We start from the raw sequence: 57671 nt of genomic DNA, 5'->3' as shown, positions 1-57671 counted from the left end.
GCGCAGGCGGGTGCGCCACCAGCGGGCCGGGTCGGCTTCGAAGGCGGCGGGGTCGGCTGGAACGTCCGGCGCGGCGGCCGGTTCGGCGTCGGCGTCGGGCTTCCGGTTGAAGGCGGAGTACACCATCAGGGCGATCCTTTTCGGTCGGTGCCACCACGTGCTCGGCTTGTGGCCGGTAGTGGGCTCCGGTGAGCGGGGAGGGGTAATCGCGGAGGACGAGACGGCGGGTTCCGGGCGGCTGCGGCACGGAGCCCAGCGCCGCCGGTTCAGCACGCGGCTGTGGCGGTAGGTCGGATTCGGCATCAGGACACGCCTTTCGCCAGGGCGGGCGCCGGTATGGCCGACAACAGTTCACGGGTGTACTTGTGTCGCGGATCGCCGAAGATCTCGGCGGTGCGGCCGGATTCGACGATGCGGCCGTGCCGCAGCACCGCGACGTGATCGCTGATGCGGCGCACCACAGCCAGATCGTGCGAGATGAACAGGTAGCTCAGCGACAACTCGGCCTGCAGCTGGTCGAGCAATTCGAGAATCTGCGCCTGCACCGAGGCGTCCAGCGCGGAGACCGGTTCGTCGAGCACCAGCAGTTCCGGATGCAGCGCCAGCGCCCGGGCGATGGCGACGCGCTGACGCTGTCCTCCGGACAACTCGGCGGGCCTGCGCTGGGCGAAACCGGGCGGGAGCGCGACCTGCGCGAGCAGTTCCGCCACGCGGTCGCGGCGCTGCGCGCGGTTCCCGACGCCGAACGCGCGCAACGGTTCCTCGACGATCGCACCGACCCGCCAACGCGGATCCAGTGAGGCGTAGGGGTTCTGGTACACCACCTGGAAGCGTTTGCGCAGTGCGCGCAGCCGCGACCCCCGGGCCCGCGACAGCGACTGCCCGTCGAAGGTGACCTCGCCGCGGTCGGGTTCGGTGAGCCGCAGCGCGATCCGCGCGGTGGTGGACTTGCCCGATCCGGATTCGCCGACCAGCGAGAGGGTCTCGCCGCGACCGAGTTCGAAACCGACCCCGGCCACCGCCGTCACGCTGTCGCCCCCGTGCGACCGGAAGGTCTTGTGCACCTCGCGCAAGACCAGTAGGGGCTCGCCCGTCCTGGGCTTGGGCTCGCGGTAGCCGTCGGCGGGCGCGAGGCTGGGTGAGGCGGCGAGCAGGCGCTTGGTGTACGGGTGGTGCGGCGTGGCCAGCAGTTCGGCGGTGGCGCCGCTTTCCACCACCTCGCCGCCGTTGAGCACGACCAGACGGTCCGCGCGTTCGGCGGCGACGGCCAGATCGTGGGTGATCAGCAGCACCGCCGTGCCGCGCGCCGCGATCTGCTCGGCGAGCCGATCCAGTACCCGGCGCGCGACGGTCGCGTCGAGCGCGCTGGTCGGCTCGTCGGCGATGACCAGGTCCGGTGCGCAGGCCAGCGCCGAGGCGATCAGCACCCGCTGGCGCTGCCCGCCGGAAAGCTCGTGCGGGTACTGGGTGGCCCGTAGTTCGGGCCGGTCCAGTCCGGCGTCGGTCAGCAGCTCGATCGCCCGCGCCCGGGCCGCTTTGCGGTCGGCCAGTCCGTGTACCAGCAGCGATTCGGCCACTTGGTCGCCGATTCGCCGGACCGGATTCAGCGACAGCCCGGGGTCCTGCGGGACGAAGCCGATGCGCGCTCCCCGCAGCCGCCGCAGCGCGCGTTCGGAGCCGGTGTCGACCACGGCGCCGTCGAAGGTCACGGTGCCGCCCGCGATCTCGGCGTTCGCGCCGAGCAGGCCGATCACGGCGTGGGCGAGCGTCGACTTGCCGGAACCGGACTCGCCGACCAGCGCCACCACCTCGCCGCGGGCCACGGTGAGTGACACACCGTCGAGCGCGGTGACCGGGCCGGTGTCCGAGCGGTAACGAACCCGCAGGTCCTCGACGTGCAGCAGTGGAGATTCGGGGGCGCTCACGCGCGTTCTCCCTTCCCGATCGCGCGGCCGAGGCGTTGCGCGGCGAGCACGACGGCGATGATGACGAGACCGGGGAGGGTGGTCATCCACCACGCGGTCGCGAGATAGTTGCGGCCCTCGGAGATCAGCGTGCCCCACTCGGGCGTGGGCGGCTTCGCGCCGTAGCCGAGGAAGCTCAGCGCCGACACGGCCAGCACCGCCATGCCGAATTCCACCGCGGCCAAGGCGAGTACGGGCTGGATGGAATTGGGCAGCACGTGCCTGGCCAGCACCGTGTACCAGCGCGCGCCCGCGGCGTGGGCGGCCTCCACGTACACCGCCTGGCGCACCCGCAGCACTTCCGATCGCATCACGCGGGCGAAGTTGGCCACCAGCGAAATGCCCACCGCCAGCGCCACGTTGCGGGTGCCGAAGCCGAGCGCGGTGACCAGCGCGAGCGACAGCAGCAGCGAGGGCACCGACAGCAGCACGTCGACCAGCCGCATGACGACGGCGTCCACCACGCCGCCGACCGCGCCGGACAACAGCCCGAGCAGCGCCCCGGCGACCAGCGCGATGCCCACCGCGGCCAGGGTGGCGGTCAGCGAGAGCCCGGCGCCGTGCACCATCCGGGTGTACAGATCGCGCCCGAGATTGTCGGTGCCGAACCAGTGTCGAGCGCTGGGGCTCTGCAACTTCTGCGCGGGCACGCCGGTCAGCGGGTCGCCACCGGCGAAGACCGAGGGCGCCACCGCCCACCCGACGGCGAGCAGCGCGACGGCGCCCGCCACCAGCAGTCCGGCGTTGCCGCGCAGAGTCTTCCACCGCACGGCCGGTCGTCGCAGACCGGTCAGCACCGCTGCGCGCTGTTCCTCGGTGACGTCAACCACGAGTCCGTACCCCCTCGGCGAGTGGTGCGCCGAGCAGGAGCCCGGCGGTACGAATGACGGGAGCGGGGTCAGGCACGGACGATCGCCTCCTCGGCGGTGTCGGCGGCGGTCTGCTCGGACTCGCCGCGCACACCGCGAGAGCGGGCGGCGATGCGCGGGTCGAGCAGCGGATACAGCAGGTCCACCGCCAGATTCACGCTGACGAACACCACCGAGGTGAGCAGCACGATGCCCTGCACCACCGGGATGTCCTGCGCCAGCACCGCGGTCTGGGTCAGCCGCCCGACGCCTTGGCGGGCGAAGACCGTCTCCACCACCACCGATCCGGCGAGCATGTTGCCGACCAGGACCCCCGCGATGGTGAACGCGGGCACACTGGCCGGGCGCAGCACGTGCGTGCGCCGCACCCACCAGCGCGACCCACCCTTGGCCAGGGCCACGTCGACGAACGGCTGACGCCAGGTCGTCTCCAACCCGGCGGTGAGCACTTGTGCGATGACCGCGCCGATCGGCAGGGCCAGGGTGAGGGCGGGCAGCACCGTGCCGGCGAAACCGTGTCCGCCGAATGCCGGAGCCAGCCGCAATTGGAACGAGAACACTTGCAGCAGTAGCAGTCCGGTCCAGAAGGTCGGCACCGAGACGCCGAGTGACGGCAGCGCGGCCAAGGCGTTGCGCAGCCACGGCCGCCGGGTCTGGGTGGCCGCGAACGCCAGCGCGACGCCGCCCACGACCGCGAAGAGCAATGCGGTGCCGGTCAATTCGAGCGTGGCGGGCAGCGCGTCACCGATCGCGCCGGTGACCGGCTGCCCGGTCGCGATGGAATGCCCGAGGTCGCCGCGCACGGCGTGCCCGAGCGCGGTCGAATACTGTTCCCACAGCGGCCGATCCAGCCCGTAGCGGGCCTGCATCTCGGCGATGGCGGCCTTGTCCACCGGCGTGCCTGCGCCGCCGCCGTCGGCCGCGATCGAGATCGGGTCGGCGGGCAGCAGGTACAGCACAACGAACGACAGCGTGAACGCCGCCCACAGCACCCAGATCGCCTGCAGTGCCCGCAGGGCCAGATAGCGCGCCATGACTATCGTCCGCTCAGCCAGGTGTCGAAGAACTGCAATCGGGCGGAGGCTTCGAACTTCAGATCGCGCGTGTTCGCGCTCGCGCCGATCGCCTGGGACAGCTCGACGGTCGGGAGCTGCAGTCCGGCGTCGAGCACCTGTTCCTGCGCGGTGCGGATGAGCCCGTTGCGTGTCGCGGCGTCGACGGTGCTGACCTGCCCGTTCAGCGCGTCGTCCAACGCGGGGACGGGGCCGCGCGCGTTGAGATTGCGCCCTTCGAGGCCGAAGGTGGTGCGCAGAATGTCACCGTCGGCGCGGGTGGTGTTGCCGTAGAAGGAATCGAAATCCTTGCTGCTCTGGCGCGCCGTGGCCTCCGCCGACGACACCAGGTCCAGCTTCAGCTCGACGCCGACCTGCCGCAACTGCTGCTGCACCAGTTCGAGAATCGCTTGGTTGCCCGCGAACACCTGGCTGAACAGCACCGAGAACGACAACCGCTCGCCGTTTTTCGCCCGGACGCCGTCCGCGCCGGGCAGCCACCCGGCCTGATCCAGGAGCGTGCGCGTCTTCGCCGGGTCGTAGGCCAGACGCGCGGAGAGGTCGGTGTAGCCGGGTGTGGTGCTGGCGAGCGTGCTGGTGGCGGGCTTGAACTGGGGGCCGAGCACGGTGTCGACCAGTTGCTTGCGATCGATGGCGGGCAGCAGGGCCCGGCGAACCGCCGGATCGCGCAACGGACCTCTGGTGACGTTGAGCTGCAAGCCGAACGGCACACCCGGGTTGGCGGTGCTGAGCACCCGGCCACCCGCCGCCTCGATCTGCGGAGCGTCCTGCGGCAGCGCGTCGCTGATCGCGTCCAGCTGCCCGGAGGCGAGACTGCCGGTGCGGACGCCGGATTCGGGCACCACGGTGAACTCGATCTTGTCCAGGTAGGCCTCGCCCCGATGGGCGAACACCGCCGAACCCCAGTGGTAGCCGGTCCGTTTGGCCAGCGTCACCGCGGCGTCCTGGCGGTAGGCCGCGTAGGTGAACGGTCCACTGCCGACGTTGTCGCCGAGGCAGCGCTGCTCGGCAGGCTTGGCCGTGGTCACGTCGGCCAGGATGCCGAGCGCCGCGGTCGAGGACGCTTGCAGGAACGGTGCGTTGGGCTTGCTGAACTCGACCCGGGCGGTGAGCCGGTCCACGGCCGTGGTCCCGACGTAGCCGGTGAGGTAGCTGCTGCCCAGCGGCGCCTTGCCCGAGCCGATCTTCACGACCGAATCGAACGTGTTGCGCACCGATTCGGCGGTGAGCGGCGTGCCGTCGCTGAAGGTGACGCCGTCGACGAGGTGGAAGGTGAAGACTTTCGCGTCGGGGCTCGTCTCCCAGCTCTGCGCCAGCCACGGCTTCAGCTCGCCGGTGGCCGGGTCCTGGTCGGTCAGCGAATCCACGATCTGCCGGGCGACGTAGAGCGTCTGATTGGTGCCCGCCTGGGCGGGATCCGAGCAGGTCGGCGCCTGAGACAGGCCGTAGCGCAGTACACCGCCCGGCTGGGGCGGGCCCGCGTCGCCGCCGGGCGCGGCCGAATCACTGCCGCAGGCGGCCACGGTGGTGGCCGCGGCGAGCGCGCCGGCCAGCGCGACGATTCGGTGACGGGTTCGGATCACGGGGCAACTCCAGATACTTCGGGGCGGGCGAGTTCCTCGCCCTGGTCGGGGTCGGTATCGGCGACACCGGTCGCCAACGGTCGGCTGGGGATGCGGCGGCGCAATTCGGGCGCCACCTCGGCCTGGAACAGCTCGAGGCCGTCCAGGTACTGCCGCTCGGGGCGGCCGTCGCGTTCGGCGGACAGGTGGATCACCTCGTGGCCGAGGCGCTCGTGCTGGCGGCCGACCTTGTCGATCACCTGCTCCGGGCTGCCGATCAGCGCCGAACTGCGGGCCACGTAGTCGTCGAGGGTCTCGAACACCACCGGCAGCCCGCGTTCGCGCGCCAGCGCCAGCCGCGCTTCGAAGATCGGCGCGTAGGCCGCGAGCGCCTCCTGCGAGGTGCGCGACACCTGGAATCCGGCGGTGCCCGCGCCGACCAGCGCGTCGGCGGGGTCGTGGCCGTGGAACGCCCAGCGTTCCCGGTAGTGGCGCACCAGCTCGGCATACGGCTCGATCGGGTTGGTGACGTTCGCCGAGAACAGCGGATCACCGTGGCGCGCGGCCAGTTCCACCGATTCCCGGCTGGTGGCGCTGCCGTGCCAGATCCGGATCTTCGGCTGCCACGGCCGCGGGAGTGCTTTGGCCTCGCGCAGCGGCGGACGGAAGCGTCCCGACCAGGTCACGTTGTCACCGGCCCACAGGGCGCGGAACAGTTCGTAGCCTTCGCGATTGCGGTCCCACTGGTCGTCGGGCGTGACGTGGTACAGCTGCGCCTGTGCGGCGCCGTTGCCCTTGCCGATGATCAGCTCGAGCCGCCCGCCGGACAGGTTGTCCAGCGTGGAGTAGTCCTCGAAGGCGCGCACCGGGTCGAGCAGGCTCAGCGTGGTCACCGCGGTGAACAGCGTGATCCGCGAGGTGAGGGCGGCCAGGTGGGACAGGATGACCGGCGGCGCGGCGGACAGGAACGGCTCCTCGTGCCGCTCGCCGACGGCGAACCCGTCGTAGCCCAGTTCCTCGGCCAGTCGCGCCTGGCCGACGACGTCGCGCAGGCGTTCCCGGGTGCCGGGCAGGCGGCCGGTCCGCGGGTCGGGTACCCGGGTCACCAAGGTGAACAGCAGGAACTTCACGCGATCGCTCCCAGTGCGGGCAGCTGCTTCTCGAAGGGATGCGGCCCGATCTGTTCCGCGGGCAGGTCCGGGTCGTAGAGCGCGCGGTAACCGGCGGCGAGATAGAGGGCGACCGCTTCGGGCTGACGCGGTCCGGTGGTCAGGTAGATCCGCCGGTAGCCGCGGCGCGCGATCTCGGCTTCCAGCTGCTCGAGTACGAACAGCCCGAGCCCTTGCCTGCGGTGCTCCCGCGAGGTCCAGATCCGCTTCAGCTCCGCGGTGTGCGCGTCGTAGCGCTGGAACGCACCGCCCGCCACCACTTCTCCGTCGCGGGTGACGACCAGCAGCGCGCCGTGCGGCGGCGCGAACGCGGTGGCCGGGTGCTCGCGCAACGAGGCGTGCACCTCGCCGGGCGTGCGACCGTAGCGGCTGCTGTACTCGAGGGCGAGTTCGGCGAGCAGGGGCGCGGCCAGGGGGTCGTCCTGGGCGACGCGGTGCACGCGCAGCGTCGGGGTCGAGAGCGGTTGTGTCATCGGCTCAGCGCTTCTTCGGCAGGCCGGGCGGGTTGATCCGCGATTCGGTGACCTTCTCGCTCTGCAGGCCCCAACGGTCGATCACCTGCTGATATGTGCCGTGCTCGATGGCGTAGGCCAGCGCGTGCTGCACGGCGGTGATCAGCCCGCTGTCCTTCTTGGTGAGCACCGCGATCTCGCCTTGCAGCGCCTCGCCCGCGCCGGAGAAGGTGCCCACGATCCTGGTCTGCTTCGCGGTGGCCGCGTGGTAGATCGCCGTCGGGTTCGGGCCGAGGTAGCCGTCGAGCCGCTGCGAGGCCAGCGCCAGGTAGTAGTCGGTGGTCTGCTGGAAGTAGGCGATGTCGATCGGGGGCAGGCCCTCGGCCCGGTTCTGCTCGTTCCACTTCACCAGCAGCTGCTCCTGGTTGGTGCCGCTGCCGACGCCGATCCGCTTGCCCGCCAGGCTCGTCCGATCCTTGTATTCCAGCTTGCTCTGGATCGGCACCTCCAGCGCGACGTTGTCCTTGCGGTAGGTCGCGAAGTCGTACTTCTCCTTGCGTTCCTCGGTGACGGTGACGTTGGAGATGAACGCGTCCACCTCACCGGAGTCCACCCGCACGAAGTTCTGCGACCAATCGGCCACCTGCGCGTCGAGTTTCAGGCCGAGGATGTCGGCGACCAGCGAGGCGAAGTCGATCTCCGAGCCGACCACCGTCCGGTCGTCGGTGGCGTAGAACCGCAGCGGCGGCGCTGCCCCGGACGTGCCGGTCACGACCAGCGTGCCGCGGTCGCGGATCGCCTTCGGCACCTCGGCGGCGATGGCATCGACCTTGGCGGTGCGAACGCGGCCGGACTGGGCGGGGGAGAGGTCGAAGGTGACCGAACCGGCGGGCTGCGCGGCGCTGTCCGCCTCGGGGTCGGTGCAGCCGGTGGCCAGCAGCAGCACGACCGCGGTCGCGGCGGCGGTGACCAGGGCGGAGAACTTCATCGGATACCTGTTCGTCAACGGACTCGGGAAAGGAACGCGCGAGTGCGCGGGTGTTCGGGATGATCGAGAACGACCGAGGGCGGGCCCTGCTCGACGATGACGCCCTCGTCGAGGAACACCACGGTGTCGGCGACCTCACGAGCGAAGCCGATCTCGTGGGTGACGATCACCAGCGCGGTGCCGCCGTGCGCCAGATCGCGGATCACGTCGAGCACTTCGCCGACCAGTTCCGGGTCCAGCGCGGAGGTGGGCTCGTCGAACAGGATCACGCGGGGGCGCAGCGCCAGCGCGCGGGCGATCGCCACCCGCTGCTGCTGCCCGCCCGACAGCCTGCGCGGATACGCGTCCGCCAGGTGTCCGATGCCGACCCGATCCAGCAGCAGGCGTGCCTCGCGCTCCACCTCGGTCCGATCGCGCCGCTGCGCGGACAGCGGTGCGAGCGTGACGTTGTCGAGCACGGTCAGATGCGGGAACAGATTGAACTGCTGGAAGACGAAGCCGATCCGGGAGCGCTGCTTGCGCACCGCGTGGTCGGGCAGCGCGTGCAAGCGGTCGCGGCGCAGCCGATATCCGATCAGCTCGCCGTCGATGTGCACGGTGCCCGCGTCCAGCGTCTCCAGATGGTTCACCACGCGCAGCAGGGTCGACTTGCCCGACCCGGACGGGCCGATCACGGCCACCACCTCGCCGGATCGCACGGTGAGATCGATGCCGCGCAACACTTCGTGCGAGCCGAAGGATTTCCGGACGCCGCGGACCTGCACGGCGGGTGTGGCGTTCATCGGGTCGCTCCGCGCGGTGCGGCGGGACCGGCCTCGGCGACCTCGCGCAGCTTCCGCCACGCGCGTTGCAGCGGCGTCGGCGGCGGCGTGCGGTGCGCGCCCTTGGCGTAGTGGCGTTCGATGTAGTACTGCGCCACCGAGAGCACCGTGGTGAGCACGATGTACCAGACCGTCGCGACCATCAGCAGCGGCACCACCCGTCCGTTGCGCCCGTAGATGACCTGGACCTGGTAGAACAGCTCGGCGATCGCCATCACCGACACGATCGAGGTGCCCTTGAACAGGCTGATCACCTCGTTGGCCGCGTTCGGCAGGATCGAGCGCATCGCCTGCGGCGCCACCACCGTGCGGAATTGCCGCAGCCGTGGAATCCCCAGGGCGGCGGCGGCTTCCAGCTGACCAGCGTCCACCGAGATGAACCCGGCCCGGATGATCTCGGCCGAATACGCCGCCTGATGCAGCGCCAAGCCGATCACGGCGGCGGTGAAACCGCTGATCACCCCGTTCACCTCGAAGGTGAACAGCGCGGGCCCGAACGGGATGCCGACCGAAAGGGTCCGATACAGGTAGGCGATGTTGAACCAGAACAGCAGCTGCACGATCAGCGGGATCGAGCGGAATGCCCAGATGTAGACCCACGCGATCACCCGCAGCACCGGGTTGTTCGACAGCCGGGCGATCGCGAGCGCGGTGCCGAGCAGAAAACCCAGCGCCGTGCCCCACGCGGTCAGCTCCAAGGTGACCCGCAGCGCCGACAGCACCGACTCGGCCGTGATGTACCGCGCGAACGTCGGCCAATCCCAGCCGGGATTGGTGGCCAGCCCGTGCGCGAACTGGGCGAGCAGGATCAGCGCGACGGCACTGATCACCCAGCGCCAGGGATGCCGGGTCTTCGCGACTGTCGGCGTCGTGCCGGTCTCGGCGGGGGCCGGTGTTCCGGTCGGGTCCGGTTCGGTCGGCGCGGCGGCCTCGGGGGCGGTGTCCGGCGCGGTGGACGCGCTCATGACGGGTCCTCGATGATCACTTCGGTTCCTCCATCGGTCCCGGCGGAAGCACCCGCACCCGGTGACCGGGGGGTTGCTGCGACGTCGACGAGCCAGGTCTCTCGGTCGCTCTGGATGGTTGGCGCCGACCCCCCTCCAACGGATGTCAGGGGCGAGCCGAATCATGATGCCCAGCAAGGGAAGCCTGGAACAAGAGAAGTAATCACCGTGAGCGTAGATCTTGTCGACGCCGATTCATCGGATCTTTGTAGTAACCGGGCGTGCGCTGCTCTGCCGAGGGCGAGGTGAGTTTCCGCGCTTCGCCGATCCAGGGCGCGTGGCGCCGGACTGGGAAGGTCCGATGCAGCATACGGCTATCGCCGACGCTGGGGAACGCCGGTGGGCGACGCGGAGGTCCGTTCCGGGCAAACAGGACTCGCCACGAAATTGCTGTGTGCAATCTCGGCTGCTGATTGCGTTTGCCGGAGTACTGTCCCCCTCGATCGTTCCGCCGATGAGGAGGTTTCGTGACCATATTGCGCCGTCTGACCCAGTTGTCCGCTGTCGCGACCAGTTCGATCGCCTTCGTGCTCGCCGGGCCGGGGGCCGCGTTCGCGGCTCCGGATGCCACGATTCCCGCGTTTCCCGAGGACTCCGTGCCGATCGCCGCCCCCGGTGACCTGTTCGGCGCGTATCAAGCCGCGCTCGACGCGTTGCGCGCGCTCGGTATCCAGCCGTTCGCGTACCCGAGCGCGTCGGCGTTCTGCCTCGACAACACCACGGCCGGTCTGGCGCCCGCCGTGGCAGGCGCCATTCCGGGGCCGTGGCCGAAGACCACCGTCCAGATTCCCGGCCAGGACCTCAGCGCCGTCAAGGCCGGGCAGGCCATGTTCACCTTCGTGCCCTACGGGCTCGGACCGGACGGCCCGAATACCGCCGGAATGCAGGTGAGCTGGCTGAACCTGAGTACCGGTCGCAGTGGCACCGCCGCCATGGGGCCGCTGCCCGAGGTCGCGCGTTCGATGGTTCCCGCGGCCGTTCCGCCGGACCAGCGGCCCGCGGCCGAGCAGGCGATCCGGGACTTCCTCGTCGCGTCCCTCCCGATGGGCGGGGTGCGCGCGGTCCCGGTGGACACCGGGAAGGGCACCGTGCTCGCCGCGATGTTCGGCACGGTGCAGAACGGCGCCAAGTCCTGCTTCTTCCTGCCGACGGTGGGAATCACCCCGGTGCCATGAGATTTCCGTCACCGCGGCACGGCTGCTCAGGGAAGCGGCCGACCTTTCCAGCGCGCCGTGCCGCGGCGCCGGGCCAGGTGTGATCGCACCCACAAAAGCAGATACACCGCCACCGACACCGGATGCGCGACGGCGGCAGGCAGATCCGAAGGTTTCAGCGGGCCGCCGGTTTCGGTCGAGCGGGCCAGCAGTCGCCCGGCGACGGCGGCGAGCCAGCCGACCAGGCCCGCCCGGCGGTGCGCCCCGCGGCCGAACACCGCCACTGCGGGCGGCACCCAATAGGCAAGGGCGGCAACCAGTCCCACCGCCGCTCCACCCGTTATCGTGCCGTCGTAGGCCGACCAGAGCCAGCGGGAGTAGCCCGCGTCCAATTCCGCGGCGTCGCGATACATCCTGGTGCGGGCCAGCGGTCCCGCGGCCACCAGAACCGTGGAATGACCGGCTCGCCGCAGCGTACGGGCGATGTCGAGGTCTTCGGTGACGCTTCCGGCCACCGCCGTGTGGCCGCCCACCGAGCGGTACGCGGCGTTGTCGAACACGAGGAACTGCCCGCAGGCCACCGCCGTGGCGGGCCGCAGGCTCCGGTCGGCCGCGGTGACCGGCAGCGTCGAGGCCCACGACCAGCACAGCAGGGGCTGCACCAGCGCCTCCGACACCGAGCCTGCCACTTGCAGGGGCCAGGGGGAGACCAACGCGGCGCGTCGTTCGCGCAGCGCGCCGACCGCCGCCGCGAGCGCCGTCGGAGCCAGCCGCACGTCGGCGTCCAAGAAGATCAGCACCGGCGTCGACACCTCCTCGGCCAGCCGGACGCAGGCGGCGGCCTTTCCGGTCCAGCCGGGGACCGGATCGGACTCACTGTGCAGCAAGGTGAAACGCGGGTCGCCGTCGATCGCCGCGCGGGCCGCGGCGCCGGTGTCGTCGGTGGACGCGTCGTCGAGGACGCGTACCGCCATGCGCGGCACGCCCACCTGGGCGCGCAGGTCGCCGATCAGCTCGGGTAGCCGGTCGGCCTCGTCACGCGCCGGGATACAGACGGTGACCGGTTCGATCACCGTCGTCGGGGTGTTCGTCAACCGCCGTACGGTGATCCGGTTGTACAGCGCGATGCCCGCGCCCAACACGGCGACCGCGGCGGCGAAGGACGGCAGGATCGAGTTCGCGCGCAACGTCTTCGGCAGGTCGGCACTCACCATGCGGGCCACGCTATCGCGGCACACCGACCTGTCGCTCAGCGATTCTGCGTCACCGAGCGCCACCAGCGGCTGAGCGAGAAGCCGACCTCCGGCGCGCCGGGCGCGGCGGGATTGCGGTCCATGTACGCCATGGCCGCGACGATGGCGGCCACCGCGAGCGTGATGCCGCCCGCGATGCCCGCCCAGCCCGCGAACGAGCGGGTGTTCGGGTCGGCGTAACTGACCTCGGCGCGCAATGTGGAGACATCACCGGGCGGCAGCTTCCAGGAGACGACGTTGTCGCCCTCGCGGCTGCCGTTGGTCTTGGCGACGCGGGCCGGGAACGCGATGGTGAACTGCACGTCCGAGCCGTGCGGCGGCACCGATTTCAGATCGACCCGCCCGCTCAGGCTGACCAGGTCGCCGGTGCGCTGGAATTGCAACTGGAACATGCCCTGGGTCTGCTCGGACAGCCCGCCGAGCTGCTGCACCTCGCCGAACGACAGATCCTCGAAGAAGACCTGGCTGCCCATATATCCGTCCTGGGCGTACGGCTCCACCCGCACCTTGGCGGCCAGCGTCTCGGGCGCCTTCAGCTGCGGGCCCTTGTCCCCGGCGTCGGCGGGCACCACGGCGGCGACGATCCGTCCGGACACCCGGTCGTTGGACGAGACCCCCATCGAAACCTGCACCCGCAGGCACGCTGCGAGCATCGGGACCAGCATCGCCGCGAGCAGGACGACCGAAGCGGCACGCGCGGCACGGCGTGGGACCCGCCGCGGCGGGCGATCCGGGGTATCGAGCTTCGTGGTGACGGGACTCGGCTGCACGGGTGACATCGTGCCAGGCCGTCCGCCCGGAATGAAACGCGCCACTCATCGCGCGCGTCGGCGCGCCGAGTGCGGGGAATCACGCCGGGTCAGCGGCGCGCGCGAGCCAGGACGACGAGCAGGGGAACACCGAGCACACCCATACCGGCGAAACCGTATCCGGCCGACGGCAGCAGACCGAGGAACACCGCGTGGGCCAGCGCCGACCCCAGCCAGGTCCACAGGAAGAAGGCCACCGGTACGGCGACCGCGATCGCGCGGCCACCCGGTCGCGCTACCCGTGGGGGATCCGGAGCCGCTCGCTCCCAGAGCGCCAGCAAGCAGCCCATCACGAGCGCGACAGCGAACCAGCCCAGGTAGTTGGTCACCGGAATCAGGTCCAGCCCGGGCAGGCCGGAGTGGGTGTCACACCAGGCCCACTGCCCGTCGGTCACCATCTGCGAATCCAGGAAAAGATCCCAGCCCACCGCGCCCACCGCCGTCGCAAGGACCCGCGTGACCGTGTGCCGTGACAACAACCCGGCCACCACCCACACCGGATACATCCCGCCGGTCCAGGCCAGCGGGACGAGCAGCGGCACCGTGAGCAGAGCGGGCCCGAGCCGGTCGGTCGCGTACTCGTAGCAGCCGAACGGTATGCCGGTCGCGGTACCGATCACCTCGGCGGTGAGCCCGACGCCGGAGACGATGATCAGGAAACCGACGGCATAGCGGAACCCCCTGGTCGCGGTCGCGTGCGCCAGTGCGGCGGCGGCGGAGAGCAGCACGACCGCGACGGTGACACGGTCGCGCGCACCACCCGCGGCGAGTGGGTAACCGATCTGCGCGACGATCGTCAGCACGACCAAGGCGAGTGGCAGCAGAAAACGCGCCGAGCGGTATCGGAACCGTTCTGTCGCCTCGGGCGGCAGTTCGCCCGAATCCGTCATCGTCGCAGCCACCGCGACAACCTGGGCCGGTTCAGGTCGCGCAGCGCGAGTGCGGCGGCCGTCCGTCCGCTGGCGCCGGAGACGCCGCCGCCGGGATGGGTGGACGCGCCCGTCAGATACAGTCCCGGCGCGCCGGGCACCCGCTGCCCCGCCAGCTCGGGCAGCGGACGCCACAGCATCATCTGGTCCAGCGACATCTCCACGTGCATCACGTTGCCGCCGACGAGCCCGAGTTCGCGCTCGAGGTCCACGGGTGTCTGTACGTGTCTGCGCAGCACCGTCTCCGCGAAACCGGGCGCGTAGGAATCGACTTCGGCGATGATCCGGTCGCCTTCCCGCTGCGCGAGGCCGGCCCAGTTCGCCCCGGAGGCCGGTCGGTACGGGTGCCATTGCGCCCACAGCGACAACTGGTGCTCGCCGGGCGGCGCGATGGTCGGATCCACGGCGCTGAAGCTCATGGCCAGCACGACCGGTCGCGGCGGGAGGTCACCCGCCAGCGCCGCGCCGTGCGCGCGACGCAACTGCGCGCGATCGGACACCAGCAATTGCAGGCCGCGGGCGGAGTGATCGATCGGACTGCCGGGATAACGGGGCAGCGCCGAAGTGGCGGCCCGCACCACCATCCCGATCCCGGGACCGACGCGGATGCGCGTGCGCCAGTCGTCGAGCACCGCGCCGTCGAAGCCGCCGTCGCGGAGCAGATCCAGAGTGGTCAGCACGTGGCAGCCCGCGATCACGGTGCTCGCGCGCAACTCTCGGCCCGAGGCGGTGCGCACCCGCCAGCGGTCCCCGTCGCGATGCAGGGCGGACACCGCGTCGCCCGCGGTCACCACCCCGCCGTCGGACCGCAGCCGCGCCACCAGCGCGGTGGTCAGCGCCCCGCTGCCGCCGACCGCGCGTCCCGGCGGCAGCGTGTGCATGAGCGCGGCGAAGCCGACCATCGGCGCCGTGCCCGGCTCCGACATCGGCGGCCCGGACTGCGCGCCGAACCAGGCCAGCGACGCCTTCAACCGTTCGTCCTCGAAGAACGCGTCCAACAGGGCGTCGCCGGATTGCAGGAACTCCCGCGAGAGTGCGCTGCCGCCGTTCCTCGCGTCCAGTCCCCAGAACGACCGCACAAGCCTGCCCGGCGTCGGTGCGCCGCCGAACGCCCGCATCACCCTGGCGCTGCGCGGACCCCACACCCGGACGAACCGGCGGTAGGCGTCCGCGTCCCGCGGGCCGCAGGCCACGGCGATGGAGGCGCAGGTCGCATCCAGGTCGCGATGGAACACCAGGGCGGGGCGATTCGCGTGCGCGGGCGTGAAACCCCATGGGTCGCAGTCGATGTACCGCAGGCCGAAACGATCGAGTTCGAGGTCCTCGACGATGCCGGTGTGGCGGATCATGATGTGCGCCGACGAGCCGCGATCGACCCGGTGGCCGGGGAACCGCTCGACCGTCGACACCGCTCCGCCGAGGACCTCGTCGCGTTCGAGCACTTCGACCTCGTGCCCGGCGCGGGCGAGGTAGCACGCGGCCACCAAGGCGTTGTGGCCCGAGCCGACGACGATCACCGTCACGTGATCCTCACAGCGGCAGCCGCCTGCCGAGGATCGCGAACGGCCGGTTGTCGCCCGCGAAGACGAAATTGCGGACCACGTCGGTGAATCCCTGCCTGCGATACAACCGCCAGGCGCGGTTGTCCTCACCGGCGACTTCGGGCGTCGACAGCAGCACCGCCCGCTCGGTGCGGTCGCGCAGCAGCCGTTCCAGCAGCGTGCCGCCGATGCCGCGGCCCTGCGCGGCTGGATGCACATGCAGCTCGGTGAGCTCGAAGTAATCCGAGAGCAGTTCGCGCGCGGAATGTTCCGGCCAACCCGAACGCCGCATTCCGCTGTGCACCTGCTGATGCCACCACTGGTGCGCGGCGCCGCGATAGCCGTAGGCGATCGCCACGATCGGCGCGTGGCGCAAATCGATCCGGCCGGAGTCGTCGGGCAGCACCGCGGCGACCGCCTGCCAGCCGGGCCGGGTGGTGTGCTCGGTCCACATCGGCGCGCGATGGTTCTCGGTCCCGCGCGGATAGTCCATGGCGGCCACGTAGACCGCCAGCGCGTCGTGCAGCCGGGAGCGCAGGGCCGCCACCGAGAGATCGATGACGGCGGGTGCGGGAGTGTGATTGGGCTTGACGGCGGTCATGGCTCTCGTCGGTCGCGCGGACGCGGAAAGTTGTCGGTGGGCGTCTCTATATTGAAGCTCAATTCAAACGTTCGAATACCTGTTCGGTCCGGGCGGTGCTGGAAAGCGGTGGGGCACGCCGTCTCCAGCGCCGCATACGGGCCAAGGTACGCGAGGGTGGAGGGACGGCGATGTCTGGTCGAGTGGAACATCCGGGCCGGCCCGGCCGGGCCGGCAAGTTGCTGGAGCGCGCGGACGGGTTGCTCATGCAGGCGGCTGGGGAACGAGATCCGCGGGAACGGTTCCGCACCGCCTACCTGGCGGCGCTGCGCGGGGCGGGCGCGGTGATCGCGCTCACGGGCGCCGACACCGCGCCGAGGGCGCGCTCGCGCAACGCGTGGGTGCTGATGCAGCGCGCCGCGCCGGAATTCGTGATGTGGGCGGACTACTTCAGCGCGCGCTCGGAGATCCGGGCGGCACTGGAGGCGGGCCTGGACCGGAATGTCGACGAACACGAGGCGGACGAGTTCTCTTCGCGGGTGGCGGCATTCCTCCACGACGTGGAAGATCTCCTCGCGGCATCGGCCCGGTTGCGGCCCGCCCCTGGAATGACCGGCGGTATGACCGCTTAGTTATCGGCGTGTTGGCCTACCTTCACCTTCGCCCCGGCGACGGGCGGGCTGGTTACGGACGAGGTCCGACTGTGCCCATTAGGCGTACCTCCGCCTTCGCTGCGGCCATGCGCGGGCTGATGACGGACTACGTCCGACTGTGCCCATTAGGCGTACCTTCGCCTTCGCTGCGGCCATGCGCGGGCTGATGACGGACTACGTCCGACTGTGCCCATTAGGTGGTCTGGCCCTGATCGAACTCGTATCATTGGTGACAGATGGCCGCCAAGGTCGGCTATCTGTCGTCTACCCGGAGGCGACAGCCACGTCCTAGTGCCGGGGGAGGTACCGTGCCACTCTCCGAGCACGAGCAGCGCATGCTCGAACAGATCGAGAGCGCTCTCTATGCTGAGGATCCCAAGTTCGCCTCGTCCGTCCGCGGCGGACGGCTACGTTCGACCTCGAGTCGTCGCAGACTCCAGGCCGCGGCGTTGTTCGTCCTCGGCCTCTTTCTCCTCGTCGCAGGCATCGCAGCGCCCGTGAAGCCCGGCGGCTTTCCGATCATCAGCCTGATCGGGTTCATCGTGATGTTCGGTGCAGGCGTGCTCCTGCTGCTGGGCACTTCCAAGAGCATCGCCAAGAACGACCGGTCCGGCGGGCAGGCGTCCTCCGGCGGCGGGCGAGGGCGCCAGCGCAAGTCCGGCGGTTTCTCCGAGCGTATGGAGGATCGCTTCCGGCGGCGGTTCGAGCAGGAATAGCTCGCCCGTAGCCTGACAACTTCAGCACGACCGGCGACGCCGCACCGCGATGGTGCGGCGTCGCCGGTTCGTGTGTGCAACCGATCACGCCGCGAATGATCTTCGGGTCCGACTTCCCCCTCGCCCCACACCTCCCCACGAACTTCCCCCACTTCGCCCCCTCCGGTGCCACACCAGGGGGTTTGCTGGGTGTTTTCGGGCGTTTGTCGCCTGGGGCGGCGCGTGTCGGCAGAACTCGCGAAAGTTCTCCACGCCGGTGATAGCTGACATGACCTGCGGAATCGTCTGAGTCGGGAGCCAGATCACCGCTTGTTTCGATTGAAAGTGGGGGAAAGTGGGGTAATGTGGAGCGCGCAGTACTGAAGGGCCGACCATCGAGGTGATCGAATAGGGAGGTATCGAGATGTTTCTCGGTACCTACACACCTCGCTTGGACGACAAGGGGCGACTCACGTTGCCTGCGAAGTTTCGAGACGATCTGGCGGGAGGGTTGATGGTCACGAAGGGGCAGGACCACAGCCTTGCCGTGTACCCGAAAGAGGAGTTCACCGCGCTCGCCCGGCGGGCCGCGGCCGCGTCTCGAAGCAATCCGCAGGCCCGTGCGTTCGTCCGGGCACTCGCGGCCGGAACGGACGAGCAACGTCCGGACGCGCAGGGCCGGATCGTGTTGTCCGCCGACCATCGTCGCTACGCCAACCTGAACAGGGATTGCGTGGTGATCGGTTCGGTCGACTTCCTGGAGATTTGGGACAAGCAGGCGTGGGAGTCCTACCTCGCCGAGCACGAGGAGGACTTCTCGCAAGCCAGAGACGAGTCGCTGGGCGGAATCTTCTAGCCGCGGGCGCGCGAGTGCCACGCGGTCTCTGCCCGGACGCGGACCCTGACGTACTTCCCCGACGCCAGGTGCCGAAAGTTCGGTCAGAGACCACGGGGCATTCGTGTCCGTATGGAAAGCACTGTGTATCAAGGCGACCCGTGTGCGGTGCGCGACGACGCGAGGCAGACTCCGGGAGGTCTAGGTGAACCGTGAACAGCGCGGTCCCCGCCATGTTCCGGTTCTGCTGGAGCGAGCCGACGCGCTGCTCGGTCCGGCCTTGGCCGAGCCGGGCGCGGTCTACGTCGACGCGACACTCGGCCTCGGCGGTCACGCCGAGCATTTCCTGAACACCTACCCGGGGCTCCGTCTCGTCGGGCTCGACCGCGACACCACCGCGTTGAAGCTGGCGGGCGAGCGGCTCGAGCCGTTCGCGGACCGAATCACGTTGGTGCACACCCGCTACGACGGCATCGTCGACGCGTTGGCGGAGGCCGGTTTGCCCGCCACCGGTTCGGTTTCGGCGATCCTGATGGACCTGGGCGTCTCCTCCATGCAGTTGGACGAGGCCGACCGCGGCTTCGCGTATTCCGTCGACGCCCCGCTGGACATGCGGATGGACCCGACCAGCGGGCCCACCGCCGCCGATGTGCTCAACACCTACAGTCACGGCGATCTGACCCGGGTACTGCGGACCTACGGAGAGGAACGCTTCGCGAGCCGGATCGCCGCCGAGGTGATCCGGCGTCGGCAGAGCAAACCGTTCCGCACCAGCGCCGAGCTGGTGGAGCTGCTGTACGCCACGATTCCCGCGGCGACGCGCCGCACCGGCGGGCATCCGGCCAAGCGCACGTTCCAAGCGCTGCGGGTGGAGGTCAACGGGGAGCTCGACTCGTTGCGGGCCGCGCTGCCCGCCGCGCTCGCCGCGCTGCGGGTGGGCGGCCGCATCGTCGTCATGTCCTACCAATCGCTGGAGGACAAGGTGGTCAAGCACGAGCTCGCCGCCCACACCGCGTCCAGGACGCCGGTGGGCCTGCCGGTCGAGCTTCCCGGCATGGGACCGGAGTTCCGGATGCTGACCCGTGGCGCGGAGAAGGCGACCGAGCAGGAGGTCGAGGACAACCCGCGGGCGGCCCCGGTACGCATGCGCGCCGCCGAGCGGATCCAGGAGGCGCGGTGAGCGAGCAGTGCCCACATCGCGCCGGCCGGGTGCGGATGTCCCGCAGCGGTAGCGGAGGCCGGATGAGACAGCGGAGCGCTGTGCTCGCCCGGCATCCCCGGAGGACAGAGGAGGGGAATCCATGAGCGTGCGGACGCGGACCGTCGAAGCGCCGGGCCGGGTCGCCCGGCGGGTCCAGGACGCCGAGCGGGTGAAGTCGGGCGCGGCGCAACGCGCCTACGCCCGGCGGCGAATGCGCGAAAGTGGTTCGGACAGCGCGTTCCTGCCCACCGTGCGGCGCTCGGCGATGGCGGCGCGCATCCCGTTCGTCACGGCGATCATCGCCCTGCTCGGTTGCGGCCTCGCGCTGACCTTGCTGCTGACCACCCGTGCCGCCGAGGACAGCTATCAGCTCGGCGACGCGCGAGCGACGAACCGGCGGCTGGCCGACGAGCGCGCGGCCCTGCAGCGCGAGGTCGAGGTCGCCGATTCGGCCCCCGAGCTGGCCCTGCGGGCGCGTGAACTGGGCATGATCCCGGCCAAGGACCCGGCTCGCCTGCTGGTCGGTCCGGACGGCTCGGTCACGGTGATCGGCAAGCCCGCCCCGGCCGAGGGCACTCCCGTGCCGCCGCTGAACGCCTCGCCTTCCGCGCGGTCGCCGCGAGGGGAGCGGGTGGTGCCGGTCACCACCACGCCCGGTGCTCCGGTGCCGGGTCAGCCGAACACGGGATCGCAGAACAACGCGCAAGTGAACCCGGCGCCAACGGCCGCGAGCCCGGCCCCGACTTCGGCGATCAACTCGCCGCAGCCCGGGGTCCCCGCGGCTTCGGTCACACCGCAGGCCACTTCGCCCCAGCCGCCCGCGGAAGCGTCGCCGCAGCAGGAAGCCGCGCGGGCCCCGGAGGCGGTGCCCGACGGAGCCCCGCAGTGACGCATCCCAGGCCCGCGCCGCGCAGGCGCGGGCCCTCGGCGCCCCGCACCACGGGCGGGCCGCGGCCACCGCGCTCAGCTGTCTCGGACGGCCCGCTCCGGTTGCGCCTCGGCGTCGGACGAGTGGTCATGTTCGTCGCGCTCGCGGTCGTCGCGCTGCAACTGCTGTGGGTGCAGAGCGTCGCCGCGCCGGGACTGTCGGCCCAAGCGGCCAGCCAGCGCACCACCCATCAGCCCGATCCGGCCATCCGCGGGCCGATCACCGACCGCTACGGCAAGGCGCTGGCCTTCACCGTGTCGGCCAAGGCGCTGCATTTCCGGCCGGTCGCGGTCCGGAAGGAACTGGCGGACGCCAAGGCCAAGAACGACAAGGCGCCCGATCCGGATCAGCGGCTGCGCGACATCGCGCGCACCATCCACGAGAAGCTCGGCAAAGACGCGCCCGCGGAAGCGGACCTGCTGGCCAAGCTGAACAGCGACGAGCAGTTCGTGTTCCTCGCCCAGAACGTCGATCCGCGCCTCGCGGACGAGATCACCGATAAATACCCGCAGGTGGGCTCCGATCAACAAAGCCCACGGGTCTACCCCGGCGGGTCCCTGGCGGCGAATGTCGTCGGCGCCGTCGGTTGGGACGGTCACGGGCAGATCGGGCTGGAGTCGTCGCTCGACTCGGTGCTGGCCGGTACCGACGGATCGCACACCTACGATCGCGGCTCGGACGGCGCGGTCATTCCCGGCAGTTGGCGCGACGAGCAGCCCGCGGTCAACGGGTCCGCCGTGGAGCTCACCTTGGACTCCGATCTGCAGTACTACGTGCAGCAGCAGGTGCAGCAGGCCAAAGACGTCTCCGGTGCGGGTTCCGCTTCGGCCGTCGTCCTGGACGCCAAGACCGGGCAGGTCCTGGCGATGGCCAACGACAACACCTTCAATCCCGACCTGGGACCGCAGAAGTGGGCCAATGCCCAGCTGAGCAACCCGTCGGTCACGGACGTGTTCGAGCCCGGCTCGGTGAACAAGATCGTCACGGCGGCCGCGGCCATCGACTACGGCCTGACCGATCCCGACGAGGTGCACCAGGTGCCCGGCGCGATCCAGATGGCGGGTGTCACGGTGCACGACGCGTGGTCGCACGGCGTCGAGCCCTACACGACCACCGGAATCTTCGGCCGCTCTTCCAATGTGGGCACGCTGATGCTCGCGCAGCGCGTGGGCGAGGATCGCTTCGCCGACATGGCGCACCGGTTCGGGCTCGGGCAGCGCACGGGCATCGGCCTGCCGGGCGAGAGCGCGGGCCTGATGCCGGACCGGGATCAGTGGTCCGGCGGCACCTTCGCCAATCTCCCTATCGGCCAAGGTCTTTCGATGACGACGCTGCAGATGGCCGGGATGTATCAGGCGATCGCCAACGACGGTGTCCGCATTCCGCCGCGGATCGTGCGGGCGCGGATCGCGCCGGACGGCGCCCGCACCGAGGAGACCCAGCCGGACGGCGTGCGGGTGGTGAGCAAGCAGACCGCCGCCACCTTGCGGACGATGTTCCAGGCGGTGGTGCAGCGTGACCCCATGAACGCCAACCAGAACGGCACCGGATGGCCAGCGGCCATCACGGGCTACCAGGTGGCGGGCAAGACCGGTACCGCGCAGAAGGTCGATCGCAATTGCCGGTGCTACTCCACGTCGTCGTTCTGGATCACGTTCGCGGGCATGGTTCCCGCGGAGAATCCTCGGTACGTGATCGGCCTCATGCTCGACGCGCCCGTGCGCAGTTCGGATGGCTCCGGGGGCGGTTCGGTGGCTCCGCTGTTCCACAACATCGCCTCGTGGGCCCTGCAGCGCGACCGCATCCCGCCGTCGGTCCAGCCGTCCAGGCAATTCGTCTTGCAGGCAGGGTGATCGATCCGTTCCGGGGATGTGCGGTCGGTAGCGAAGACATCGGATCGGTGTGGAGGAAGCAGCAGGTGAGTGCGGTGTTCGAGGGGCACAGGCCGACGACGGCCCGCCGTGCGCGCCGCGTCCTCGCCCGGCGGCGTCCGAGTGCCGCGTGGCGCGGTCCGGGCCGGGCGGGCGAACCCGTAGGGTGCGGTGGGCGACCTCCCCGGCGTTGCGACGGGGCGCATGGTCCCGCCGTGACCGGTCGCCGGTAACCTGACACGTCGATCGCCGCCCCCGAAAGGAGCCTGGTTTCTGTGCAGTCCGGTCAACCGCGCGCATTGCGGCCAGAGCATTCGCCGTCAACGCCGCTGGCGTCGCTGGCCGCCGTCATCGGGGCCACGACGAGCGCCGAATCGGACGTGGCGGTCACCGGCATCGAGCAGCGCTCGGATGCCGTGCTGCCCGGTGACCTGTTCGCCGCGCTGCCCGGGGCCCGCGCGCACGGGGCGCGTTTCGCGCGCGACGCCGTCGCCCGCGGCGCGGTCGCGGTACTGACCGACGCGGCGGGTGCGGAACTGGCCGGTCCGCTCGAGGTGCCGGTGCTGGTGCGGGAGAATCCGAGGGCGGTGCTCGGCGAGCTGTCGGCCACGATCTACGGCAATCCGTCCGAGCGGCTGCGCATCGTCGGGATCACCGGAACCTCGGGCAAGACCACGACCTCCTACCTGGTGGAGGCGGGCCTGGCCGCCGCGGGGCTGTCCACCGCGCTGATCGGCACGATCGAGACCAGGATCGGCGGCAGGCGGGTGCCGAGCGCGCTGACCACTCCGGAGGCGCCGCAGCTGCACGCGATGTTCGCGCTGATGGTCGAGCAGGGCGTGGACGCGGTGGTGATGGAGGTATCCAGCCATGCGCTGACGCTGGGCCGGGTGGACGGAGTGCGGTTCGCGGTGGGCGCGTTCACCAATCTGTCCCAGGACCACCTCGACTTCCACGCCGACTTCGAGGACTACTTCGCCGCCAAACGCAAGCTGTTCGAACCCGATTCGCCGGTCGCGGCCCGCACCGCCGTCGTCTGCGTGGACGACGAGTGGGGGCGGCGGCTGGCCGCCGGCCTGCCGAACCCGGTCACCGTCTCGACCACCAGGACCGCCGCCTGGAGCGTCACCGGCGCGGTGTCGGCGCACGGCGGCGAACAAGACTTCACCGCGGCCGGTCCGCAGGGCGAAACTCCCGTACGCCTTCGGCTTCCCGGCCGCTACAACGTCGCCAACGGCCTACTCGCGGTGGCGGTGTGCGCCGCGGCGGGCGTCGAGCCGTCGATCGCGGCTCCGGCGCTGGCGACCGTGGACGTGCCCGGCCGCATGCAGCGGGTGGAGCGCGGACAGGACTTCTTGGCGATCGTCGACTACGCGCACAAGCCCGCGGCGTTGGAGTCCGTGATCGCCACGCTGCGTGGTCATCTCGCGGCCGACACCGCGGGACGGCTCGCGGTGGTGGTCGGCGCGGGCGGCGACCGGGACGCGGCGAAGCGGCCGCTGATGGGCGCCGTAGGCGCGCGGGGCGCCGATCTGCTGATCATCACCGACGACAACCCGCGCACCGAGGATCCGGCGGCCATCCGCGCCGCCCTCGGCTCCGGTGCACTGGAGGTCCCGGAAGCCGAACGCGGCGAGGTGCGGGAGATCGGAGACCGAGCGGAGGCCATCGCCGCGGCGGTGGCGTGGGCGCGCCCCGGTGACGTGGTGCTGATCGCGGGCAAGGGACATGAGGCAGGGCAGGAGATCCAGGGCGTGAAGCACCCGTTCGACGACCGCGACGTACTCGCGGCCGCATTGGAAAGACGCAGTCCGCAAGGTAACCACGCGGAGGACTTGACGGTTTCATGATCGAGATGACACTGCGGGAGATCGCGGAGGTCGTCGGCGGCACGCTGCACGACGTCGCAGACCCGGAGGTGCGAGTGACCGGCGCGGTCGAATTCGACTCGCGCCGAATCGGTTCCGGCGATCTGTTCCTGGCGCTGCCGGGTGAGCGCTCCGACGGCCACGACTACGCGGGCGCGGCCGTCGCCGCGGGCGCGGTGGCGGTGCTGGCGGCGCGGCCGGTGGGCGTGCCCGCCATCGTGGTCACGCCAGGCGGCGGCGACGTGCCGTCGAGTTCGGTCGCGCTCAGCCACGATGCGGACGGATCCGGCGCCGCCGTGCTGACCGCGCTCGCCGCGCTCGCCCGCGCCAGCGTGTCGCGTCTCGCCGCCGACGGCGGGCTCACCGTCGTCGGCGTCACCGGCTCGTCCGGCAAGACCTCCACCAAGGACCTGCTGGCCGCCGTCCTGGCGCCGCTGGGCACGGTGGTGGCCCCGCCTGGGTCGTTCAACAACGAACTCGGCCACCCGTGGACGGCGTTGCGCGCCGACGCGGGCACCCGCTTCCTGGTGCTGGAGCTGTCCGCGCGCGGGCCCGGGCACATCGCGGCGCTGGCCGAGGTGGCGCCGCCGAGCATCGGCGTGGTGCTCAACGTCGGCACCGCGCATCTCGGCGAGTTCGGCAGCCGCGAGGCCATCGCCAAGACCAAGGGCGAGCTGGTCGAGGCGCTGCCGCCCACCGGGCTCGCCGTGCTCAACGCCGACGATCCCCAGGTCGCCGCGATGGCCTCGCGCACATCGGCGCGGGTGGTGACCGTCGGGCAGGCCGCGACCGCCGACGTGCGGGCCACCGACATCCGGCTCGATGACCAGGCCAGGGCCGCGTTCACCGTGCACACGTCCGCGGGCAGCGCCCAGGTGCGCCTGGCCGTGCACGGCGAGCACCACGTGGGCAACGCGCTGTCGGCGATCGCGGTCGCGCTGGAATGCGGCGCCGATCTGGACACCGCCGTCGCCGCGCTGTCCGACGCGCGCGCCGCGTCCGCCCGCCGGATGGACGTGCGGACCACCGCGGACGGGATCACCGTCGTCAACGACTCCTACAACGCCAATCCGGACTCGGTCCGCGCCGCGCTCAAAGCGCTGGTGAGCATGGCGCGCGCGGCCGAGACGCCGCGGCGCAGCTGGGCGGTGCTCGGTGAGATGGGCGAACTCGGCGAGGAATCCGTCCTGGAGCACGACGCCATCGGGCGGCTCGCGGTGCGGTTGGACGTCAGCCGGGTGGTCGCCGTCGGCACCGGCAGGCCCGCCCGCGCGCTGCACCAGGGCGCGGTGATGGAAGGCTCCTGGGGCGAGGAATCGGTCCTCGTGCCCGACATCGCGGCCGCGATCGCGCTGCTCGAGCAGGAAGTGGCCCCCGGCGACGTGGTGCTGGTCAAGGCATCGAAGTCGGTCGGCCTGTGGGAGGTCGCCGAGCATCTGACCGACCCGGCCGCCGTGGCCGCACGCGGCGGCGCGGCGGACAACGGGGTGGGACAGGACACGGAGGCAGCAGGATGAGACAGATTCTCTTCGCCGCGGCGATCGCGCTGACGGTCTCGATCCTGCTCACCCCGCTGCTGATCCGGTTGTTCGCCAAGCAGGGCTTCGGGCAGGAGATCCGGGTCGACGGTCCCGCCAGCCATCAGGCCAAGCGCGGTACGCCGACGATGGGCGGCGTCGCCATCCTGGTCGGCATGTGGGTCGGTTACCTGGGCTCCCACCTGATCGGCATCGGTTACGACGCCGACGGGCCGTCGGCCTCGGCGTTGCTCGTGCTCGGGCTGGCCACGGCGCTGGGCGCGGTGGGTTTCGTCGACGATTTCATCAAGATCCGCAAGCAGCGCAACCTGGGCCTGACCGCGGCGGGCAAGTATCTCGGCCAGCTGTCCTCGGCCGTGATCTTCGGCATCCTCGCCTTGCAGTTCCGCGGCGGCAGCGGGCTGACGCCCGCCAGCAGGCACCTGTCCTACGTGCGCGACATCAGCACGGTGACCATGGGCGTGGTCGTGTTCCTGGTGTTCGTCTGCTTCGTGGTGGTCGCCTGGTCCAACGCGGTGAACCTCACCGACGGCCTGGACGGGCTGGCCGCCGGATCGATGAGCCTGGTGCTGGGCGGATACGTGATCATCACGTTCTGGCAGTACTACCACGCCTGCGAGACCAAGCCCGAGACCGGCTGCTACAACGTGCGCGATCCGCTGGATCTCGCGCTGGTCTGCGCCGCGGGCGCGGCGGCGTGCGTCGGGTTCCTGTGGTGGAACGCCGCACCGGCCAAGATCTTCATGGGCGACACCGGTTCGCTCGCGCTGGGCGGCCTGCTGGCAGGCCTGTCCATCACCACCCGCACCGAGCTGCTGATGATCGTCATCGGCGCGCTGTTCGTCGCCGAGACGGCGTCGGTGGTGCTGCAGGTCGCGGTCTTCCGCACCACGCGCAACCGTCTGTTCAAGATGGCGCCGTTCCACCATCACTTCGAGCTCAGCAAATGGGCCGAGACGACGGTGATCATCAGATTCTGGCTGCTGGCCGCGATGGCCTCCGCCGTCGGGCTCGGGCTGTTCTACAGCGAATACCTCTCCGCGGTCGGGTGAACGAGATGGTCGAACATTCTCCGCGGGCTCTGCGCACTCCAGGGCCCATGCTGGAATTCCTACGCGGACGCGACGTTCTGGTCGCGGGCTGGGGCGTGTCGGGACGCTCGCTGGTGGAACCGCTGCGCGACATCGGCGCGCGTCCGGTGGTGACCGACGGCGGCGCAGCGGCCCTGGCCGAGGCGGCCGGGCTCGGGCTGGACGTCGCCACCACCGCGGAACTGGAGAACGCGGACTGGAGCCGGTTCGCGCTGGTGATCACCAGCCCGGGCTGGCGGCCGGACTCGCCGGTGCTGGCGTCCGCGGTCGCGGAGGGTACGCCGGTGTGGGGCGACGTGGAGTTCTCCTGGTGGGTCGATCAGGCCAGGATCTACGGTCCGGTGCGCAAATGGCTGGTCGTCACCGGCACCAACGGCAAGACCACCACGACCCAGATGACCCACGCGATCCTGCGCGCGGCGGGCATCGCCAGCGTCGCGTGCGGCAATATCGGCCTGCCCATTCTGGACGCGTTGCGGCGCAACCCCGGTCCGCAGGTGCTCGCGGTGGAGCTGTCGTCGTTCCAGCTGCACTGGGCGCCGTCGGTGCGTCCGGAGGCGGGTGTCGTGCTGAACGTGGCCGAGGATCACCTGGATTGGCACGGCGGCCTGGACGCCTACGCCGCGGCCAAGGCCAGGGCGCTGGTCGGCCGGGTCGGCGTGGTCGGCCTGGACGATCCGGTCGCGGCCTCGCTGGCCCGCAAGTCCAAGGCGCGCCGGACCGTCGGATTCCGGGTGGGCGTGCCCGCCGACGGCGAGCTCGGCGTGGTGGACGGCAAGCTGCTCGACCGCGCGTTCACCAAGGCCGCGATCCTGGCCGAGGTCGGCGACATCAGCCCGCCCGGCCCCGCCGGCGTCGCCGACGCACTCGCCGCCTCCGCGTTGACCAGGGCGATCGACGTCGCGCCGCAGTTCGTCCGGGAAGGCTTGATCGAGCACAAGGTCGGCCCGCACCGCGCGGCGTTCGTCCGCGAGCTGTCCGGCGTCGAGTTCGTCGACGACTCCAAGGCCACCAATCCGCACGCCGCGCGCTCATCGATCCTGGCGCATCCGCAGGTGATCTGGGTGGCCGGTGGCCAGCTCAAGGGCGCGCACGTCGACGACCTCGTCGAGGAGGTCGCCGACCGCCTGGTCGCGGCGGTGCTGATCGGCGCCGACGCACCGGTGCTCGCGGCCGCGTTGGCGCGACACGCGCCCGAGGTCCCCGTCGTCGAGCTGATCGCGGGAGACGATGCAGGGATGGGTGACGAAGCGTCGAGGGCCGCCGCGGCCGACGCCGTCATGGCGCGGGCCGTGCGAGCGGCCGCCGGGTTCGCCCGCCGCGGCGACACCGTGCTGCTGGCTCCGGCCGCCGCGTCGCTGGACATGTTCGCCGATTACACGCACCGGGGTCGCAGTTTCGCCCAGGCGGTGAACGCCCTGGAAGACGGTGACCTCGGAACCACCGATATCGGGGGTTTGCGATGACTGCCGACCGGGGCGGGCGGGGTATCGACATCCGCCTCGGTCGGTCGAGTCGCTGTCGCGGACGCGCAATCATCCTCCGCGTCCGCTGGTTCGCTGTCACAGTGGTGCTACCGGCGCGGGCCGCGGGTGTCTCGTGACTTCGGGCAACGGCAGGCGGTGGACCGGTAAGGCGGCCCGGACCTCGGGCGCACGAGAAGCCGGGTCGCCATCCCGGCGTGGCCGCGGCGTAGGGGCGGGTCCCGGTTCATGGCTGGCACGGCCGCTCGCGTCGTTCCATCTCGTCGTCACCATCGCCACGCTGCTGACGGCCCTCGGACTGGTCATGGTCCTGTCCGCGTCCGGCGTCGTCGAGTACGCCGAGGGCGGGTCGGCGTACTCCCTGTTCATCCAGCAGACGTTGTTCGCGGCGATCGGCGCGGTGCTGTTCTATCTGGCCCTGCGCGTTCCGCTGCGCCTGTTGCGCCAGGCGTCGTTCCCGCTGTTCGCGATCTCGGTACTGGCGCTGGTGCTCGTGCTCATTCCGGGCATCGGCACCAGCGTGCAGGGCGCGCGCCGCTGGCTGATCCTCGGTCCCGTCTCGGTGCAGCCGTCCGAGGTCGTGAAGGTGACCTTGATCGTCTGGGGCGCGCACTTGCTGGTTTCCCGGCGAGCGATGGGTTCGAGTCTGCGGGACATCCTGGTGCCGCTCGTCCCGGCGGGTGTGCTGGTATGTCTGTTGATCGTGGTCCAGCCGAATCTCAGCACCACGGTCGCGGTGGGCATCATCCTCGGCGCCTTGCTGTGGTTCGGCGGACTTCCGATCCGGCTGTTCGTGACGATCGCGGTTTCCGGCGTCGTCGCCGCGGGCGTGCTCGCGATGTCCGCCGGTTACCGGTCGAATCGGGTCCGGTCCTTCTTCAACCCGGGCTCCGATCCGCAGGGCGACAACTATCAAGCTCGACAGGCCCTGTATTCCCTTGCCGACGGAGGGATCTGGGGCAGGGGCCTGGGACAGAGCCGGGCCAAGTGGAGCTACTTGCCGAACGCCCACAACGACTTCATCTTCGCGATCATCGGGGAGGAGCTGGGCTTTCTCGGCTGCGCACTGGTGCTGGGCCTGTTCGCCTTGTTCGTCTACACGGGACTGCGCATCGCCAGCCGGTCGGCGGATCCGTTCCTGCGACTGCTGACCGCATCCGCGACCACGTGGATCGCCGGACAGGCCATGATCAACATCGGGTATGTCGTCGGTCTGCTGCCGGTCACCGGGCTGCAGCTGCCACTGGTGTCCGCCGGCGGCTCATCGCTCGCGATCACCTTGCTGATGTTCGGGCTGATCGCCAACGCGGCCAGGCACGAGCCGGAAGCCGTCGCGGCGCTGCACGCCGGACAGGACGGTCGTTTCAGTAGGCTGTTGCGGTTGCCCAAACCCGAGGTGTACGCGCCGGCTCGGGCGAGCGCCCGACGTGGCCGGGCGCCGCGGCCGTCCGATCGAGGATCTTCGGCGCTGCCGCAGGGCAGGCGGGGGCGTGCGGAACCGGCGCGCCGCCGCTCGCCGGAGAGTCGCGGCACCAGCTCGGCGCGTGCCACCAGGGCTTGGGAACCCAGTTATCCGGTCAATCACGCAAGAGAACGGGGAAGATCCAGGTGATCTCGGTAATCGTCGCGGGCGGCGGCACGGCGGGCCACATCGAACCGGCACTGGCGGTGGCCGACGCGTTGCGGCGGCTCGACGATTCCATCCGGGTGACGGCGCTGGGCACCGAACGCGGTCTGGAGACCCGCCTGGTTCCCGAGCGCGGCTATCCGCTCGAGCTCATCCCTCCGGTTCCGCTGCCTCGCAAGCCCACCGCCGATCTGCTGCGGTTACCCGGTCGGGTGCGCGCCTCGGTGGCGGCCACCAGGGCGGTCATCGATGCGGTCGAGGCCGACGTGATCATCGGTTTCGGCGGGTACGTGGCGCTTCCGGCGTATCTCGCCGCCGGCGCGGGCGTGCTGCGCCGCAGACGCCCGGTGCCGGTGGTGGTGCACGAGGCCAACGCCAAGGCCGGTATCGCGAACAAGGTCGGCGCCCGCCGCGCCGCTCGGGTGCTCGCGGCGGTCCCGGACTCCGGCCTGGCGGACGCGCGGGTGGTGGGCATTCCGGTGCGCGAATCGATCACCGGACTGGACCGCGCCGCACTGCGGGCCGAGGCGCGGGAGCACTTCGGCCTTCCGTCCGAAGGCCCGGTGCTGCTGGTCTTCGGCGGTTCCCAAGGCGCGCGGACGCTCAACGACGCGGTCTCGGGCGCCGCGCCCCAGCTGGCCGCCGCGGGCATCTCGGTGCTGCACGCGCACGGGCCCAAGAACACCATCGACGTGGACGGATCCGCCGCGGACGGCGCTCGCTACGTCGCCGTGCCGTACCTGTCCCGGATGGACCTCGCCTATGCCGCCGCCGACGCGGTGGTCTGCCGATCGGGCGCGATGACCGTCGCGGAGGTCTCGGCGGTGGGGCTGCCCGCGTTCTACGTGCCGCTGCCGCACGGTAACGGGGAACAGGAACTCAACGCTCGGCCCGTGGTGCGCCAGGGCGGTGGCAGAATTGTCCCCGACTCCGAGTTGACGCCGAAGTACGTGATCGATGAGGTGATTCCGCTGCTCATGGACTCCGCACGGCTGACCGAGATGGGCCGGGCCGCCGCAGGCGCCGGGCACCGCGACGCCGCCGACGAGGTGGCGCGGATCGCGCTGGAGGTGGCGCGCCGATGAGCGACACGACCGCAGATCGGGTGGTCCAGGACGCGGGCGTCGAACGGACCGCGCTGCCCCCGGAGCTGGAGCGTGTGCACATGGTCGGCATCGGCGGGGCCGGGATGTCCGGCATCGCGCGGATCCTGCTCGCCCGCGGCGGCGCGGTGTCGGGGTCGGACGCCAAGGAGAGCCGGGGCGTGCTGGCGCTGCGCGCTCGCGGCGCTCAGGTGCGGATCGGGCACGACGCCACCGCCTTGGACCTGCTACCCGGCGGCCCGACCGCGGTGGTCACCACTTACGCCGCCATTCCGAAGACCAACCCGGAGCTGGTCGAGGCCAACCGGCGCGATATCCCGGTGCTGCTGCGCCCCACGGTGCTGGCCTCGCTGATGCGGGGGCATCGCACCTTGCTCGTGTCCGGTACGCACGGCAAGACGTCCACGACCTCCATGCTCATCGTGTCGTTGCAGCACTGCGGGTTCGATCCGTCGTTCGCGGTGGGCGGTGAGCTGAACGAGGCGGGCACCAACGCCCACCACGGCACCGGTGACATCTTCGTGGCCGAAGCCGACGAGAGCGACGGCTCGCTGCTGCAATACGACCCGGACGTCGCCGTGGTCACCAACATCGAGTCCGATCACCTGGATTTCTTCGGCTCCGACGAGGCCTACGTGCAGGTCTTCGACGACTTCGCCGACCGCCTCGCCGCGGGCGGCCTGCTGGTGGTGTGCCTGGACGATCCGGGCTCGCTGGCACTGGCCGAGCGAGTCGGTGCGCGCTTGGCCGAGCGAAACGTCCAAGTCCTCGGCTACGGCTCCGGCGAACTCGCCGACGCGCCGGTCCCGGTGGGCGCCCGGCTGCACAGTTGGGAGCCGCGGGACGTCGGCGGCATCGCGCAATTCCAGCTCACCGACGAGGCCGCGCCGCGCACGCTGCGCCTGTCGGTGCCGGGCAGGCACATGGCGCTCAACGCGCTCGGCGCCCTGCTCGCCGCCCGGGCCACTGGCGCCGATGTCGGCGAGATCATCCAGGGCCTGGAAGGGTTCGGCGGTGTGCACCGCCGGTTCCAGTTCGCCGGTCGGGAGAACGGGGTGCGGGTGTTCGACGACTATGCCCACCACCCCACCGAGGTGCGCGCCGTGCTAGGCGCCGCCGCCGAACTGGTCCAGCAGGAGGCGCGCGACGGAGCCCGGTCCAGGCAGGGCCGGGTCATCGTGGTCTTCCAGCCACATCTCTACAGCCGGACCGCGACCTTCGCCCAGGACTTCGGCGCCGCGCTCAGTCTGGCCGACGAGGTCGTCGTGCTCGATGTCTACGGCGCGCGGGAGAAGCCGCTGCCGGGCGTGAACGGAGCGCTGGTGGCGCAATCGGTGACCAAGCCGGTGCACTACCAGCCGGACATGTCCCGGGTCGGGCGCCAGGTCGCGGGGCTGGCGTTGCCGGGCGACGTGGTGATCACCATGGGCGCGGGCGACGTGACGATGCTGGGCGGTCAGATTCTCGACGGATTACGGGCGCGTCCCCAGCACGGACGGTGACCCGGCGTGCGCGGGGTCGGGTCGGCGCGCGCGGCCGGGCGCCGCGCGGGTGATCGGTTCGGCGACCTCGACTGGCGCCGAATTCGCCTGTGGGGATTGCTGAGCGTGTGCGTCCTTGCAGTGCTCTGTGTTCTCGCCTGGTTCACTCCGGTGCTCTCGGTGCGCACCGTGCGAATCGAGGGCGCGGTGGCGGTGCCCGAACAACAAGTGCGGGATGTGCTCGAAATTCCTTCCGGCCGCTCGATCTTGCGGATCGACACCAATGCCGTGGCACGCCGGGTGGCGAGCATTCCGAAGGTACGCACGGCACGGGTGCAGCGGGTGTTTCCGTCCTCGGTTCGGGTGACGGTCGTCGAGCGCGCCGCGGTGTTGTTCTACGACAGCAGGGAAGGCGCGCATCTGCTGGACGCGGACGGCGTGGAATTCGCGGTCGAGCCGGCTCCGATCGGCGTGCCGAAGTTGATCACCGATCATCCCGGCGGCGCCGATCCGGTGACCAGGGCTGCGGTCTCGGTGATCGCCATCGTGCCGCCTGCGCTGGCGGTTCAGGTGAGCGAGGTTGTGGCACGGTCCATTTCGGATATTTCGCTGAATCTGAAGGGCGGCCGCACGGTACTCTGGGGCGGGAGCGACGACGCCGAACGAAAGGCGGCGGTCGTGTTGCCGTTGTTGACGCGCCCCGGAACGGTGTTCGATGTGTCGAGTCCCAATCTGGTCACGGTAAAGTGATCCACACCCATTGCGCCCAGGTAATTTTCGGCGGTCCGGGAGTTGTTCCGGCGCCGAGAAGGGAGCCGGGGGGCAACCGTTCACCATACGACGTGTGGAGCGGCGAGACGAGCGGGATCACGCAAGATTCTGGCTCTCGTTTCGGCGCGCCTGCGCGCGTATCGCGTCGGCTGCGAATAGCGTTCCGCACCAGTCGGATACTTGACATAACGCTAACCCTATGGTTGAGCTTTAGGGTTTGCCCGAGCCGCGGTTCGCTCCTCGTAGCGACCCGACCCCCGGACCGGGCCGAAAAGGCGGTGTGCCGAGCATCCGGAAACGACAGGCTTTAGATCGAAGGAAGGCGAGAGCCCATGACGCCCCCGCACAACTACCTTGCGGTGATCAAGGTCGTCGGTATCGGCGGCGGCGGTGTGAATGCCGTCAACCGGATGATCGAGCAGGGACTCAAAGGTGTCGAGTTCATCGCGGTCAACACCGACGCCCAAGCGCTGCTGATGAGCGATGCCGACGTCAAGCTCGACGTCGGCCGCGAGCTGACCCGAGGTCTCGGAGCAGGCGCGGACCCCGAGGTCGGCCGTAAAGCCGCCGAGGACCACAAGGACGAGATCGAAGAGGTGCTCAAGGGCGCCGACATGGTCTTCGTGACGGCGGGTGAGGGCGGCGGCACCGGCACCGGTGGCGCCCCGGTCGTCGCGCAGATCGCGCGCAAGCTCGGCGCGCTCACCATCGGCGTGGTCACCCGCCCGTTCTCCTTCGAGGGCAAGCGGCGCGGGAATCAGGCCGAGGTCGGCATCAATCTGCTGCGCGAGTCGTGCGACACGCTGATCGTCATCCCGAACGACCGGCTGCTGCAGCTCGGCGACGCGGCGGTGAGCCTGATGGACGCGTTCCGCTCCGCCGACGAGGTGCTGCTCAACGGTGTGCAGGGCATCACCGACCTGATCACCACCCCGGGTCTGATCAACGTCGACTTCGCCGATGTCAAGAGCGTGATGTCCGGCGCGGGCAGCGCGCTGATGGGTATCGGCTCGTCGCGCGGCGAGGGCCGCTCGGTGAAAGCGGCCGAGGCGGCGATCAATTCGCCGCTGCTGGAAGCCTCCATGGACGGCGCGCACGGCGTGCTGCTGTCGATCGCGGGCGGGTCCGATCTCGGGCTGTTCGAGATCAACGAGGCGGCTTCGCTGGTGCAGGAGGCCGCGCACATCGAGGCCAACATCATCTTCGGCACCGTGATCGACGACTCGCTCGGCGACGAGGTGCGGGTCACCGTGATCGCGGCGGGCTTCGACGGCGGCGGCCCGGCCCGGCGCACCTTCGAGACGTCGGGTCGCAGCACCATCGGCACGGCGCGGTCGGGTGAGATCGGGCAGAGCCGAACCAGCGAGTTGACCGCGCGAAGCAGCGACAGCACGCCGAGCACGTCCGTCACGGGTACGGCTGGCCGCGGCACGTTGCCGAGCTACCGGGACACCGAACGGCCGCGCCCCCTGGGCGAGCCGTCGGTGACGAGCGGCACGCGACCGCACATCACGCCGCCGGATGCCGACGACGATGACGACGACGTGGACGTGCCTTCGTTCATGCGGAGGGGCTAGGCGTACCTCCGCGTTCGCTCCGGCCATGCGCGTGCTGCGTACCTCCGCGTTCGCTCCGGCCATGCGCGTGCTGCGTACCTCCGCGTTCGCTCCGGCCATGCGCGGGCTGCGTGCCTCCGCGTTCGCTCCGGCCATGCGCGTGCTGAAGACGGACTGCGTCCGGCAGCACCCATCAGGCGCTGGAATCCGGTTCCGGCGCAGGCCGGGACCGAGCTGGAAAGAGCGATCCCGGCCCGCGCCGGGACGCGTCGGAGGGATACGCCGAAGCGGTCCCGAAGCACGACTGTGCACAGGAATTCGGGGGACGCCGGTGCGGGGGCCGGCCGGGCGGGACCGGGCGCCGAGGCGCTCGATACGACGCGACTGATTCCGTCCCGGGGGAATATTCGCTCTCTACCTGGGCATTTCGACGCCCTTCACCGAGCGCCACTACGCTCGTCGCCATGACTATCGCGCCGACCATCACTGTCCGACGGGTCACCACGACCAGGTCCGGAGGCTTCTCGGCGCCACCCTACGACTCGTTCAATCTGGGCGACCACGTCGGCGACGATCCGACGGCCGTGCGGCGCAACCGCGACCGGCTGGCCGAGGGCATCGGCCTGCCGCCGGAGCGCCTGGTCTGGATGGAACAGATCCACGGCCGCAACGTGGAGATCGTCGACGGGCCGCGCGCCGAACCGATCCCGGCCACCGACGCGCTCGTGACCACCGTGCCGGGTCTCGCGCTGGTCGTGCTCACCGCTGACTGCGTGCCCATCCTGCTGTCCGACGACGAGGCGGGCGTGATCGCCGCGGTGCACGCGGGGCGGATCGGCGCTCGCATCGGCATCGTGCCGCGTGTGCTCGACGCGATGGTCTCGGTCGGCGCGCGCCTGGATCGGGTCGGCGCGCTGCTCGGGCCCGCCGCCTCCGGCCGTCAGTACGAGGTTCCCGCCGCCATGCGCGCCGACGTCGAAGCGCATCTGCCCGGCAGTGCGACCACCACGGTCCGCGGCACGCCGGGCCTGGATCTGCGCGCGGGCATCTCCCGGCAGCTCACCGAGGCAGGCGTCGGCGCGATCGCGGTGGACCCGCGGTGCACCATCGAGGACCGCACCTTGTTCAGCCATCGCCGTGGCGCGCCGACCGGCCGGATCGGCGGGGTGATCTGGATGGAGGCCGCCGCGTGACCGCGCGAATCGCCCGTCTGGTCGACGCTCCGTGCGCCGGGGAGGCGCGCGCATGAGCGCCGAAGCCGGGACCGCGGTGGACGGCGCACTCGCCGCCAGGACCGCCGAGCTGTCGGACAACCTGGCCGGTCTGCTCGCTCGCATCGACGCGGCGTGTCGCGCCGCGGGTCGGTCGCCGGATTCGGTGCGGCTGCTGCCGGTGACGAAATTCTTCCCGGCTTCGGACGTGGCGATCCTGCATCGGCTCGGCCGGCGCGAGTTCGGCGAGTCGCGGGAGCAGGAGGCGGCCGCCAAGGTGGCGGCGTTACGTGAGGAAGACCTCTCCGGCATCCGCTGGCACATGATCGGGCGGTTGCAGCGGAACAAAGCGCGCAGTGTCGCCCGCTGGGCGCACACCGTTCACTCGGTCGACAGCGAACGTCTGGCAACCGCTCTGGACGCCGGCGCGGTGGCTGCGCTGGAGGCGGGCGAACGCACCGAACCGCTGCGGGTGTTGCTCCAGGTGAGCCTGGACGACGACCCCGCGCGAGGGGGTGTCACGGCCGCTGATCTTCCCGTGCTCGCGCAACGGATTGCGGACGCTCCGGGATTACGTTTGTCGGGTCTGATGGCCATTCCACCCTTGGGTTCGGAGTCCGATGCCGCATTTGCGCGACTTGCGATGTTGCACACGTTGTTGGTCGCCGATCATCCGGACGCGACAGAGCTTTCCGCGGGAATGTCGGGGGATCTGGAATGCGCGATCGAACATGGTTCGACGGTTGTGCGTGTCGGTACCGCCTTGATGGGTATGCGACCGATAACCTCGGGCTAGCAAAGAAACCTCATCAGTCACATTCGACACATATGCTGGGATCTGACGAGGGCTGAGCAAGACTTCAACACCCGGCCGCCACCGGGGCCGAAGGAAGGTCGACCAATGAGCACGCTGCACAAGTTCAAGGCGTACTTCGGCATGGTTCCGCTCGAGGATTACGAAGACGACTACGTCGACGATCGCGCTCCCCGAGGGGTGGACGAGCGCGGCGCTCGCCGGCCCCGGCCCCGTGACTACTCCGACCGCGACGGCTACGTCGATCGCTACGCCGACGATCGATACGGCGCAAGCCGTTTCGACGACGTCGACTATCCCGAGCCCGCGTACAAGTCGCCCTACAAGGCGGGTTACTCGGTGTCGCGGCGCGACGACTACGCCGACGAGCCCTACGGCGACGACCGCTACGACGCGCCCCGGCGTCCGACCCGGATCGACTCCGCGCCGTCGGGCCGGTTCCGCGCGGGCGGGAGCCCGCCTCCGCTGCGCGGTACGACCCGTGGCGCGCTCGCCGTCGATCCCGACGCCGAGGAGCGCAGGCTGGAGGAGCGCGTGCGTCCCGAGCCCGCCCCGGTGCGGCGGCCCGGGATCTTCGAGGACGGAGGCCCCTTGTCCAAGATCACGACGCTGCGCCCGCGCGATTACAGCGAGGCTCGGATCATCGGCGAACGCTTTCGCGAGGGCAATCCGGTGATCATGGACTTGGTGGATCTGAGCAACGCCGACGCCAAGCGGTTGGTCGACTTCGCCGCGGGCCTGGCCTTCGCGCTGCGCGGATCGTTCGACAAGGTGGCGACAAAAGTGTTCCTGCTCTCACCGGCCGATGTCGACGTATCAGCGGAAGAACGCAGACGCATCGCGGAAACCGGCTTCTACAACCAGAAATAAGCTCGTGATCTGGGGGGTGGAGCAGACCGGTCGCAGGTTGTGCGGCGCGGTCATTTTGCGCGAAGCGATTTTTACGGCAGAGTGAACTCGTGGCCTTGTTCGCGGTGCTGTACTTCGTACTGTTCATCTTCTGGCTGTTGCTGATCAGCCGGGTGATCGTCGAGTTCATCCGTAGCTTTGCCCGAGACTGGCGTCCTACCGGTGTCGTGGTCGTCGTCCTGGAGGTGATCTTCACGATCACCGATCCTCCGGTGAAACTGCTCAGGCGCTTGATACCTCCGGTGTCACTGGGCGGAATTCGCCTGGATCTGTCGATAATGGTCCTGCTTTTCATCGTCTTCATCCTGATGTCGATCGTGGGCAGGCTCGGGCAGCCGGTAGCTCCGGTGTGACAGAATGGGCCGTGAAGACAGCTTGCTAGATCTGCTAGATCTCCAAAAGACGCGTGAAGGGATCCTTCCATGCCGCTGACCCCAGCCGATGTGCACAACGTCGCGTTCAGCAAACCGCCGATCGGGAAGCGCGGCTACAACGAGGATGAAGTCGACGCGTTCCTGGATCTGGTGGAGCAGGAGCTCTCGCGTCTGATCGAGGAGAACGCCGATCTGCGCCAGCGGGTCGCCGAACTCGACGCGGAATTGGCCGACGCGAAGAAGAACCGCGGCCCGGCCGGAGTGAACAGTCCGAAACCGCCGATTCCGCAGGCCCCGCCGCCGCAGCCGGAACCGATCAAGCCCCCGGTTCCCGTCGCCCCGCCCGCTCCGATGCCCGCCGCGCCGGTGGCCAAGGACGCGCCGGGCGCGGACGCGAACCTGCAGGCCGCCAAGGTGCTCAGCCTCGCCCAGGAGATGGCGGATCGGCTGACCAGCGACGCCAAGAGCGAGGCGGAGAGCTTGCTGTCGAATGCCAGGGCGAATTCCGAGCGACTGGTCGGAGACGCCAGGACGCGGTCGGAGGCCATGATCGCCGACGCCCGTCAGAAGTCGGACGCGATGCTGACCGACGCGCAGAGTCGTTCGGACAGCCAGCTGCGCCAGGCCAAGGAGAAGGCCGACGCGCTGCAGGCGGACGCCGAGCGCAAGCACACCGAGATCATGGCGACCATCACCCAGCAGCGCAGTGTGCTGGAGAGCCGGATCGAGCAGCTCAAGACGTTCGAGCGGGAGTACCGGGTGCGGTTGAAGTCCTACCTGGAGTCGCAGCTGGAGGAGCTGGAGAACCGTGGCTCGGCCGTTCCGGTCGACGGCGGCGAAGCCTTCGCGGATGCCAACACGGCGAACAACCTCGCGCCGGCGTCATTCGCCAAGGGCGGCAAGTAGCGCGCCGCGCCCCAGCACAGCAGTTCGCATACCGTTTAGAGGAACTGTCGAGCCGCCCGGCATGCCTTGGGGGTCACCATGCTCGTCTTGACACTCGTCCTTGCCGCGATCGGCTTCGCCCTGCTCGTGGCCGCGCTCACCACCGGATCGGTGATCTGGGCGTGGGGCTGCATCGTGGTGTGCGTCATCGGCGCGATGCTCTTGTTGGTGAGTGCTTTGTCCATGCGGAGTCCGGATAGTGATTCCCCGCCGCCTCCTGGTCGTCATGCCAAACGCTGACCTGCCTCACAAAGTGAGTTGACCGCTCCGGCTAGAATCAAACATGAATACGGCGTCGATCCGGCCATCACCGGGGAGCCTTCGGAAGAACGGCGGCACGGCCTGCGGGCCGGGCGCTCAGTAGAACCGAACGGGTGAGCCCGTCACAGCTCGCGAATGAGAGGTCCGGTGTCGCCACGCCGGACAAGCGGGGTGGTACCGCGGTTTCGGCGCACCGGGCGCCGTCATCGTCCCCGTGCCAACGACTCGGCACGAGGAGACGTATCCGCGATGGCGGACCAGACTTCCAGCAACAGCGCGTACCCGCGCGTCGACCTGAGCGTCGGCAGCGGGGCGTCGTTCCCCGAGATGGAGCGCCGCGTGCTCGACGCGTGGGCGGCCGCCGACACCTTCCGCGCGAGCATCGAAAACCGTTCCGGCGCAGCCGAATTCGTCTTCTATGACGGGCCGCCCTTTGCCAACGGTCTGCCGCATTACGGACATTTGCTCACCGGATACGTCAAAGACCTCGTCCCGCGTTTCCAGACGATGCGCGGCAAGCGGGTCGACCGGCGATTCGGCTGGGACTGTCACGGATTGCCCGCGGAAATCGAAGCCGAAAAGCAGCTCGGTATCACGGACAAATCACAGATCGACGCGATGGGGCTCGCGGAATTCAACGCGGCCTGCAAAACATCGGTGCTGCGCTACACCGGGGAATGGCGCGACTACGTGACGCGCCAGGCTCGCTGGGTCGACTTCGACAACGACTACAAGACGCTGGACACCGACTTCATGGAGTCGGTGATGTGGGCGTTCAAATCGCTGTACGACAAAGGGCTGATCTATCAGGGCTTCCGAGTGCTGCCCTACAGCTGGTACGAGCAGACGCCGTTGTCGAATCAGGAAACCCGCCTCGACGACGCCTACAAGATGCGCCAGGACCCGGCGGTCACCGTCGACATGGCGTTGCGCGTGCCCGCGGAGCATCCGCTGCACGAACTCGACGGCGCCAACGCGCTGATCTGGACCACGACGCCGTGGACGCTGCCGTCCAACTTGGCGATAGCGGTGCATCCCGACGTTCGCTACGTGCACCTGCGCGCGGCCGACGGCAAACGCTATGTGCTCGCGGCCGAACGGGTTTCGCACTACGCGCGGGAGTTCGGCGCGGAGCCGGAGGTGCTCGCCGAGTTCGACGGCGCCGCGCTGGCGGATCTGTCCTACGCGCCGCCGTTCGACTTCTTCCTCGGTCATCCCCACGCCCACCGCGTGCTCACCGCCGACTACGTGACCACCGACTCCGGCACCGGCATAGTGCATCTCGCACCCGCCTTCGGTGAGGAGGACATGGACGTCGCCTCCGCGCACGGCATCGAGCTGGTGCAGCCGCTGGACCCGGGCGGCAGGTTCACCTCGATGGTTCCGCCGTACGAGGGCCTGATGGTGTTCGACGCGAATCCGGTGATCATCAAGGACCTCAAGGCCGCGGGAAAGCTGTTGCGGCACGAGACGATCGAGCACTCCTACCCGCACAGCTGGCGCTCCGGGCAGCCGCTGATCTACATGGCCGTGCCGTCCTGGTTCGTGGCGGTCACCAAGTTCCGCGACCGCATGGTGGAGCTGAACAAACAGATCACCTGGGTGCCCGAGCACATCCGCGACGGCCAGTTCGGCAAGTGGCTGGAAGGCGCGCGCGACTGGAACATCAGCCGCAATCGATACTGGGGCAGCCCGATCCCCGTGTGGGTGTCCGACGATCCGGCCTACCCGCGCGTCGACGTGTACGGCTCGCTGGACGAGCTGGAGCGCGACTTCGGGGTGCGCCCGGCCGATCTGCACCGCCCGATGATCGACGAACTCACCCGGCCGAATCCCGATGACCCGACGGGCCGCTCGACCATGCGCCGGGTGCCGGAGGTGCTGGACTGCTGGTTCGAGTCCGGCTCGATGCCGTATGCCCAGGTGCACTATCCGTTCGAGAACAAAGAGTGGTTCGACAGCCACTTCCCGGGCGATTTCATCGTCGAGTACAACGGCCAGACCCGCGGCTGGTTCTACACGCTGCACGTGCTGGCGACGGCTCTGTTCGACAGCCCGGCGTTCAAGACCGTCGCGGCGCACGGCATCGTGCTCGGCGACGACGGCCTGAAGATGAGCAAGTCCAAGGGCAATTACCCGGACGTCAACGAGGTGTTCGACCGGGACGGCTCGGACGCGATGCGCTGGTTCCTGATGAGTTCGCCGATCCTGCGCGGCGGCAATCTCATCGTCACCGAGCGCGGCATCCGCGAGGGCGTGAGTCACGCGCTGCGGCCGCTGTGGAACGCGTGGACGTTCCTGCAGCTGTACGCGTCGAAGCCCGGTGTGTGGCGCACGGATTCGCCGCACGTGCTGGATCGATACATCCTGGCGAAGCTGGCGCGAACCAGGGACGTGATCACCGAGGCGCTGGAGACCTACGACATCGCGGGCGCCTGCGATGAGCTGCGCTCGTTCGCCGACGCGCTGACCAACTGGTACGTGCGGCGCTCCCGCTCGAGGTTCTGGAGCGAGGACCGCGACGCGGTGGACACCCTGCACACGGTGCTCGAGGTGGTCACCCGGCTGGCCGCGCCGCTGCTGCCGCTGATCACCGAGGTGATCTGGCGCGGGTTGACCGGCGGTGACTCGGTGCACCTGGCGGACTGGCCGAAGGAGGGCGAGCTGCCGGACGATCCCGAGCTGGTCGCCGCCATGGACGAGGTGCGCCTGGTGTGCTCGACGGTGCTGAGCCTGCGCAAGGCGCAGAACCTGCGGGTGCGGCTGCCGCTGGCCGAGGTCACCATCGCCGCGGCCGACGCCGAGCGGCTGGCGCCGTTCGCCGACATCGTCGCCGACGAGGTCAACGTCAAGAAGGTCGACCTGACCACCGACGTGGATGCGCACGGCCGGTTCGAGCTGGTGGTCAACGCCCGCGCCGCGGGGCCGCGGCTGGGCAAGGACGTGCAGGCGGTGATCAAGGCGGTGAAGGCCGGTGACTGGGCCGAGGACGCCGACGGCACGGTCCGGGCGGCAGGCATCGCCCTGCTGCCGGAGGAGTACACCCAGCGTCTCGTCGCGGCCGAGCCCGAGTCGACCGCGGCGCTGCCAGGGAACGCGGGTCTCGTGGTACTGAATTCGGTGGTCACCGAGGAGCTGGAGGCCGAGGGCTGGGCGCGGGACCTGATCCGCGACCTTCAGGAGACCAGGAAGTCCGCCGGGCTGGACGTCTCCGACCGCATCACCGTGGTCCTGGACGTTCCGGCGGACCGGGCCGCGTGGGCCGAGACGCACCGTGACCTGATCGCGGGGGAGATCCTCGCCACCACGCTGACCTTCGGCGACGCCGGAGCGGAGGCCGCCGATCTGGTCGGCGGAGTGCGGGCGCAGATCACCAAGGCCTGAGCGCCGGGTTTCGAGCCGGGGCGGGACCGAAAGGTCCCGCCCCGGTTGCTGTTCGAGCGGTCTTCGTGCCGTTTGTTCCGAGCCGATCGGTGGCAGCGATCCGAGCCTGCAGGAATCGGTCCGCTCGATGTTCTCGGCGGGGCCGGACAGGTCTGGGCGCGGTCTGTTCGGTCGCCGACGCCCCGGGTCGCTCACCTTGCGGCCGCGTACCGCACGCGACCGGTCGGCAACCCGATGGCAGGGTTTTTCCGATCTCAAACCTGGCATTCACGGCGCAGTCTAGTGATTTAGATCACATGCTGAGAATTTGCTGATTCCCGACAATTCGCCGATCTCCCAGGCACAATCTGCGGTGTCGCTGCTGTTACCCAGGTGATCTCCGGGGCGGCAGTTTCTCTTTTCGGCGTGTCCTACTTGGAATTTGGCCGTGCTGGGAATGTGACCGGCGCGGGTGGCCGCGGCTCCGCATCGGAGGCCGCTGCTGATGCCATGTATTAGCCAGGCTGCCGATCGGCGGCCAGTCAACCGCGCCCATGGAAGGGGCGAGCACGTGCCGAGAAAATCGTTGCACCGCATCGCACTCGGATTCCTGCTCTCGATTATCGCGATCCTCCTGTTCGCCGGCCCCGCCTGGGCCGACACCGGCAGCTCCTCCGGCAGCGGGCCGGGCAGCGCGTCGTTCGGCTCGGCGGGTAGCGGCAGTTCCTCGTCCGGCAGCGCCAGCGGCTCGGCCGACCTGCCGATACCCAGTGTGTTCGGCGTCGGCGCGCTGGCCGCGGCGACGACGCAGATCGGCAAGCCGTACGAATGGGGTGGGACCGGCCCCGACAGCTGGGACTGCTCGGGCCTCGTGCAGTGGGCGTACCGTCAGGTCGGCGTGAGCCTTCCGCGGACCACGTGGCAGCAGGCGAAGGTAGGCGCGCCCGTCCCGCGGGGCTCGCTGTCGCTCGGCGACGTGATCGTGCTGAACAGCGATGGCTCGCATGTCGGTATCTACGCAGGAAACGGCCGGGTGCTCAACGCGTACGGTCAGGGCGTGCCGGTCGGCTTCACTCCGCTGGACGAATTCGACATCTACGCCATCCGTCGCTTCTGAGCGCGGCTACTCCAGCGCTGAAATGGCCCCGACCCGCGAATTCGGGTCGGGGCCGTGGCGAATCGCCGGACGTCGCAGGCGGTCTGCCGGTCGGAGCGGAGCCGGTCGCCTGGAACCGGGCCGGGGTGCCGATGCAGTTACCGTCCGGTGTGCGGGGCCGCGATATGGCCCGGACGTGCGCTAGTCGCCGAGTCCGTCGGCGAGGGTGCGCAGCAGCGGTCCGTACTGCTGATGGGCCAGCGCCGAGGCGAATTGCGCCACCAAATAGTCGGCCGGGTTGCCGGTGTCGTACCACCGGCCGCGGATCACCTGGCCGAAGACCGGACTGTTCGCCGCGTGCACGTTGATCGCGTCGGTGAGGTACACCTCGCCGGTGCGGTGTTCGTACCACTCTTCGGTCTGCCTGCGCAGCTCGTCGATGATGCCGGGGGTGACGACATAGCCGCCGATCGCGGCGAAGGACGACGGCGCGTCCTTCGGCTTCGGCTTCTCGCGCAGGCCGGTGATGCGCAGCAGCCCGTTTCCGTGATCGTCGGCGACCACCGGCACGCCGTAGCGCTGCGACTCGGCGGGATCCATCGGCATCAGCGCGAGGACGGGGGCTCCGGTGGCCTCGTAGGCGTCGATGAGCTGCTGAGCTCGGGGCACCTCGGCGACGAACACGTCGTCCGGCCACAGCACCAGCATGGGCTCGTCGCCGAGGTTGCGGGCGGCGTTGAGCACCGGGGTGCCGTTGCCGTACGGCCCGTGCTGGTCGAGGTAGGTGATGTGGCCGAGCCGGGACAGCTCGCCGACCTCCTCGACGGCATCGGCGAACGCGGTCTTGCCGTCCGCGCGCAGCTGGGCGACCAGCGCGGGATTGGGTCGGAAATGGTCCTGGATCAGTGATTTTCCGCTGCTGACCACGATGGTGATGTCGGTGATGCCCGAAGCGACCAGCTCGCGGACCGTGTGCTCGATCACCGGCTTGTCGCCGACCGGCAGCATCTCCTTGGGGATGGCCTTGGTCAGCGGAAGCAGCCGGGAGCCGATACCGGCGGCCGGGATGACGGCCTTGCGGATATTCATGGGTCCGATCATCACATATCGGACCGTGGGTCAGGCCCCGTCCCCACGGCACGTCGGCGGTTATTTCGAGACCGCGCGGTACTTGTTCCGGCACGGAAAAGCGCAGATCAAAGCCGTCGCGACCGGGCCGGACGGTCCCCGGGGCGCGAGACGGAGTCGGCCCCGATACCGGCAGGTAACCGGCAGCTAGCGCACAGCCACCTGACAGCGTCACCGCCTGCTCCGCACTGTCGGTGGACGGGCGTACATTGCAGCCGTGCGTACCGAGAAGCCGAGCGTCGAGCGCCCGGTCGCGCCCTCGACCGGGGTCGGGACCACCCGCGCCGAAAGCTCGGTGGGCCGGCGGGCACCGGTGCTCGCCGACGCGGACAGCGCCGCTCGTCGCTGGGTTCTGCACATCGACATGGACGCGTTCTTCGCCTCGGTCGAGCAGCTGACCCGGCCGACGCTGCGGGGCAGGCCGGTGCTGGTCGGCGGGACCGGCGGGCGCGGCGTCGTCGCCGGAGCCAGTTACGAGGCGCGCGTGTTCGGCGCCCGGTCGGCGATGCCGATGCATCAGGCGCGCCGGTTGGTCGGCGTCACGGCGGTGGTGGTGCCGCCGCGCGGCGCCGTCTACGGCGTGGTCAGCGGGCAGGTCTTCGACGCGTTGCGCAGCCGGATCCCGGTGCTGGAGACGCTGTCGTTCGACGAGGCGTTCGGCGAACCGGCCGAGCTGGCCGGCGCGACGGTCGCCCAGGTGCACGCGTTCTGCGCGGACTTGCGCGCGGTGGTGCGGGAACGGACCGGGTTGACCGCCTCGGTGGGCGCGGGCACCGGAAAGCAGCTGGCCAAGATCGCCTCCGGCTTGGCCAAACCCGATGGGATCCGGGTGATCTCGCCGGTCGAGCAGCCGCGACTGCTGGCAGGTCTGCCGGTGCGCAAGCTGTGGGGGATCGGCCCGGTCGCGGAGAGCCGGTTGCGCTCGTTGGGCATCGAGACCGTGGGCGCCTTCGCCGCGCTGCCGGAGTCGGAGGCGATGTCGATTCTCGGCGGCAGCGTCGGCGCCGCGCTGCACCGACTGGCGCGCGGCATCGACGACCGTCCGGTCGCCGAACGCACCGAGGCGAAGCAGATCAGCGCCGAGACAACCTACGAAACCGACATCGTCAGCCTCGAGCAACTGCGTCCGGCCATCGAGGACATGGCCGCCGCGGCGCACCGGCGCCTGACCGGTGACGGGCGCGCCGCGCGCACGGTGGTGCTCAAATTGAAGAAGTCCGATATGAGCATCGTCACCCGCTCCTACACCCTGCCCTACGCCACCGAGGATTTGGCCACTCTCGCCGCCGCCGCGCAGCGTTCGGCGCTCGACCCCCGGGAGTTGGGCCCCATCCGCCTCGTCGGCGTCGGCTACGGCGGCCTGTCGACCGTCCGTCAGGAATCGCTGTTCCCCGAACTGGATCGCGGCCCGGTCCCCGAGATCGCCGCGGTGGAAACGGAACCCGAACCGGCGCACGCCCCCGAACTCGGCGATGCCGCGCACACCGCGCCGGTCCTACCGGTCGCCCTCTGGCGTCCCGGCATGGACGTATCGCATCCCGAGCACGGTCACGGCTGGGTGCAGGGCGCCGGGCTCGGCGTGGTGACCGTCCGCTTCGAAACCCGTTCCACCGGTCCGGGTCCCGCGCGCACCTTCGCCGCCGACGATGCCGCCCTCACCCGTGCCGATCCGCTGGGCAGTCTGCTCTGACGGCCGGGGCCCGAGGCTCGACATCGCCGGGCCGGACGCGTACGTTCGCTGCCGACGACCATCGCCGGTCCGATGTGGATCCGGGTGCCGCCACCCGGGGCCGGTAGCCTGGGACCTCGTGCAGCGCCGCCGGTTCGGGGGCGGCTGCCATGGTGGAACACGACACGGACCTCTCGAACGCAAAGGACGAGCAGTTGAAGCTTCGTAAGACTGGACGCATCGCGATCGCCGGACTGGCCATCGTCGCCGCGCTTGGCCTGACCGCCTGTGGTGGCGACGACAAGGACAGCAAGCCCGCCGCCAAGACGTCGACCAGCGCCAAGGCGTCGGCGACCGCGAGCGCGAACCTGCCGCCGGTCCCGACCCCCGCGGAGCTGAACACCGCCCTGGCCCGTGCGCTCGACCCGTCGGTGCCCGCCTCCGAAAAGCTGGACAACGTCCAGGGCGCCGAGGCCGATCCGACGCTGCCGGACCGCCTGTCGCAGGCCGCGGCAGGCGCCGACGTGAAGATCGTGGTCACCGACGTCACCTCCTTCGGCGACAGCGTGAACGCGAAGGCCAAGTTCATCCTCAACGGCCAGGAGAACATCGTCGACGTGCCGTTCGTCGCCGACAACGGCAAGTGGAAGATCCAGAAGACCTGGGCCTGCACCATGCTGACCAACCTCGGTCAGCAGTCGGCGGCCTGCAGCTGAGTTCACCCGACGGGCCGGTCGTCGCGCTTCGCGGCGCCCGGCCCGTCGTCGCGCGAAATGCTCTGCCGCATTTTGTAGTACGCGCAGGTCAGAGCATGCGCAGAATCGCGTACATCGAGGTGGCGTGTGCGTACAGTTCGCCGTCTTCGGCGCCGATCAGGCGGGCCTCGGCGCTGGCCGTGGTGGTGCCGACATGGATCGCGGTGCCCTCGCAGCGCAGCGTGCGCGTGTCGCTGCGCACGGCACGGTGGATGTCGATGCCGATCTTGACCGAGGTGGAGCGCGTGCCGCCGGCCAACTGCGTCAGTACCGCCGAGCCGAGGGCCGCTTCGAGCACCGTCGCCACGAAGCCGCCGTACACCCCGCCCGCCGGGTCGAGCAATTGGTCACCCGGCTCGCCCTCGAAAACCACGGTCCCATCGCCGACCTGGGCCAGCCGGAAACCCAGCGCGCTCAGAATCGGTGCGCCCGGGAATCGTCCGTCGAGCGTTCCCTGCAAAATCTCCCGTCCGGTCATACCGAGCGGGTCGGGTGTCTTCTCAGCCGGTGGCCGCCCCGCGTCGGTGCGGGCGCGAAGGGGTCTGGGCGCGGTCATACATCGACGCTACGGAGAAGGCGAAGCCCGCAGAAGTGTCGGATCCGACACCTTCGCGACCAATTCCGACGAACTCGAGTTGTCGGAAAGCGGGAAGCTCACGGTGTGGACCGTGTTTCGCTCGCGTGGGAGCCGGATTCGCTGGTGACAGGGCGCGATGTGCGCCGCGCGCGACGGGTTCGTAGCAGGGCGTCGGTGGTGAATATCACCAGCGCCGCCCAGATGAGGGCGAAACCGGCCCAACGGGAGGCGGGCATCGGCTCGTGCGCGACCGCGACGCCCCAGGCCATCTGGAGCGCGGGGGTGAGGTATTGCAGCAGGCCCATGGTGGACAACGCGACGCGCTGGGCCGCGACGGCGAACAGCAGTAGCGGAACCAGGGTGACCGGTCCGGTGGCCACCATCAGGGCGGTATGCGCGGGGGCGGAGGCGAATTCGCTGTGCCCGGCGAGCGCGAGCGCGATCGCGAACGCCAGCGCGAAGGGCGCGGCGACGACGCCCTCGGCGGCGATGCCGCGCAGCGCGTCCAGCGGGATCACCTTCTTCACCAAGCCGTAGGTGGCGAAAGAGCAGGCCAGGGCCAAGGCGATGATCGGTGGTCTGCCGTAGTCGACCGTGAGCACGGCCACCGCGGCCGCGCCGAGCCCGAGGGCGGCCCATTGGGCGCCGGTCAGCCGCTCACGAAAGAGCGCCACACCGAACGCGACGGTGACCAGCGGGTTGATGAAATACCCGAGCGCGCACTCCACGACGTGGCCCGAGGTGACCCCATAGACGTACACGCCCCAGTTGAGCGCGATCGCGGCGGAGGCCACGGCCGCCAGCCGCCAGACTCGGCCGTCGATGCCGCGCAGTTCGCGGATCCGGCCGCTGACGGCGAGCACCGCGAGCACGACCACCAGCGTCCAGACGATCCGCTGCGCGACCACTTCCCCCGGACTGGCGAACGCCAGCAGCCCGAAGAACGCGGGGAAAAGTCCCCACAAGAAGTACGCGCTCGCTCCGAACGCTACACCGGGGATGGACCTGCTTCGCCGCACGATGACGAACGTAGTTGTCCCGTAGCCTTGCGGTCATGTCGATTACCGTGCAGGCATCGGGCGCGACCGGCCTCACCGCGACCGAGGTCGAGCAACGTCGTCATGATGGACTGACCAACGACGTCCCGGATCGCGCGAGCCGTTCGGTTCGCGACATCGTGCGCGCGAACGTCTTCACCAGGATCAACGCCATCCTCGGCGTCCTGTTCGTGCTGGTGCTGGCCACCGGATCGATCATCGATGGCATGTTCGGCCTGCTGATCGTCGCCAACAGCGCGGTCGGCATCATCCAGGAGATCCGCGCCAAGCGCACCCTGGACCAGCTGGCCATCGTCAGCCAGGCCAAGCCGACCGTCCGCCGGGACGGCAGGGCCGTCGAGATCGCGCCGCGCGAGGTGGTGCTCGACGACCTGATCGAGCTCGGTCCCGGCGACCAGATCGTGGTGGACGGCACGGTCGAGGAGTCCGCGCAGCTCGAGGTGGACGAGTCGTTGCTCACCGGCGAGGCCGACTCGATCGAGAAGGCGGTCGGCGCCACGGTGATGTCGGGTAGTTATGTGGTGTCCGGGTCCGGCGCCTACCGCGCCACCAAGGTCGGCCGGGACGCCTACGCGGCGCGGCTGGCCGAGGAGGCGAGCAAGTTCACGCTGGTGCACTCCGAACTGCGGAGCGGTATCGACAAGATCCTGAAGTTCATCACCTACCTGCTGATTCCCGCCGGACTGCTGAGCATCTACAACCAGCTGGTCTCCAGCAAGGAGTCGTGGCGGCCCGCGCTCACCGGCATGGTGGCCGCGCTGGTGCCGATGGTGCCCGAGGGGCTGGTGCTGATGACGTCGATCGCGTTCGCGGTCGGCGTGGTGCGGCTGGGCAGGCGCCAGTGCCTGGTGCAGGAGTTGCCCGCGATCGAGGGGCTGGCCCGCGTCGACGTGGTCTGCGCGGACAAGACCGGCACGCTGACCGAGAACGGCATGCGGCTGTCGGACCTGAAGACGCTGGACACCTTCGACGACACCGAGGTACGCACCGCGCTGGCCGCGCTCGCGGCCGACGACCCGCGCCCGAACGCGAGCGTGCAGGCGATCGCCGAGGCTCTGCCGGACGGTCCCGGCTGGCAGCGCACCGCCGTCGCGCCGTTCTCCTCCGCCAAGAAGTGGAGCGGTTGCTCCTACGGCGAGCACGGCGACTGGCTGCTCGGCGCGCCGGACGTGCTGCTCGACCCGGGATCCGCGGACGCGCGGGTCGCGGAGGAACTCGGCGCATCCGGCCTGCGCGTGCTGTTGCTGGCGCGCGGCGACCGTCCGGTGGACGCCGCGGACGCCCCGGGGGGCGTGCGGCCCGCCGCTTTGGTCGTGCTGGAGCAGAAGGTCCGGCCCGACGCGCGCGACACACTGGATTACTTCGCCAGCCAGAGCGTCTCGATCAAGGTCATCTCCGGCGACAACGCGGTGTCGGTCGGCGCGGTGGCCTCCTCGCTCGATCTGCCGGGCGGTGACCACCCGATCGACGCGCGGGAGTTGCCGGAGGACGGCGACGAATTGGCCGCCGTGCTGGACGGCAACACCACCTTCGGCCGGGTACGGCCGGATCAGAAGCGCGCCATGGTGTCGGCGTTGCAATCGCGCGGGCACACGGTGGCCATGACCGGCGACGGTGTGAACGACGTACTCGCCTTGAAGGATTCGGACATCGGCGTGGCGATGGGCTCGGGCAGCCCGGCGACCAGGGCGGTGGCGCAGATCGTGCTGCTGGACAACAAGTTCGCCACGCTGCCGTACGTGGTCGGCGAGGGACGCCGGGTGATCGGCAACATCGAGCGGGTCTCGAATCTGTTCCTCACCAAGACCGTGTATTCCGTGCTGCTCGCCTTCCTGGTCGGCATGGCCGGTATCGGCTCGCAGATCTTCGACTACGAGCCCATCGGCTACCCCTTCCTGCCGCGCCACGTCACGATCGCGGCCTGGTTCACCATCGGCATTCCGGCGTTCATCCTTTCGCTCGCGCCCAACAACGAGCGTGCCCGCACGGGTTTCGTGGGGCGCGTCATGCGGTTGGCCATCCCGTCGGGCGTGGTGATCGGCGCGGCCACCTTCGTCTCGTACCTGATCGCCTACGCCGGGCCGCACGCCACCGAGGAGCAGAAGGTCCAGGCGGGCACCACGGCGCTCATCACGTTGATCATGATCGCGGTGTGGGTGCTCGCCATCGTCGCGCGGCCGTACGTGTGGTGGAAGGTGATGCTGATCGCGGTGTCGGTGGCGGCGTACGTGTTCCTGTTCACCGTTCCGTTCACCCGCGAGTTCTTCAAACTCGACCCCTCCAACCTCGCGCTCACCGGTGCGGCGGTGGTCTGCGGCGTGGTCGGGATCGTGCTCGTCGAGGCGGCCTGGTGGGTGAGCGCTGCGCTGCGCGGCGAGAAGCCGCAACTGCTGCCCAGCTCGCCCGGCGGAGCCGACTGACAGACTGGACGCCTGACTCGCCGCGCCACGAGAAGCCTTGTGCGAAGCGGCCATTCAGACTTGGAGTACCTTCTGGAGATTATGGAGGTACTGCTGCACCAGATCGACGCGTTCGCCGACGCACCGTTCTCGGGCAACCCGGCCGCGGTGATGCCGCTCCCGTCGTGGCTGCCGGATGCGTTGCTGCAACAGCTGGCCGAGGAGAACAACCTCGCCGAGACCGCGTTCTATACCTCGCGGTTACCTCCAGAGGCGGGCGTGCCGCCGGGCGAGTGGCCCGCCTTTCACCTCCGGTGGTTCACCCCGAGGGTGGAGGTCGCGCTCTGCGGGCACGCCACTCTCGCCAGCGCCGCGCAGATCCTGGCCGACATGCACCCCGGTGAGGACCGGGTGAGCTTCTACACGCGCAGCGGCTGGCTGCACGTCGACCGCACCGACGACGACGAGTTCGTCCTCGACCTGCCTGCCGTGCCGAGCATTCCGGTGCAGCCCGATCCGGCGCTCGTCGCGGCGCTCGGGGTGCGTCCGGTGGGCGCGTATTCCGGCACCGACGAGGTGATCGTCGTGGCGACCGAACAGGAGGTGCGCGATGCCGCGCCCGTGCTGGCGGCGTTCCCCGCGCTGCCGCGCGCCGCGATCGTCACCGCGCCCGGCGATTCGGTCGACTTCGTCTCCCGGGTCTTCGCCCCGGCCGTGGGCGTCCCGGAGGACCCGGTGACCGGGTCCGCGCACGCGCAGCTGGTTCCGCTGTGGAGCGAGCGGCTCGGCCGCACCGAACTGCACGCCAGGCAGCTGTCCCGCCGCGGCGGAAGCTTGCGCTGCGAACTGACCGGCGACCGCGTGCTGTTGTTCGGACGGTGCCGCCGCTACCTCGACGGCGTCGTCACCCTGCCGGACTAGCTCCGGCCGCTCACGGCTCCGGAACCGGTCCGTCGTCGGGGCCGGGCGCGACGACGTCGCGGTAGTCGGGCAGCAGCGGTGCCACCGCGAAGCTTCCCGCCACCGCGTCGGCGGGCAGCGCCTGGACCGCGCGGACGCCGTTCTGCCCGGCCAGGTTTCGCAGTCGCGCCGGGGTGCCACGCACGACGAGCCCGACGACGCAGCCGCAGCCGCTCCGCAGTCGCGCGGCCGAGAACGCGACCACGCGGGCGGAGCGGTCATCGACGGGGCGAGGAAGCAGCCAGGACGCGTAAGACGCCGAATCCACCGCCGCCTGAACGCCTTCCGGTACCGGCACGGCCACCAGCGGCGTCTGCACGCCGGGCGCGGGCACCCGGTAGAGCACCTGCGCGATCCGCGATCCGCCGCTGTGCTGCGGAATCTCGCCGGGCGCCAAGGGTTCGGCGAACGACACCAGCGCCCAGCGCGGTTCGTCGCCGCCCGTGTCCAGCGAGTCACGAGACCGGGCGAGGTACTCCGCGACCTGCTCGCCCTGGTCGGGCCCGAGCCGGTCGGTGGACACCGGGGCGCGGTACGGCGGTTGCAGCGCGCCGAGCGCGAAGATCAGTGCGATCAGCGCGACGGCCGCCGCGCCGAGCAAGATCCCGCGCCAGGGCGGCACCCGGCGGTCAGGCATCGCGCAGGACGTCCAGCGCGTGTTTCAGGTCGTCCGGGTATTCGCTGGTGATCTCCAGGTAGCGGCCGTCGGCGGGGTGCTGGAACCCCAGCGACCGGGCGTGCAGCCACTGCCGTTGCAGCCCGAGACGCTCGGCCAGGCGCGGGTCGGCGCCGTAGGTGAGATCACCGCAGCACGGGTGGCGGATCGCGGAGAAATGCACGCGGATCTGATGGGTGCGGCCGGTCTCCAGGTGGATGTCGAGGAGGCTGGCCGAATGGAACGCCTCGACCGTGTCGTAGTGCGTGACGCTGGGACGGCCGTCGGCGGTGACGGCGAACTTCCAGTCGTTGCCGCGGGCCCGCCCGATCGGGGCGTGGATGGTGCCGCTGCTGGGGTCAGGATGCCCCTGCACCAGGGCGTGATACCGCTTGTCGACGGTGCGCTGCTTGAACGCGCGCTTCAGCACCGTGTACGCGTGCTCGGACTGTGCGACCACCATCACGCCGGAGGTGCCGACGTCCAGGCGGTGCACGATGCCCTGCCGCTCGTGGGCGCCGGAGGTGGAGATGCGGTATCCGGCGGCGGCGAGTCCGCCGACGACGGTCGGGCCGCTCCAGCCGACGCCGGTGTGCGCGGCCACGCCGACCGGCTTGTCGACCGCGACGATGTCGTCGTCGGCGTAGAGGATCTTCATGCCTTCCACCGGTTCGGCCTCGATGGTCAGCTCCCGCTTCGGCTCCGGGAAGATCACCTCCAGCCAGGCTCCCGCGGTGAGCCGGTCGGATTTGCCCGCGGCGACGCCGTCGAGCTGCACCGAACCCTCCTCGGCCAGCGTGGCCACCGCGGTGCGGGACAGGCCGAGCAGACGGGACAGGCCCGCGTCGACGCGCATGCCGTCGAGCCCGTCGGGGACGGGCATGGTCCTGGTCTCCCTCATGCCGCGCTGCCCTCGCTCGCGCCGGTCCTGCCGTGGCCCACCCGGGTGCCGTTCGGTTCGAAGCCGAACACGGTGAGCACGACCAGCAGGATCGCGCCGCACACGATGGCCGAGTCCGCGACGTTGAACACCGGCCACCAGCCGATCGCGACGAAATCCACCACGTGCCCCTGCAGCGGGCCGGGCGCGCGGAACAGCCGGTCGCCCAGATTGCCGACCGCGCCGCCGAGCACCATGCCCAGTCCGATCGCCCACCACAGCGAACGCAGGGTGCGGCCGATGCGCACCACGCCGATGACGACGGCGGCGGCGACCAGGGTCAGCAGCCAGGTCATGCCGGTGGCCATGGAGAACGCCGCGCCGGGATTGCGCACCAGGCTCAGGCGCGCGAAGTCGCCGATGATCGGTACCGGATCGCCCGGCGTCAGCTTCGCCACCGCGAGGGTCTTGGTGAGCAGATCCAGGCCGAGCACGACCGCGGCGAGGACGAGTAGCGTACGCAGCCGCTGCGGCGGAGCCTGCTCGGTCGTCGGGTCGGCGGTGTTCGCTGGGTTTTCCTCGGGCGGCCGGTCGTCACTCACACCGACCATCATCTCTCGAGCGGAATCGAGTCCGGTGCGCGCGTCCGATTGCCCCGGCCCGCGCCCGCGGCGTTCGCGTGCCACGCCGATCGGTTCGCGGTCGAATGTCCCAGCTGACACTCAGGAATCGGTCGTACCCTGTTGCTCGTGACGGTGTTGTCTTCCCCCCGCCTGGCCCGAAGCGCGAGCCTAGCCCGGAGCGCGCGCTCGGGTGTGCTGCTCATGGTGCTCGCGCTCGGGCTCTCGGCCTTCGGGGTCGGTTGCGGCGACGGCGCCGAGTCGAGCGGTGAGGCCGACGGAACGGAGCCGCTCGGCATCGGCAAGGAAGTGACCGTGCCGATTCCGGCCGCGGTGACCACGGTCGAATCGGCCGGTGCCGAGCCCCGATCGATGCTGCGGCCGGAGTATCCGGCGGGCACCGTGCAGCGGGTCACGCTGTACACCGCCCATCACATCCAGCAGCAGATCGATGGGCAGCCCAAGCCCGACTTCTCCACCCCGGCGCTGACCATTCCCATGACCGCGGAGACCACCGTGGAGGGCATCGATCTCACCCTTGGCTCGGTCACCTCGCCCGATCCCACGCTGGCCAAAGCGCTCACCAAGATCGGCGGCTCGCACGCGGGCTTCGACCTCAGCGATCTGGGCGCGATCACCGCACTGCGGCTCGAGCCGGCGCCCGACGCGTCCAACACCGCGCGCGCCGCGCTGGAGCAGGCGTTCTACCAGGCCGTCTACCGTTCGATCGCGTTTCCCGACCAGCCCGTCGGCGAGGGCGCGGTCTGGACGGTGCGCCAGGAGGTCAGCGGCGGCGTCCTGCTCGACCAGGTGACCACCGCGACGCTGAGCAAACGCGACGGTGACCGGCTCACCATCGAGCTGCACGTCACCCAGAAGCCGAAGTCGCCGGTGTGGAACCTGCCGAACAACGCGGGCACGCTGGACATCGACGACTACGTCATGCAGGGCGCGGGCACCATCACGGTGGATCTCGGCTTGCCGCTGCCGGTGGCCGGGTCGATCACCGTCGGCGGGCACCAGGCCTACCGCGATCCGCACAGCGACAGCACGCTGCAGCAGGCGATCGAGACGCAGGTGTCGTGGACCGAATGATCCGTGCGTGCGGACTGCTGGCCGCGGTCGCGTCCCTCGTCGTCGCCACCGGATGCGGCTCGGGGGACCACGCCGCGCCAGGACAGCCCGAGCTTCCCGCGCTCGGACCCGTCGTGGCCGCGGCCCCGGTGACCACCGCCCCCGAGACCGATTCCGCTCGGCTGCGCGGGCTGTTGCTCGCCGACAGCGATCTGCCCGCCGGTTTCACCGCGCTCGCGCCGCCCGCCGACACCGGCGGAGGCGCTACCGGCGCCTCGCCGACGAATCCGGCCGAATGCGTGAAAGTGCTCGCGCCGCTCGGTGCGCAACGCTCCGGCGCGCTGGCGCGGGCGTCCACGCAGTACACCGGGCCGAATTTCTCCAGCATCGATATAGACGCGGCCAGTTATCCACCGGACGCGGTCGCGGCCGCTTTCTCGGAAGTGCAGGAAATCCTGCGTCGCTGCACGCACTATGCCGGGGCCGACGGCTCCGACATTCCGATGGACTACCGCGTCGGCGGGCTCGTCCAGCCGCCCGCGGGCGATGCCTCCGCGCCCTTCCAAGTGCGCACCACCAGTGACGACCTGACCCTCCGCTCGTCCGTCGCGATCGTTCAGGTGGGAAGCACGTTGGTGCAGGTCGCGGTGACCGCGCCGGAGGCGGTGGACCCGGGTGTGCTCAGCGCGCTGACCGCGGCCCAGGTGCGCAGGCTGCAGGGCGTCGCCGGACCGTGATTTCCCGCGATCCGGCCGAATCGCGCCTGTCGCCGGAATAGGCTCGGCATGATCCGACACAACGCCTCGACCGGAGGTTCCCCATGTCTGATGTCAAACCCGTTCCCGATGGATATCCGGTGGTGTCGCCCGGGCTCGCGGTCGACGGCGCCGCGGCGGCGATCGATTTCTACAAGAACATTTTCGGTGCGACCGAGCGTATGCGGATGCCCGGTCCGGACGGCAGAATCGCGCATTGTGAGCTGATGTTCGGCAATTCCGTCGTCATGCTCGGCGATTCGGCGCCCGATATGGACTTCCTCGACCCGAAGACGGTCGGCGGCACCCCCGTCAACCTGTATGTGTACGTCGAGGACGCCGACGCCGCTTTCGCCGCCGCGTTGTCCGCGGGCGCCAGGGAACTCACGCCCATGACCGATCAGTTCTACGGCGATCGCAGTGGCGCCTTCGAGGATCCGTGGGGACACCGATGGACGGTGGCCACCCACGTGGAGGATGTGCCGCCCGACGAGATGGACCGCCGGATGGCCGAGCGGTTCGGCGGTTCCTGATCCCGGCGGGTCTGCTCATTCGGCGACGACCGAATCCCCGTTGACCCGGATGCCTTTCGGGGCGAGTGGTTTGCTCGCCGGGCCGTGGGCCACCGAGCCGTCCAGCGCGAACTTGCTGCCGTGGCAGGCACAGTTGATGGTGCCGCCGGACACCGTCGCGACCTTGCATCCCGCGTGCGTGCACACCGAGGAGAGCCCGATAAAGGTGCCCGCGCTGGGCTGGGTCACCACGGTGTCGCCCACGATCACGCCGCCGCCGACGGGAATGTCGGCCGTCTTGGCGAGCGCGTTCGCGGGACTGTTCCCATCGACGGGCCGGTCTGCCTGCGCGGCGGTGGCGTCATGCGGCGCGGGAGCGTCGTCGCCCTTGCCATAGGCGGTGCAGGCGGTGACCGCCGCCGCGGCGGCGACGCCCGCACCGGCGACGACCACACTGCGGCGGGTGCGGAGTTGTTCGTGGAATGTCATGTCGGTCGGATCTCCCTCGAAGGCGCGGCCGGCCTTGCGCCGGTTTCCGCTTCGCCTTGTTCACGGAGAGAATGATCAGGCGGTTCAATCTACGATCCGATTCGATTCGTATGACAGAGCGGCGGACCCGGACCCCCTCATCTGTTTGTGGCCGGGTCCGCCGTTCTTTGTGGTTACCCGCGGGCGATCGATTCGAACACCTTCGGGTCGACGAGGGTGGAGGTGTCGCCGAGTTCGCGTCCTTCGGCGACGTCGCGCAGGAGTCGGCGCATGATTTTGCCGCTGCGGGTTTTGGGG

At 70.0% G+C, this 57671-nt stretch carries 53 protein-coding genes and 1 riboswitch (1 of these 54 running past the window's edge); of the genes, 31 read left to right on the top strand and 22 right to left on the bottom strand.

What is annotated here, in order from left to right:
* From ACIA5H_RS00265 to ACIA5H_RS00220, 10 genes are all read right to left on the bottom strand, one after another.
* Positions 1-126 carry the 5' end (the start) of a hypothetical protein gene (locus ACIA5H_RS00265; RefSeq protein ID WP_379253075.1) on the bottom strand. 207 nt of this gene lie to the left of the window's left edge, so 126 of the gene's 333 nt are visible here — the first part of the coding sequence; the start codon lies at positions 124-126; the stop codon falls past the left edge of the window.
* A 176-nt stretch (positions 127-302) separates the two neighbouring features.
* Entirely contained in the window at positions 303-1925 is a 1623-nt protein-coding gene (locus tag ACIA5H_RS00260; RefSeq protein ID WP_397072802.1) for a dipeptide ABC transporter ATP-binding protein, read from the bottom strand.
* Positions 1922-2719 carry an ABC transporter permease gene (locus ACIA5H_RS00255; RefSeq protein ID WP_379253118.1) on the bottom strand — a complete coding sequence of 266 codons (798 nt, stop codon included), beginning with the start codon at positions 2717-2719 and terminating at the stop codon, positions 1922-1924. Before ACIA5H_RS00255 ends, ACIA5H_RS00260 begins: the two co-directional genes overlap by 4 nt.
* A gap of 143 nt (positions 2720-2862) precedes the next feature.
* Positions 2863-3867, bottom strand: a complete 1005-nt coding sequence (locus tag ACIA5H_RS00250) for an ABC transporter permease (protein ID WP_355079611.1) — start codon at positions 3865-3867, stop codon at positions 2863-2865.
* Positions 3868-3869: 2 nt separating this feature from the next.
* Positions 3870-5489, bottom strand: a complete 1620-nt coding sequence (locus ACIA5H_RS00245) for an ABC transporter substrate-binding protein (RefSeq protein ID WP_356965182.1) — start codon at positions 5487-5489, stop codon at positions 3870-3872.
* Positions 5486-6598: an LLM class flavin-dependent oxidoreductase gene (locus tag ACIA5H_RS00240; protein ID WP_397072799.1), complete on the bottom strand. Its 1113-nt coding sequence runs from the start codon at positions 6596-6598 to the stop codon at positions 5486-5488. Before ACIA5H_RS00240 ends, ACIA5H_RS00245 begins: the two co-directional genes overlap by 4 nt.
* Complete coding sequence (locus tag ACIA5H_RS00235) at positions 6595-7110, bottom strand: GNAT family N-acetyltransferase (protein ID WP_379253079.1); 516 nt, start codon at positions 7108-7110, stop codon at positions 6595-6597. The genes ACIA5H_RS00240 and ACIA5H_RS00235 overlap by 4 nt, the downstream gene beginning before the upstream one ends.
* Positions 7111-7114: 4 nt before the next feature.
* Complete coding sequence (locus ACIA5H_RS00230; RefSeq protein WP_379253080.1) at positions 7115-8077, bottom strand: ABC transporter substrate-binding protein; 963 nt, start codon at positions 8075-8077, stop codon at positions 7115-7117.
* Positions 8078-8091: 14 nt separating this feature from the next.
* The gene (locus ACIA5H_RS00225) at positions 8092-8859 is read right to left on the bottom strand and encodes an amino acid ABC transporter ATP-binding protein (protein ID WP_379253081.1); all 768 of its coding nucleotides are present in this window, start codon (positions 8857-8859) and stop codon (positions 8092-8094) included.
* On the bottom strand, positions 8856-9863 hold the full coding sequence (locus ACIA5H_RS00220) for an ABC transporter permease subunit (RefSeq protein WP_397072795.1): 1008 nt from the start codon (positions 9861-9863) through the stop codon (positions 8856-8858). Before ACIA5H_RS00220 ends, ACIA5H_RS00225 begins: the two co-directional genes overlap by 4 nt.
* 27 nt (positions 9864-9890) lie before the next feature.
* Positions 9891-9984, bottom strand: a riboswitch (SAM riboswitch).
* 385 nt (positions 9985-10369) lie between these two features.
* On the opposite strand from ACIA5H_RS00220, the gene ACIA5H_RS00215 reads away from it, so the two are divergent.
* Complete coding sequence (locus ACIA5H_RS00215; RefSeq protein WP_356965187.1) at positions 10370-11077, top strand: hypothetical protein; 708 nt, start codon at positions 10370-10372, stop codon at positions 11075-11077.
* Positions 11078-11103: 26 nt separating this feature from the next.
* Here the strand turns inward: ACIA5H_RS00215 and ACIA5H_RS00210 are convergent, their stop codons facing one another.
* The 5 genes from ACIA5H_RS00210 to ACIA5H_RS00190 all read right to left on the bottom strand — a co-directional run bounded on the left by ACIA5H_RS00210 (position 11104) and on the right by ACIA5H_RS00190 (position 16189).
* Positions 11104-12270 carry a glycosyltransferase gene (locus ACIA5H_RS00210; RefSeq protein ID WP_397072792.1) on the bottom strand — a complete coding sequence of 389 codons (1167 nt, stop codon included), beginning with the start codon at positions 12268-12270 and terminating at the stop codon, positions 11104-11106.
* A 35-nt stretch (positions 12271-12305) separates the two neighbouring features.
* On the bottom strand, positions 12306-13088 hold the full coding sequence (locus tag ACIA5H_RS00205) for an LppM family (lipo)protein (RefSeq protein ID WP_379253084.1): 783 nt from the start codon (positions 13086-13088) through the stop codon (positions 12306-12308).
* 80 nt (positions 13089-13168) lie between these two features.
* On the bottom strand, positions 13169-14008 hold the full coding sequence (locus ACIA5H_RS00200; RefSeq protein ID WP_397072790.1) for a carotenoid biosynthesis protein: 840 nt from the start codon (positions 14006-14008) through the stop codon (positions 13169-13171).
* Positions 14005-15570: a phytoene desaturase family protein gene (locus tag ACIA5H_RS00195; RefSeq protein ID WP_397072788.1), complete on the bottom strand. Its 1566-nt coding sequence runs from the start codon at positions 15568-15570 to the stop codon at positions 14005-14007. Before ACIA5H_RS00195 ends, ACIA5H_RS00200 begins: the two co-directional genes overlap by 4 nt.
* Positions 15571-15577: 7 nt before the next feature.
* Entirely contained in the window at positions 15578-16189 is a 612-nt protein-coding gene (locus ACIA5H_RS00190; RefSeq protein WP_355079632.1) for an N-acetyltransferase, read from the bottom strand.
* A 170-nt stretch (positions 16190-16359) separates the two neighbouring features.
* On the opposite strand from ACIA5H_RS00190, the gene ACIA5H_RS00185 reads away from it, so the two are divergent.
* From ACIA5H_RS00185 to ACIA5H_RS00075, 23 genes are all read left to right on the top strand, one after another.
* On the top strand, positions 16360-16800 hold the full coding sequence (locus ACIA5H_RS00185; RefSeq protein ID WP_355079634.1) for an SAV_6107 family HEPN domain-containing protein: 441 nt from the start codon (positions 16360-16362) through the stop codon (positions 16798-16800).
* 329 nt (positions 16801-17129) lie between these two features.
* Positions 17130-17537 carry a DUF3040 domain-containing protein gene (locus tag ACIA5H_RS00180; RefSeq protein WP_039797093.1) on the top strand — a complete coding sequence of 136 codons (408 nt, stop codon included), beginning with the start codon at positions 17130-17132 and terminating at the stop codon, positions 17535-17537.
* A 403-nt stretch (positions 17538-17940) separates the two neighbouring features.
* A complete protein-coding gene (gene mraZ / locus ACIA5H_RS00175) occupies positions 17941-18372 on the top strand; it encodes a division/cell wall cluster transcriptional repressor MraZ (protein WP_379253088.1) in 432 nt (143 codons plus the stop codon).
* 184 nt (positions 18373-18556) lie between these two features.
* A complete protein-coding gene (gene rsmH, locus ACIA5H_RS00170; protein ID WP_397072784.1) occupies positions 18557-19531 on the top strand; it encodes a 16S rRNA (cytosine(1402)-N(4))-methyltransferase RsmH in 975 nt (324 codons plus the stop codon).
* A gap of 121 nt (positions 19532-19652) precedes the next feature.
* A complete protein-coding gene (locus ACIA5H_RS00165; protein WP_397072782.1) occupies positions 19653-20441 on the top strand; it encodes a hypothetical protein in 789 nt (262 codons plus the stop codon).
* Complete coding sequence (locus ACIA5H_RS00160; protein ID WP_397072780.1) at positions 20438-22333, top strand: peptidoglycan D,D-transpeptidase FtsI family protein; 1896 nt, start codon at positions 20438-20440, stop codon at positions 22331-22333. The genes ACIA5H_RS00165 and ACIA5H_RS00160 overlap by 4 nt, the downstream gene beginning before the upstream one ends.
* Positions 22334-22626: 293 nt before the next feature.
* Complete coding sequence (locus ACIA5H_RS00155; RefSeq protein ID WP_397072778.1) at positions 22627-24201, top strand: UDP-N-acetylmuramoyl-L-alanyl-D-glutamate--2,6-diaminopimelate ligase; 1575 nt, start codon at positions 22627-22629, stop codon at positions 24199-24201.
* Entirely contained in the window at positions 24198-25736 is a 1539-nt protein-coding gene (gene murF, locus ACIA5H_RS00150; RefSeq protein WP_355079643.1) for a UDP-N-acetylmuramoyl-tripeptide--D-alanyl-D-alanine ligase, read from the top strand. Before ACIA5H_RS00155 ends, murF begins: the two co-directional genes overlap by 4 nt.
* Positions 25733-26809, top strand: a complete 1077-nt coding sequence (mraY, locus tag ACIA5H_RS00145) for a phospho-N-acetylmuramoyl-pentapeptide-transferase (protein WP_397072775.1) — start codon at positions 25733-25735, stop codon at positions 26807-26809. The genes murF and mraY overlap by 4 nt, the downstream gene beginning before the upstream one ends.
* Positions 26810-26856: 47 nt before the next feature.
* Positions 26857-28314, top strand: coding sequence for a UDP-N-acetylmuramoyl-L-alanine--D-glutamate ligase (murD, locus tag ACIA5H_RS00140; RefSeq protein ID WP_397073394.1), 1458 nt, complete (start codon positions 26857-26859; stop codon positions 28312-28314).
* Between the two features lie 133 nt (positions 28315-28447).
* Positions 28448-29944, top strand: coding sequence for a putative lipid II flippase FtsW (gene ftsW, locus ACIA5H_RS00135; protein ID WP_379253096.1), 1497 nt, complete (start codon positions 28448-28450; stop codon positions 29942-29944).
* Positions 29941-31044, top strand: a complete 1104-nt coding sequence (murG, locus tag ACIA5H_RS00130; RefSeq protein ID WP_355079645.1) for an undecaprenyldiphospho-muramoylpentapeptide beta-N-acetylglucosaminyltransferase — start codon at positions 29941-29943, stop codon at positions 31042-31044. The genes ftsW and murG overlap by 4 nt, the downstream gene beginning before the upstream one ends.
* Positions 31041-32564: a UDP-N-acetylmuramate--L-alanine ligase gene (gene murC / locus ACIA5H_RS00125; protein WP_355079647.1), complete on the top strand. Its 1524-nt coding sequence runs from the start codon at positions 31041-31043 to the stop codon at positions 32562-32564. Before murG ends, murC begins: the two co-directional genes overlap by 4 nt.
* A 6-nt stretch (positions 32565-32570) precedes the next feature.
* A complete protein-coding gene (locus ACIA5H_RS00120; protein WP_397072772.1) occupies positions 32571-33293 on the top strand; it encodes a cell division protein FtsQ/DivIB in 723 nt (240 codons plus the stop codon).
* A gap of 353 nt (positions 33294-33646) precedes the next feature.
* Entirely contained in the window at positions 33647-34891 is a 1245-nt protein-coding gene (ftsZ, locus tag ACIA5H_RS00115) for a cell division protein FtsZ (RefSeq protein WP_379253098.1), read from the top strand.
* A 443-nt stretch (positions 34892-35334) separates the two neighbouring features.
* Positions 35335-36063, top strand: a complete 729-nt coding sequence (pgeF, locus tag ACIA5H_RS00110; RefSeq protein WP_397072769.1) for a peptidoglycan editing factor PgeF — start codon at positions 35335-35337, stop codon at positions 36061-36063.
* Positions 36064-36115: 52 nt separating this feature from the next.
* Entirely contained in the window at positions 36116-36877 is a 762-nt protein-coding gene (locus ACIA5H_RS00105) for a YggS family pyridoxal phosphate-dependent enzyme (protein WP_355079653.1), read from the top strand.
* A 105-nt stretch (positions 36878-36982) separates the two neighbouring features.
* Positions 36983-37765 carry a cell division protein SepF gene (locus tag ACIA5H_RS00100; RefSeq protein WP_355079655.1) on the top strand — a complete coding sequence of 261 codons (783 nt, stop codon included), beginning with the start codon at positions 36983-36985 and terminating at the stop codon, positions 37763-37765.
* Positions 37766-37854: 89 nt separating this feature from the next.
* Entirely contained in the window at positions 37855-38157 is a 303-nt protein-coding gene (locus tag ACIA5H_RS00095) for a YggT family protein (protein WP_039797136.1), read from the top strand.
* A gap of 69 nt (positions 38158-38226) precedes the next feature.
* On the top strand, positions 38227-39084 hold the full coding sequence (locus ACIA5H_RS00090; RefSeq protein ID WP_355079657.1) for a DivIVA domain-containing protein: 858 nt from the start codon (positions 38227-38229) through the stop codon (positions 39082-39084).
* 78 nt (positions 39085-39162) lie between these two features.
* Positions 39163-39363: a hypothetical protein gene (locus ACIA5H_RS00085; RefSeq protein ID WP_355079659.1), complete on the top strand. Its 201-nt coding sequence runs from the start codon at positions 39163-39165 to the stop codon at positions 39361-39363.
* A gap of 270 nt (positions 39364-39633) precedes the next feature.
* On the top strand, positions 39634-42768 hold the full coding sequence (gene ileS, locus ACIA5H_RS00080; RefSeq protein WP_379253100.1) for an isoleucine--tRNA ligase: 3135 nt from the start codon (positions 39634-39636) through the stop codon (positions 42766-42768).
* A 550-nt stretch (positions 42769-43318) separates the two neighbouring features.
* Entirely contained in the window at positions 43319-43864 is a 546-nt protein-coding gene (locus ACIA5H_RS00075; protein WP_379253101.1) for an NlpC/P60 family protein, read from the top strand.
* Between the two features lie 180 nt (positions 43865-44044).
* Here the strand turns inward: ACIA5H_RS00075 and ACIA5H_RS00070 are convergent, their stop codons facing one another.
* Entirely contained in the window at positions 44045-44932 is an 888-nt protein-coding gene (locus ACIA5H_RS00070; RefSeq protein ID WP_355079665.1) for a UTP--glucose-1-phosphate uridylyltransferase, read from the bottom strand.
* A 403-nt stretch (positions 44933-45335) separates the two neighbouring features.
* On the opposite strand from ACIA5H_RS00070, the gene ACIA5H_RS00065 reads away from it, so the two are divergent.
* Positions 45336-46661: a DNA polymerase IV gene (locus tag ACIA5H_RS00065; protein ID WP_397073392.1), complete on the top strand. Its 1326-nt coding sequence runs from the start codon at positions 45336-45338 to the stop codon at positions 46659-46661.
* Between the two features lie 194 nt (positions 46662-46855).
* Positions 46856-47356, top strand: a complete 501-nt coding sequence (locus ACIA5H_RS00060; RefSeq protein ID WP_355079667.1) for a hypothetical protein — start codon at positions 46856-46858, stop codon at positions 47354-47356.
* 88 nt (positions 47357-47444) lie between these two features.
* On the opposite strand, the gene ACIA5H_RS00055 is transcribed toward ACIA5H_RS00060, so the two are convergent.
* Positions 47445-47951 (bottom strand): PaaI family thioesterase, encoded by a 507-nt coding sequence (locus tag ACIA5H_RS00055; RefSeq protein WP_379253103.1) that lies wholly within the window; start codon positions 47949-47951, stop codon positions 47445-47447.
* 98 nt (positions 47952-48049) lie between these two features.
* On the bottom strand, positions 48050-48994 hold the full coding sequence (gene rarD, locus ACIA5H_RS00050; RefSeq protein WP_397073390.1) for an EamA family transporter RarD: 945 nt from the start codon (positions 48992-48994) through the stop codon (positions 48050-48052).
* Between the two features lie 32 nt (positions 48995-49026).
* Here rarD and ACIA5H_RS00045 point away from each other — a divergent pair, with 32 nt between their 5' ends.
* Together ACIA5H_RS00045 and ACIA5H_RS00040 are read left to right on the top strand one after the other, a co-directional pair.
* The gene (locus tag ACIA5H_RS00045) at positions 49027-51450 is read left to right on the top strand and encodes an HAD-IC family P-type ATPase (protein WP_397072763.1); all 2424 of its coding nucleotides are present in this window, start codon (positions 49027-49029) and stop codon (positions 51448-51450) included.
* Between the two features lie 81 nt (positions 51451-51531).
* Entirely contained in the window at positions 51532-52350 is an 819-nt protein-coding gene (locus ACIA5H_RS00040) for a PhzF family phenazine biosynthesis protein (protein WP_355079675.1), read from the top strand.
* A 10-nt stretch (positions 52351-52360) separates the two neighbouring features.
* On the opposite strand, the gene ACIA5H_RS00035 is transcribed toward ACIA5H_RS00040, so the two are convergent.
* The 3 genes from ACIA5H_RS00035 to lspA are packed head-to-tail and all read right to left on the bottom strand — an operon-like array spanning position 52361 to position 54538.
* Positions 52361-53026: a hypothetical protein gene (locus ACIA5H_RS00035; protein ID WP_397072761.1), complete on the bottom strand. Its 666-nt coding sequence runs from the start codon at positions 53024-53026 to the stop codon at positions 52361-52363.
* Positions 53019-53945, bottom strand: coding sequence for an RluA family pseudouridine synthase (locus tag ACIA5H_RS00030; protein WP_397072759.1), 927 nt, complete (start codon positions 53943-53945; stop codon positions 53019-53021). Before ACIA5H_RS00030 ends, ACIA5H_RS00035 begins: the two co-directional genes overlap by 8 nt.
* Positions 53942-54538 carry a signal peptidase II gene (lspA, locus tag ACIA5H_RS00025; protein ID WP_397072757.1) on the bottom strand — a complete coding sequence of 199 codons (597 nt, stop codon included), beginning with the start codon at positions 54536-54538 and terminating at the stop codon, positions 53942-53944. Before lspA ends, ACIA5H_RS00030 begins: the two co-directional genes overlap by 4 nt.
* 210 nt (positions 54539-54748) lie before the next feature.
* On the opposite strand from lspA, the gene ACIA5H_RS00020 reads away from it, so the two are divergent.
* The 3 genes from ACIA5H_RS00020 to ACIA5H_RS00010 all read left to right on the top strand — a co-directional run bounded on the left by ACIA5H_RS00020 (position 54749) and on the right by ACIA5H_RS00010 (position 56906).
* A complete protein-coding gene (locus tag ACIA5H_RS00020; protein WP_379253122.1) occupies positions 54749-55639 on the top strand; it encodes a hypothetical protein in 891 nt (296 codons plus the stop codon).
* Positions 55636-56355, top strand: a complete 720-nt coding sequence (locus ACIA5H_RS00015; protein WP_397073387.1) for a hypothetical protein — start codon at positions 55636-55638, stop codon at positions 56353-56355. Before ACIA5H_RS00020 ends, ACIA5H_RS00015 begins: the two co-directional genes overlap by 4 nt.
* 83 nt (positions 56356-56438) lie before the next feature.
* Positions 56439-56906, top strand: coding sequence for a VOC family protein (locus ACIA5H_RS00010; RefSeq protein WP_355079683.1), 468 nt, complete (start codon positions 56439-56441; stop codon positions 56904-56906).
* 15 nt (positions 56907-56921) lie between these two features.
* Here the strand turns inward: ACIA5H_RS00010 and ACIA5H_RS00005 are convergent, their stop codons facing one another.
* The gene (locus ACIA5H_RS00005) at positions 56922-57374 is read right to left on the bottom strand and encodes a ubiquinol-cytochrome c reductase iron-sulfur subunit (RefSeq protein WP_379253109.1); all 453 of its coding nucleotides are present in this window, start codon (positions 57372-57374) and stop codon (positions 56922-56924) included.
* Between the last annotated feature and the right edge of the window lie 297 nt (positions 57375-57671).

This window comes from Nocardia sp. NPDC051900 (assembly GCF_044452545.1).
GTDB classification, from domain to species: domain Bacteria; phylum Actinomycetota; class Actinomycetes; order Mycobacteriales; family Mycobacteriaceae; genus Nocardia; species Nocardia sichangensis.
Note: the sequence above shows the minus strand (reverse complement) of the source record. Positions and strands in the feature narration are given on the sequence as shown.

Bases quoted from the DNA above. Each gene is read 5' to 3' on its own strand.
- ACIA5H_RS00250 (WP_355079611.1), bottom strand. From the start codon at position 3,867: ATGGCGCGCTATCTGGCCCTGCGGGCACTGCAGGCGATCTGGGTGCTG.
- ACIA5H_RS00235 (WP_379253079.1), bottom strand. From the start codon at position 7,110: ATGACACAACCGCTCTCGACCCCGACGCTGCGCGTGCACCGCGTCGCC.
- ACIA5H_RS00230 (WP_379253080.1), bottom strand. From the start codon at position 8,077: ATGAAGTTCTCCGCCCTGGTCACCGCCGCCGCGACCGCGGTCGTGCTG.
- ACIA5H_RS00225 (WP_379253081.1), bottom strand. From the start codon at position 8,859: ATGAACGCCACACCCGCCGTGCAGGTCCGCGGCGTCCGGAAATCCTTC.
- ACIA5H_RS00220 (WP_397072795.1), bottom strand. From the start codon at position 9,863: ATGAGCGCGTCCACCGCGCCGGACACCGCCCCCGAGGCCGCCGCGCCG.
- ACIA5H_RS00210 (WP_397072792.1), bottom strand. From the start codon at position 12,270: ATGGTGAGTGCCGACCTGCCGAAGACGTTGCGCGCGAACTCGATCCTG.
- ACIA5H_RS00205 (WP_379253084.1), bottom strand. From the start codon at position 13,088: ATGTCACCCGTGCAGCCGAGTCCCGTCACCACGAAGCTCGATACCCCG.
- ACIA5H_RS00200 (WP_397072790.1), bottom strand. From the start codon at position 14,008: ATGACGGATTCGGGCGAACTGCCGCCCGAGGCGACAGAACGGTTCCGA.
- ACIA5H_RS00190 (WP_355079632.1), bottom strand. From the start codon at position 16,189: ATGACCGCCGTCAAGCCCAATCACACTCCCGCACCCGCCGTCATCGAT.
- ACIA5H_RS00185 (WP_355079634.1), top strand. From the start codon at position 16,360: ATGTCTGGTCGAGTGGAACATCCGGGCCGGCCCGGCCGGGCCGGCAAG.
- mraZ (WP_379253088.1), top strand. From the start codon at position 17,941: ATGTTTCTCGGTACCTACACACCTCGCTTGGACGACAAGGGGCGACTC.
- ACIA5H_RS00165 (WP_397072782.1), top strand. From the start codon at position 19,653: ATGAGCGTGCGGACGCGGACCGTCGAAGCGCCGGGCCGGGTCGCCCGG.
- murF (WP_355079643.1), top strand. From the start codon at position 24,198: ATGATCGAGATGACACTGCGGGAGATCGCGGAGGTCGTCGGCGGCACG.
- mraY (WP_397072775.1), top strand. From the start codon at position 25,733: ATGAGACAGATTCTCTTCGCCGCGGCGATCGCGCTGACGGTCTCGATC.
- murD (WP_397073394.1), top strand. From the start codon at position 26,857: ATGCTGGAATTCCTACGCGGACGCGACGTTCTGGTCGCGGGCTGGGGC.
- murC (WP_355079647.1), top strand. From the start codon at position 31,041: ATGAGCGACACGACCGCAGATCGGGTGGTCCAGGACGCGGGCGTCGAA.
- ftsZ (WP_379253098.1), top strand. From the start codon at position 33,647: ATGACGCCCCCGCACAACTACCTTGCGGTGATCAAGGTCGTCGGTATC.
- pgeF (WP_397072769.1), top strand. From the start codon at position 35,335: ATGACTATCGCGCCGACCATCACTGTCCGACGGGTCACCACGACCAGG.
- ACIA5H_RS00105 (WP_355079653.1), top strand. From the start codon at position 36,116: ATGAGCGCCGAAGCCGGGACCGCGGTGGACGGCGCACTCGCCGCCAGG.
- ACIA5H_RS00100 (WP_355079655.1), top strand. From the start codon at position 36,983: ATGAGCACGCTGCACAAGTTCAAGGCGTACTTCGGCATGGTTCCGCTC.
- ACIA5H_RS00090 (WP_355079657.1), top strand. From the start codon at position 38,227: ATGCCGCTGACCCCAGCCGATGTGCACAACGTCGCGTTCAGCAAACCG.
- ACIA5H_RS00085 (WP_355079659.1), top strand. From the start codon at position 39,163: ATGCTCGTCTTGACACTCGTCCTTGCCGCGATCGGCTTCGCCCTGCTC.
- ileS (WP_379253100.1), top strand. From the start codon at position 39,634: ATGGCGGACCAGACTTCCAGCAACAGCGCGTACCCGCGCGTCGACCTG.
- ACIA5H_RS00070 (WP_355079665.1), bottom strand. From the start codon at position 44,932: ATGAATATCCGCAAGGCCGTCATCCCGGCCGCCGGTATCGGCTCCCGG.
- ACIA5H_RS00065 (WP_397073392.1), top strand. From the start codon at position 45,336: ATGGACGCGTTCTTCGCCTCGGTCGAGCAGCTGACCCGGCCGACGCTG.
- ACIA5H_RS00055 (WP_379253103.1), bottom strand. From the start codon at position 47,951: ATGACCGCGCCCAGACCCCTTCGCGCCCGCACCGACGCGGGGCGGCCA.
- ACIA5H_RS00045 (WP_397072763.1), top strand. From the start codon at position 49,027: ATGTCGATTACCGTGCAGGCATCGGGCGCGACCGGCCTCACCGCGACC.
- ACIA5H_RS00040 (WP_355079675.1), top strand. From the start codon at position 51,532: ATGGAGGTACTGCTGCACCAGATCGACGCGTTCGCCGACGCACCGTTC.
- ACIA5H_RS00035 (WP_397072761.1), bottom strand. From the start codon at position 53,026: ATGCCTGACCGCCGGGTGCCGCCCTGGCGCGGGATCTTGCTCGGCGCG.
- ACIA5H_RS00030 (WP_397072759.1), bottom strand. From the start codon at position 53,945: ATGAGGGAGACCAGGACCATGCCCGTCCCCGACGGGCTCGACGGCATG.
- lspA (WP_397072757.1), bottom strand. From the start codon at position 54,538: ATGATGGTCGGTGTGAGTGACGACCGGCCGCCCGAGGAAAACCCAGCG.
- ACIA5H_RS00020 (WP_379253122.1), top strand. From the start codon at position 54,749: ATGGTGCTCGCGCTCGGGCTCTCGGCCTTCGGGGTCGGTTGCGGCGAC.
- ACIA5H_RS00015 (WP_397073387.1), top strand. From the start codon at position 55,636: ATGATCCGTGCGTGCGGACTGCTGGCCGCGGTCGCGTCCCTCGTCGTC.
- ACIA5H_RS00010 (WP_355079683.1), top strand. From the start codon at position 56,439: ATGTCTGATGTCAAACCCGTTCCCGATGGATATCCGGTGGTGTCGCCC.
- ACIA5H_RS00005 (WP_379253109.1), bottom strand. From the start codon at position 57,374: ATGACATTCCACGAACAACTCCGCACCCGCCGCAGTGTGGTCGTCGCC.